Annotated in this window: 46 protein-coding genes and 1 riboswitch (2 of these 47 running past the window's edge); of the genes, 26 read left to right on the plus strand and 20 right to left on the minus strand. The window is 68.0% G+C overall.

The annotated features are described in order from the left end of the window. Window positions 1–234, minus strand: the 5' portion of a protein-coding gene (locus QPK32_RS15545; RefSeq protein WP_290413696.1) for a response regulator transcription factor. 150 nt of this gene lie to the left of the window's left edge; 234 of the gene's 384 nt are visible here — the first part of the coding sequence; the start codon lies at window positions 232–234; its stop codon lies off the left edge, out of view. Between the two features lie 129 nt (window positions 235–363). Further along, window positions 364–1,068: a pirin family protein gene (locus QPK32_RS15550; protein ID WP_290413697.1), complete on the minus strand. Its 705-nt coding sequence runs from the start codon at window positions 1,066–1,068 to the stop codon at window positions 364–366. 151 nt (window positions 1,069–1,219) lie between these two features. Here QPK32_RS15550 and QPK32_RS15555 point away from each other — a divergent pair, with 151 nt between their 5' ends. Continuing rightward, entirely contained in the window at window positions 1,220–1,852 is a 633-nt protein-coding gene (locus QPK32_RS15555) for a hypothetical protein (RefSeq protein ID WP_290413698.1), read from the plus strand. Here QPK32_RS15555 and QPK32_RS15560 read toward each other — a convergent pair. Then, window positions 1,849–2,061, minus strand: a complete 213-nt coding sequence (locus QPK32_RS15560) for a DUF3820 family protein (protein WP_290413699.1) — start codon at window positions 2,059–2,061, stop codon at window positions 1,849–1,851. The two genes, QPK32_RS15555 and QPK32_RS15560, sit on opposite strands and share 4 nt — an antisense overlap. An 80-nt stretch (window positions 2,062–2,141) precedes the next feature. Here QPK32_RS15560 and QPK32_RS15565 point away from each other — a divergent pair, with 80 nt between their 5' ends. From QPK32_RS15565 to QPK32_RS15605, 9 genes are all read left to right on the plus strand, one after another. Beyond that, window positions 2,142–2,564, plus strand: coding sequence for a DUF1810 domain-containing protein (locus QPK32_RS15565; RefSeq protein WP_290413700.1), 423 nt, complete (start codon window positions 2,142–2,144; stop codon window positions 2,562–2,564). A gap of 119 nt (window positions 2,565–2,683) precedes the next feature. After that, window positions 2,684–4,270, plus strand: coding sequence for an NYN domain-containing protein (locus QPK32_RS15570; protein WP_290413701.1), 1,587 nt, complete (start codon window positions 2,684–2,686; stop codon window positions 4,268–4,270). A 171-nt stretch (window positions 4,271–4,441) separates the two neighbouring features. Further along, entirely contained in the window at window positions 4,442–4,891 is a 450-nt protein-coding gene (locus tag QPK32_RS15575; protein ID WP_290413702.1) for a hypothetical protein, read from the plus strand. A gap of 62 nt (window positions 4,892–4,953) precedes the next feature. Further along, window positions 4,954–6,423, plus strand: a complete 1,470-nt coding sequence (locus QPK32_RS15580; RefSeq protein WP_290413703.1) for a sodium:solute symporter — start codon at window positions 4,954–4,956, stop codon at window positions 6,421–6,423. 120 nt (window positions 6,424–6,543) lie between these two features. Continuing rightward, a complete protein-coding gene (gene sppA, locus QPK32_RS15585) occupies window positions 6,544–8,415 on the plus strand; it encodes a signal peptide peptidase SppA (RefSeq protein ID WP_290413704.1) in 1,872 nt (623 codons plus the stop codon). A 302-nt stretch (window positions 8,416–8,717) separates the two neighbouring features. Beyond that, a complete protein-coding gene (locus tag QPK32_RS15590) occupies window positions 8,718–10,076 on the plus strand; it encodes an efflux RND transporter periplasmic adaptor subunit (RefSeq protein WP_290413705.1) in 1,359 nt (452 codons plus the stop codon). A 139-nt stretch (window positions 10,077–10,215) separates the two neighbouring features. Then, on the plus strand, window positions 10,216–13,350 hold the full coding sequence (locus tag QPK32_RS15595) for an efflux RND transporter permease subunit (protein WP_290413706.1): 3,135 nt from the start codon (window positions 10,216–10,218) through the stop codon (window positions 13,348–13,350). Further along, window positions 13,347–16,706, plus strand: coding sequence for an efflux RND transporter permease subunit (locus QPK32_RS15600; RefSeq protein WP_290413707.1), 3,360 nt, complete (start codon window positions 13,347–13,349; stop codon window positions 16,704–16,706). Before QPK32_RS15595 ends, QPK32_RS15600 begins: the two co-directional genes overlap by 4 nt. An 8-nt stretch (window positions 16,707–16,714) precedes the next feature. Further along, entirely contained in the window at window positions 16,715–18,187 is a 1,473-nt protein-coding gene (locus QPK32_RS15605; protein ID WP_290413708.1) for an efflux transporter outer membrane subunit, read from the plus strand. A 269-nt stretch (window positions 18,188–18,456) separates the two neighbouring features. Here the strand turns inward: QPK32_RS15605 and QPK32_RS15610 are convergent, their stop codons facing one another. After that, on the minus strand, window positions 18,457–19,449 hold the full coding sequence (locus QPK32_RS15610) for a bile acid:sodium symporter family protein (protein WP_290413709.1): 993 nt from the start codon (window positions 19,447–19,449) through the stop codon (window positions 18,457–18,459). A gap of 168 nt (window positions 19,450–19,617) precedes the next feature. Here QPK32_RS15610 and QPK32_RS15615 point away from each other — a divergent pair, with 168 nt between their 5' ends. The 3 genes from QPK32_RS15615 to QPK32_RS15625 all read left to right on the plus strand — a co-directional run bounded on the left by QPK32_RS15615 (window position 19,618) and on the right by QPK32_RS15625 (window position 23,021). After that, a complete protein-coding gene (locus tag QPK32_RS15615; protein ID WP_290413710.1) occupies window positions 19,618–21,771 on the plus strand; it encodes a S46 family peptidase in 2,154 nt (717 codons plus the stop codon). A gap of 132 nt (window positions 21,772–21,903) precedes the next feature. Further along, window positions 21,904–22,500, plus strand: a complete 597-nt coding sequence (gene pnuC / locus QPK32_RS15620) for a nicotinamide riboside transporter PnuC (RefSeq protein WP_290413711.1) — start codon at window positions 21,904–21,906, stop codon at window positions 22,498–22,500. Continuing rightward, window positions 22,500–23,021, plus strand: coding sequence for an ATP-binding protein (locus QPK32_RS15625; protein ID WP_290413712.1), 522 nt, complete (start codon window positions 22,500–22,502; stop codon window positions 23,019–23,021). The genes pnuC and QPK32_RS15625 overlap by 1 nt, the downstream gene beginning before the upstream one ends. Window positions 23,022–23,030: 9 nt before the next feature. Here QPK32_RS15625 and QPK32_RS15630 read toward each other — a convergent pair whose 3' ends face one another. Together QPK32_RS15630 and QPK32_RS15635 are read right to left on the minus strand one after the other, a co-directional pair. Further along, window positions 23,031–25,175 carry a TonB-dependent siderophore receptor gene (locus QPK32_RS15630; protein ID WP_290413713.1) on the minus strand — a complete coding sequence of 715 codons (2,145 nt, stop codon included), beginning with the start codon at window positions 25,173–25,175 and terminating at the stop codon, window positions 23,031–23,033. Between the two features lie 83 nt (window positions 25,176–25,258). Continuing rightward, a riboswitch (TPP riboswitch) is annotated at window positions 25,259–25,357 on the minus strand. Window positions 25,358–25,499: 142 nt separating this feature from the next. Then, window positions 25,500–26,456: a DUF535 family protein gene (locus tag QPK32_RS15635; RefSeq protein WP_290413714.1), complete on the minus strand. Its 957-nt coding sequence runs from the start codon at window positions 26,454–26,456 to the stop codon at window positions 25,500–25,502. Window positions 26,457–26,834: 378 nt separating this feature from the next. Between QPK32_RS15635 and QPK32_RS15640 the strand changes: the two genes are divergently transcribed. From QPK32_RS15640 to QPK32_RS15660, 5 genes are all read left to right on the plus strand, one after another. Further along, window positions 26,835–27,542: a glutathione S-transferase gene (locus QPK32_RS15640; RefSeq protein WP_290413715.1), complete on the plus strand. Its 708-nt coding sequence runs from the start codon at window positions 26,835–26,837 to the stop codon at window positions 27,540–27,542. 86 nt (window positions 27,543–27,628) lie between these two features. Then, the gene (locus QPK32_RS15645; protein WP_290413716.1) at window positions 27,629–29,440 is read left to right on the plus strand and encodes an amidase; all 1,812 of its coding nucleotides are present in this window, start codon (window positions 27,629–27,631) and stop codon (window positions 29,438–29,440) included. A gap of 184 nt (window positions 29,441–29,624) precedes the next feature. Continuing rightward, window positions 29,625–30,557 (plus strand): PhzF family phenazine biosynthesis protein, encoded by a 933-nt coding sequence (locus tag QPK32_RS15650; RefSeq protein ID WP_290413717.1) that lies wholly within the window; start codon window positions 29,625–29,627, stop codon window positions 30,555–30,557. A 179-nt stretch (window positions 30,558–30,736) separates the two neighbouring features. Further along, window positions 30,737–31,519, plus strand: coding sequence for a hypothetical protein (locus QPK32_RS15655; RefSeq protein WP_290413718.1), 783 nt, complete (start codon window positions 30,737–30,739; stop codon window positions 31,517–31,519). 96 nt (window positions 31,520–31,615) lie between these two features. Beyond that, on the plus strand, window positions 31,616–34,582 hold the full coding sequence (locus QPK32_RS15660) for a bifunctional diguanylate cyclase/phosphodiesterase (protein ID WP_290413719.1): 2,967 nt from the start codon (window positions 31,616–31,618) through the stop codon (window positions 34,580–34,582). Between the two features lie 25 nt (window positions 34,583–34,607). Here QPK32_RS15660 and QPK32_RS15665 read toward each other — a convergent pair whose 3' ends face one another. The 3 genes from QPK32_RS15665 to ompR all read right to left on the minus strand — a co-directional run bounded on the left by QPK32_RS15665 (window position 34,608) and on the right by ompR (window position 37,512). Continuing rightward, window positions 34,608–35,066: a DUF4124 domain-containing protein gene (locus tag QPK32_RS15665; RefSeq protein ID WP_290413720.1), complete on the minus strand. Its 459-nt coding sequence runs from the start codon at window positions 35,064–35,066 to the stop codon at window positions 34,608–34,610. A gap of 296 nt (window positions 35,067–35,362) precedes the next feature. Further along, window positions 35,363–36,727 carry a sensor histidine kinase gene (locus tag QPK32_RS15670; protein WP_290413721.1) on the minus strand — a complete coding sequence of 455 codons (1,365 nt, stop codon included), beginning with the start codon at window positions 36,725–36,727 and terminating at the stop codon, window positions 35,363–35,365. Window positions 36,728–36,747: 20 nt separating this feature from the next. Next, a complete protein-coding gene (gene ompR / locus QPK32_RS15675) occupies window positions 36,748–37,512 on the minus strand; it encodes a two-component system response regulator OmpR (RefSeq protein ID WP_290413722.1) in 765 nt (254 codons plus the stop codon). A gap of 327 nt (window positions 37,513–37,839) precedes the next feature. Between ompR and QPK32_RS15680 the strand changes: the two genes are divergently transcribed. From QPK32_RS15680 to QPK32_RS15695, 4 genes are all read left to right on the plus strand, one after another. Continuing rightward, entirely contained in the window at window positions 37,840–38,106 is a 267-nt protein-coding gene (locus QPK32_RS15680; RefSeq protein ID WP_290413723.1) for a hypothetical protein, read from the plus strand. 171 nt (window positions 38,107–38,277) lie between these two features. Then, entirely contained in the window at window positions 38,278–40,179 is a 1,902-nt protein-coding gene (locus QPK32_RS15685) for a flagellar assembly protein A (RefSeq protein WP_290413724.1), read from the plus strand. Between the two features lie 85 nt (window positions 40,180–40,264). After that, window positions 40,265–42,115 (plus strand): M2 family metallopeptidase, encoded by a 1,851-nt coding sequence (locus QPK32_RS15690; RefSeq protein ID WP_290413725.1) that lies wholly within the window; start codon window positions 40,265–40,267, stop codon window positions 42,113–42,115. Between the two features lie 94 nt (window positions 42,116–42,209). Further along, window positions 42,210–42,698 (plus strand): chemotaxis protein CheW, encoded by a 489-nt coding sequence (locus tag QPK32_RS15695; protein WP_290413726.1) that lies wholly within the window; start codon window positions 42,210–42,212, stop codon window positions 42,696–42,698. A gap of 100 nt (window positions 42,699–42,798) precedes the next feature. On the opposite strand, the gene QPK32_RS15700 is transcribed toward QPK32_RS15695, so the two are convergent. From QPK32_RS15700 to QPK32_RS15715, 4 genes are all read right to left on the minus strand, one after another. After that, window positions 42,799–44,778 carry an ATP-binding cassette domain-containing protein gene (locus tag QPK32_RS15700; protein WP_290413727.1) on the minus strand — a complete coding sequence of 660 codons (1,980 nt, stop codon included), beginning with the start codon at window positions 44,776–44,778 and terminating at the stop codon, window positions 42,799–42,801. A 148-nt stretch (window positions 44,779–44,926) separates the two neighbouring features. After that, window positions 44,927–45,814: a 50S ribosomal protein L3 N(5)-glutamine methyltransferase gene (gene prmB, locus QPK32_RS15705; RefSeq protein ID WP_290413728.1), complete on the minus strand. Its 888-nt coding sequence runs from the start codon at window positions 45,812–45,814 to the stop codon at window positions 44,927–44,929. A gap of 14 nt (window positions 45,815–45,828) precedes the next feature. Then, window positions 45,829–46,980, minus strand: a complete 1,152-nt coding sequence (dapE, locus tag QPK32_RS15710; protein WP_290413729.1) for a succinyl-diaminopimelate desuccinylase — start codon at window positions 46,978–46,980, stop codon at window positions 45,829–45,831. Beyond that, entirely contained in the window at window positions 46,977–47,339 is a 363-nt protein-coding gene (locus tag QPK32_RS15715; protein ID WP_290413730.1) for an ArsC family reductase, read from the minus strand. Before QPK32_RS15715 ends, dapE begins: the two co-directional genes overlap by 4 nt. A 179-nt stretch (window positions 47,340–47,518) precedes the next feature. Here QPK32_RS15715 and QPK32_RS15720 point away from each other — a divergent pair, with 179 nt between their 5' ends. Continuing rightward, a complete protein-coding gene (locus QPK32_RS15720; RefSeq protein WP_290413731.1) occupies window positions 47,519–47,887 on the plus strand; it encodes a hypothetical protein in 369 nt (122 codons plus the stop codon). Between the two features lie 10 nt (window positions 47,888–47,897). On the opposite strand, the gene QPK32_RS15725 is transcribed toward QPK32_RS15720, so the two are convergent. From QPK32_RS15725 to dapC, 3 genes are all read right to left on the minus strand, one after another. Further along, the gene (locus tag QPK32_RS15725) at window positions 47,898–49,046 is read right to left on the minus strand and encodes a PilT/PilU family type 4a pilus ATPase (RefSeq protein WP_290413732.1); all 1,149 of its coding nucleotides are present in this window, start codon (window positions 49,044–49,046) and stop codon (window positions 47,898–47,900) included. Window positions 49,047–49,172: 126 nt separating this feature from the next. Continuing rightward, the gene (gene dapD / locus QPK32_RS15730) at window positions 49,173–49,997 is read right to left on the minus strand and encodes a 2,3,4,5-tetrahydropyridine-2,6-dicarboxylate N-succinyltransferase (RefSeq protein ID WP_290413733.1); all 825 of its coding nucleotides are present in this window, start codon (window positions 49,995–49,997) and stop codon (window positions 49,173–49,175) included. Between the two features lie 30 nt (window positions 49,998–50,027). Further along, window positions 50,028–51,248 (minus strand): succinyldiaminopimelate transaminase, encoded by a 1,221-nt coding sequence (gene dapC / locus QPK32_RS15735; protein WP_290413734.1) that lies wholly within the window; start codon window positions 51,246–51,248, stop codon window positions 50,028–50,030. Window positions 51,249–51,405: 157 nt separating this feature from the next. Here dapC and QPK32_RS15740 point away from each other — a divergent pair, with 157 nt between their 5' ends. Beyond that, window positions 51,406–52,155: a YoaK family protein gene (locus QPK32_RS15740; RefSeq protein WP_290413735.1), complete on the plus strand. Its 750-nt coding sequence runs from the start codon at window positions 51,406–51,408 to the stop codon at window positions 52,153–52,155. 108 nt (window positions 52,156–52,263) lie between these two features. On the opposite strand, the gene QPK32_RS15745 is transcribed toward QPK32_RS15740, so the two are convergent. The 4 genes from QPK32_RS15745 to QPK32_RS15760 form a co-directional block, all read right to left on the minus strand. Next, entirely contained in the window at window positions 52,264–53,352 is a 1,089-nt protein-coding gene (locus QPK32_RS15745) for an AraC family transcriptional regulator (protein WP_290413736.1), read from the minus strand. Between the two features lie 189 nt (window positions 53,353–53,541). After that, window positions 53,542–54,879 (minus strand): diguanylate cyclase, encoded by a 1,338-nt coding sequence (locus QPK32_RS15750; protein WP_290413737.1) that lies wholly within the window; start codon window positions 54,877–54,879, stop codon window positions 53,542–53,544. Between the two features lie 232 nt (window positions 54,880–55,111). Then, the gene (locus QPK32_RS15755) at window positions 55,112–56,305 is read right to left on the minus strand and encodes a PLP-dependent aminotransferase family protein (RefSeq protein WP_290413738.1); all 1,194 of its coding nucleotides are present in this window, start codon (window positions 56,303–56,305) and stop codon (window positions 55,112–55,114) included. Between the two features lie 118 nt (window positions 56,306–56,423). Then, the gene (locus tag QPK32_RS15760) at window positions 56,424–56,885 is read right to left on the minus strand and encodes a RidA family protein (protein ID WP_290413739.1); all 462 of its coding nucleotides are present in this window, start codon (window positions 56,883–56,885) and stop codon (window positions 56,424–56,426) included. A 190-nt stretch (window positions 56,886–57,075) separates the two neighbouring features. Here QPK32_RS15760 and QPK32_RS15765 point away from each other — a divergent pair, with 190 nt between their 5' ends. Beyond that, entirely contained in the window at window positions 57,076–57,417 is a 342-nt protein-coding gene (locus QPK32_RS15765) for a CzcE family metal-binding protein (protein WP_290413740.1), read from the plus strand. 49 nt (window positions 57,418–57,466) lie between these two features. Then, window positions 57,467–57,671: the 5' end (the start) of an AraC family transcriptional regulator gene (locus tag QPK32_RS15770; RefSeq protein ID WP_290413741.1), read on the plus strand. It continues 728 nt past the right edge of the window; the window shows 205 of its 933 coding nt (coding positions 1–205); its start codon is at window positions 57,467–57,469; its stop codon lies beyond the right edge, outside the window.

Below are 57,671 nucleotides of genomic sequence, written 5' to 3' on the forward strand. Positions count from 1 at the left end.
GGCCCAGGCCGGCTGCGAGCGGATCAGGCCGATGATTTCGAAGCCGTCCACGAAGGGCAGCATCACGTCCAGCAGCACCAGGTCCGGCGGCGGCTGCGAGACGACGTGCTCGACGGCCGCGCGGCCATCCGCGGCGTGGGTGACGACATAGCCCTGGCGTTCGAGCATGAAGCTCAGCACGTGGGCGATGTGGACGTCGTCCTCGACGACGAGAACGCTGGGTTGAGGGTTCATGACGGAATGGCCATAAAAGTTGCATACGGGATTTAATTATACGCACCCGATGTCACATTTTATGGCCATTGTGGCAGCAAAAAGACTGCCGGCGCCGCTTTTTTTCGCGGTGCCGGCCCGATGCTGCGCTTACTCGCCCGGCAGGTCGAACAACAGCAGTTCGGCCGCTTCCGCGTGGTCCAGCACGAGCTTCGATTCGCGGCCGATCTTGAGCGCATCGCCGTCCTTGAGCGGCACGCCATTGACGCTGACGTCGCCGCGGATCACGTGCACGTAGGCCAGGCGGCCCGGATCGAGCGCGTGCTCGACCTTGTCGCCTTCGTCCAGGATGCTGGCGTAGATCGAGGCGTCCTGGTGGATCAGCACGGACTCCTGGCGGCCGTCGCCGGACGCGATCAGGCGCAGCTTGCCCTGCTTGCTCTCGGCCGAGAAGTGCTTCTCCTCGTAGCTCGGCGCGATGCCCTTGACGTTCGGCTGGATCCAGATTTGCAGGAAGTGGACTTCCTCGGTCTGCGAGCCGTTGAATTCGCTGTGGCGCACGCCGCTGCCGGCGCTCATGCGCTGCACGTCGCCGTAGTGCAGCACGGAGCCGGTGCCCATGCTGTCCTTGTGTTCCAGCGCGCCGTCCAGCACGTAGGAGATGATCTCCATGTCGCGGTGGCCGTGCGTGCCGAAGCCGGCGGCCGGGGCGACGCGGTCTTCGTTGATGACCAGCAGGGGGCCGAAGCCGTTATGGCGCGGATCGTAATAGTCGGCGAAGGAGAAGCTGTGCTTCGATTTCAGCCAGCCGTGGTGGGCACCGCCCCGTTCTTCGCTCCTGCGTACTTCCATCATGATAAGCTCCTTGATATCTGTTTCGAATTTTTGCGATCTCGGTTTTTGCGATCGCCTGTCCATGGAAAACAGTATAGGCAGGCCGAGGGCGAAAGAAAAACGAGTAATTTGGCCAGGTATCATCGAAAAAATTGAATATGAGGGAAGCGCGATGAAGCAATGGATCGCCGTGCTGGGCCTGCTGGCGGCAGCGCAGGTGCAGGCGCAGAACGAGTTGCCACATCTGGCGCGCGTGGCGGCGCCGGCTGGCGAGAAGGTTGACTTCTATGAGAATTCCAGGGGCTGCCCGGAGGGCGGCGACGCCTGCCGCAACGATCGCCGCGCCGAGCCTGGCGAGGAGTTGCTGATCACCGGGTCGCGGGACGAATGGCGCCATGCCTGGTCGAAAGGCTGGGTACGCGCTGCGCTTCTGGCGGACGTGCCCGCCGATGCGCAACCGGCATGGGACGGGATCTGGGTCGCGACCGAGGCGCCGGAGAACCACCCGGCTCGCATTGCGATTGCCTGCCGTGCAGGCGGCTGCCGCGTCGACGGTGAAGCCAAATGGACCAACGGCGCCCTGCCGAATGGCGAGCGGATCGAGAACCTGGGCAGCATGCAAGGACCGCTCCGCGTCGATGGCAACCGCGGCCGCTTCAACGATGGCAACCCGCTGATGCCGGACATCGGCTGCAAGGCGGACTTCGTGCGCCTTGGCCGCTACCTGGTCGTACAGGACAACGGCCAGTGCGGGGGGTATAACGTGCGTTTCGATGCCGTCTATACGCTCGACGGCAAGCCCTAGCCGCGGCGCAGCGGGTCGAGCAAGCCGCGCAGCGCGTTGTGATCCAGCTCGTACATGAGCTCGAGCAGCTCGCCCAGCTCCCCCTTCGGGAAGCCTTCGCGCGCGAACCAGCCCAGGTAGTGGCCGGGCAGGTCGGCGATCTTCGTGCCCTTATACTTACCGAAGGGCATGTCGCGGGTCAGCAGCAGTTGCAGGTGTTCGGGTTTCATGGCGCGTACTCTAGCAAATCGCGGACCGAACATCGCGGACATCGCAACAGGGGTAGGATGCGCACGAAGGAGGAAGGGCAATGGACACCGATTTCGATCTCGAGCGCTTCGTGACGGCCCAGCAGGGCGTGTACGAGGCGGCGCTGGCCGAACTGCAGGCCGGCCGCAAGCGCAGCCACTGGATGTGGTTCATCTTTCCCCAGGTGGCGGGCCTGGGGCGCAGCGAGATGGCGCAACGCTACGCGATCCGCAGCAGCGACGAGGCGGCCGCCTACCTGGCCCACCCCGTGCTGGGGCCGCGCCTGCGCACCTGCGCGCAGGCGGTGCTGGCGCACGGCGACCGCGCCATCGAGGACATCTTCGATGCGCCCGACGACCTCAAATTCCACTCCAGCATGACGCTGTTCGCCGACGTCGCGCCCGACGAAGCCGTGTTCCAGGACTGCCTGGACCGCTTCTTCGACGGCGCAGGCGACCCGGCCACGCTGTCCCGGCTGGAGTAGGGCGCGGCGCCTGTCCCGGGCCGGCCGCGCGCGGCTGGCCGGACGCGCACGCTTGCCCGCCGTGTTGTTGCGTATAATCGCTGGATAGCTTGTCCACCAATCATTACACAACAACAATCATGGCTTCATCTTCAGAAAACATCAGCATGGCGGTGTTCTGCGACTTCGAGAACGTCGCACTCGGCGTGCGCGATGCGAATTACGAGAAATTCGACATCAAGCCCGTCCTCGAACGCCTGCTGCTCAAGGGCAGCATCGTCGTCAAGAAAGCCTATTGCGACTGGGACCGCTATAAAAGCTTCAAGGGCCCGATGCACGAGGCGAACTTCGAGCTGATCGAGATCCCGCACGTGCGCCAGTCCGGCAAGAACTCGGCCGACATCCGCCTCGTCGTGGACGCGCTCGACCTGTGCTACACCAAGTCGCACGTCGACACCTTCGTCATCGTCTCGGGCGACTCCGACTTTTCGCCGCTGGTGTCCAAGCTGCGCGAGAACGCCAAGCGCGTGATCGGCGTGGGCGTCAAGCAATCGACCTCGGACCTGCTGGTCGCGAACTGCGACGAATTCATCTTCTACGACGACCTGGTGCGCGAGATCCGCCGCGCCGCCGCCAAGCGCGACGAGCGCAAGGGCCAGCCGCAACAGGGCCGCCGCCCGGCTTCGGACGAGGGCAACCGCAAGCGCGAGGAAATGGAAACCCGCAAGCTGCAGGCGCTGGAAATGGTGGTCGAGACCTTCGACGCGCTGGTGGCCGAACGCGGCGACACCGGCAAGATCTGGGCCTCGCTGCTGAAGGACACGCTGAAGCGCCGCCGTCCGGACTTCAACGAGACCTATTTCGGTTTCCGCACCTTTGGCAACCTGCTGGAAGAAGCGCAGACGCGCGGCCTGTTCGAATTCGGGCGCGACGAAAAATCCGGCACCTATGTCTACCGCAGCGCCAACGCCCGCGCCGCCGAGGCGGACGTGCTGCCGGCGGCGACGGTCGCCGACCCGGCCGAGATGCCGAGCGAAGACGTCGTGCTGGAGACCGTGGCCGAGCTGGCCGCGCCGGCACGCGAGCCGCGCCGCCGCGGCGGCCGTGGACGCAAGGGCCGCGAGCAGGCGGAGCAGCCGACGATGGAGCAGGGCCGCGAGGCGGCCACGCCGCTGGCGACCGACGATGCCGGCAGCGGCACCTGGCCGGCGCCGACGCCGGACCTGGCCGAAGCCCAGGAACCGGTCGCCGTGGAAGCCGACGAAGCGGCCGCCGCGGCCATCGCCGAAGCGCTGGTGCCGGCCGCCGAGCCGGAGCAGCCGGCGGCTGACGTCGCCGCGGAGGAAGCCCCGGCCGCGCCCGTGAAGGAACGCCGCCGTGCGCCGCGCGCCCCGCGCAAGCCGGCCGCCCGCAAGGGCGCAGCCGCTGCCGAGGCGGTCGACGCGGCGGCCGACGCCGCGGTGGAAGCGCCGGCACCGGCACCCGCACCGGCACCCGAGCCGGGCACCACGGCGACCCCGGATGCGGTGGCCGAGGACGACAGTGCCGTGGCGCAGGATGCCGCCGGCGCCGTCGAAGGCGGACAGGAAGAGGGCGAGGCCCAGGACCAGGAGGCGAAGCCGCGCAAGAAATCCTCCCGTCCCGCGCACAAGGCGCCGTCGCGCAAGCCCGCCACGCGCGCCCCGCGCCGCCCGGCCAAGGCGAAGACGCCGCCGGAAAACGGCTGATCTTTCGGCAAGGGTGGGATGCGCCACCCTTTTGGGACAGCTATGCAATAATGGCAAGTCCTACGTCGCCCCTGCGAAGGCAGGGGCCCAATGTGGCCGGCGCCGCCGCGGTGCATGCAACATTGGATCCCTGCCTTCGCAGGGATGACGTGCATCTTTGCAGGGGACGCCATGTACACGCCTACCGTTTCCACCGCGCCCCGGCGCCTCCTCGCCACCCTGGCGCTGTGCCTGCCTGTGTTCGGCGCCCACGCGGCAACGCCTTCCGCCAGCCACCCCCTGCTGGGCATCTGGACCCTGACGATCCCCCAGCTCGCCTGCTCGGAAACCTACCACTTCCGCGGCGACGGCACGAGCCTGGTCAAGAGCGCCAGCGAAGTGTCCGAAAGCGAATTCACCATCACCGAGCAGCCCAGCGCCAAGGGCTTCTACAAGTTCGACGACCGCGTGGTCAAGGACAACGGCAAGGAAGACTGCGCCGGCGACATCACCAAGCCCGGCACCCGCGCCACCAACTACATCCGCTTCCACCCGTCCGGCGCGCGCTTCGTGATGTGCCGGGACGAGACCATGGAAGCCTGCATCGGGCCCTTCGAGCGGGCGCCGGCGCAGGGGATCTGAGCGGGTAGGCGGCTTGGTGTATATTGCTGGGCGATCAGACAACGTTTCATGGATTTCCCCGAATGTCCCCGGCTTTACTCTTCTGCATCCTCATTGCGTATTTCGGCCTGCTGCTCGGCGTCGCCTGGCTGACGTCGCGCAACGCCAACAACGACAGCTTCTTCATCGGTAACAAGAGCAGCAACTGGATGCTGGTCGCCTTCGGCATGGTCGGCACCACGCTGTCCGGCGTCACCTTCGTCAGCGTGCCGGGCGCCGTGGGCAAGGACGGCTTCGGCTACCTGCAGGTATTGATCGGCTACGTGCTCGGCTACATCGCCGTCGTCTACGTGCTGCTGCCGCTGTACTACCGCATGAAGCTGACCTCGATCTACCACTACCTCGACGTGCGCCTGGGGCGGCGCGCCTACCAGAGCGGGGCCGGTTTCTTCATCCTGTCGCGCCTGTTCGGCGCCACGGCGCGGCTGTACCTCGTCGTCGCCGTGCTGCAGGCGATCATCCTGGACAGCCTGGGCGTGCCGTTCTGGCTGACGACCTTCGTCATCCTCGGCATGATCCTGCTGTACACCTACCAGGGCGGCGTGAAGACCATCGTCTGGACCGACACGCTGCAGACCACCTGCATGCTGTTCGGCCTGTTCGCCTGCGCCGCCTTCATGCTGCACGAACTCGGCCTGTCGGCGCCCGCGGCGCTGCAGCGCATGCAGGAGCAGGGCCTGGCGCACGTGTTCACCACCGACGTCGACGCGCCCGGCTTCTGGCTCAAGCAGATCGTCGCGGGCGCCTTCATCACCATCACGATGACGGGCCTGGACCAGGAAATGATGCAGAAGACGATCTCGGTGAAGACGCTGCAGGACTCGCAGAAGAACCTCCTGAGCCTGACGGCCGTCCTCGTCGTCGTGCTGTGCGCCTTCCTGTTCCTGGGCGGCCTGCTGTACCTGTACGCGCCGCAGGCGGGCGTGACCGCCACCGGCGACAAGATCTTCCCCGCCGTCGTGATGGGCCACCTGCCGGCCGCCGTGCAGATCATCTTCCTGATCGCGCTGATCTCGGCGCTGTTCCCCAGCGCGGACGGCGCCATCACGGCGCTGACCTCGACCTTCTGCATCGACATCCTGGGCATCAAGCGCCGCGACGACCTGTCGGAAGCCGCCAAGGTGCGCCTGCGCCGCCACGTGCACCTCGTGTTCGCCCTGCTGTTCCTGGCGATGGTGATGGTGTTCAAGTGGCTGGACGATCCCAGCATGATCGGCGTCGTGCTGAAGGTCGCCGGCTATACCTACGGCCCCTTGCTCGGCCTGTTCGCTTTCGGGATGATGACGAAGCGCACCCTGAACGACCGCCTGGTGCCGTTCGTGACCATCGGCGCGCCGGTCCTGTGCGCTTTGTTGGAACATTATCAGCAGTACCTGCTGGGCAGCTACAAGCTGGGACTCGAGCTCTTGATCGTCAACGGCGCGCTGGTGTTCGCGGGACTGTGGGCGATCTCGCGCCGGGCGACCGCGAGCCCGGCTACAGTCGCCGCCTGATCGTCGCCCCTGCGCAGGCAGGGGCCCAATGTGCGTGCAGTACGGCTGCGCGTGCGGAAATTGGGTCCCTGCCTCCGCAGGGACGACGGCGCCATTTGAATCTATATTTATGGAGTCCCGATGTCCGATAAGCCTAAATCTGCACTGCGTCGTGGTGTCGGCGCCTTCTGGCGCGGCCTCGACGCCACCCGCCGTTTCCTGCTCAACCTGCTGTTCCTGTTGATCGTCATCGGGATCCTGTGGGCGATGTTCGGCGGCGGCCTGAAGCCGCTGGCGACCAAGACGGCGCTCGTGCTCGACCTGAAGGGCGAACTGGTCGAGGAGCGCGCCGGCAGCGTGCGCGATTCGCTGGTGGCCGGCGTGAGCGGCAATGCGCGCCGCCTCGTCCAGCTGCGCGACGTCCTCAACGCGCTCGATGCGGCGGCCAAGGACGGCAATATCAGCAGCGTCGTGCTGCTGCTGGACGAGCTCGATGGCGGCGGCCTGGCCTCGCTGCGCGAGATCGGCGCGGCCGTCGAACGGGTGAAGGCGGCCGGCAAGACCGTCGTCGCCTGGGGCGGCAGCTACGACCAGAAGCGCTACCTGGTCGCCTCGCACGCCAGCGAGGTCTACCTGCACCCGATGGGCATGGTGCTGATCGAGGGCTTCGGCAAGCACCGCAACTATTACCGCGACGCGCTCGACAAGGTCGGCGTCACCGTCAACCTGATGAAGGTCGGCACCTACAAGAGCTTCGCCGAGCCGTATATCGGCAACGGTCCGTCGCAGGCGGCCCAGGAAGCGGACAGCTACCTGTACAACGCGCTGTGGACCAACTACATGACCGAAGTCGAGAAGGCGCGCAAGCTGCCGGCCGGCGCCATCGCCAAGGGCATCGACGAACTGCCGCAGCGCATGGAAGCGGCGGGCGGCAACGCGGCCAAGGTGGCGCTGGACTGGAAGCTGATCGACGGCATCAAGACCCTCGACGAGGTGCGCGAACTGATGACCAAGCGCGGCGCCTACGAGGAACGCTACAAGAGCTTCCGCCAGGTCGGCTTCCAGGAATACGTGGCGCGCCATCCGGAAAAGGCGTTCGGCGACGCCGTCGGCGTCGTGGTCGCGGCGGGCGACATCACGGACGGCAACGGCGGCCCGGGCATGGTCGGCGGCCGCTCGACGGCGAACCTGATCCGCGCCGCGCGCGAGGACAGCCAGATCAAGGCCGTGGTCCTGCGCATCAATTCCCCGGGCGGCAGCGCCTACGGTTCGGAACTCATCCGCCGCGAGCTGGAGCTGACGCGCGCGGCCGGCAAGCCGGTGGTCGTGTCGATGGGCGACGTGGCCGCGTCGGGCGGCTACTGGATGTCGATGGCGTCCGACGAGGTCATCGCCGACCAGTCGACCATCACCGGCTCGATCGGCGTGTTCGCCATCCTGCCGACGGCCGACAAGGTCGTCGACAAGCTGGGCATCCACACGGCGGGCGTGACGACGACCTGGCTGGCCGATGCCTACAACCCGCTGCGCCCGCTCGACCCGCGCTTCGGCCAGCTGGTCCAGTCCAGCATCAACCACATCTATGCCGACTTCACGGGCAAGGCGGCGGCGGCGCGCAAGACGACGCCGCAGCGCATCGACGAAGTGGGGCAGGGCCGCGTCTGGACCGGCGCCCAGGCCAAGGAGCGCGGCCTGGTCGACCGCCTGGGCAGCTACGACGACGCCCTGCGCTCGGCCGCCAAGCGCGCCAAGCTGGGCGACGACTACCGCGTCGCCTATGCACGCCTGCCGGAATCCTTCGCCGAGCGCCTGGTGGAAAGCCTGGGAGTGGGCGACGTGCTGGCGCCCAGCGTCCAGGTCAAGCTGGGCCTGCTGCCGGCCGACCTGGCCGCCAGCGCCCTGTCGGGCAAGACGGCGGCCGGCATCGGCCGCGAGCTGGGCTGGCTGTCCGACGTGGCCGACCGCCGCCAGCCGTTCACGGCGGTCACCCATTGCCTGTGCGAGGCGCCCTGACAGAGGCGCGCGCTTCAGGTTTGTAACAGGATGTTGTTCGGCATGCATATGTAAAAACATGCCGAAAACGCGGGCGAGGGAAAGTTCCTCGCCCGTTTTTTCTTGGATTCCCAGGCTTTATGCCGACTTCTGTGTAAAACAATGTTAAGAAGTGATTGTTTGGCACGGTTTCCGCCGCCTTCCATGTAACGGCGACGTCGGCCCCTCTGTACGTTACGAAACATAAATACGAGGCGGGGCGTGCTACATTCTGCAGGAATAATTGTTGTGCTTTTGAACATCAGCCCCGCCTTAGGATTCGCATGAACTCGACCGTTTCGCCGGACAAGGACAAGGAAAAAATCGTCGCCAAACCCTCGCATACGCGCCGCAAGCGCGTCATCGGCACCATCGTCGCCATCCTGGCCATGGCCGGATTGGGATTGCTGGCGTGGAAATTGACGCACCAGGCGCCCGCGGCCGGTCCCGGCGCGGGCGGCGCCGGCGGCCCCGGTGCGGGCGCCGGCGGCCGGGGCGGTCCCGGCGGCCCTGGCGGCGGCTTCCCGGCCACCACGGTCGGCGTCGGCAAGGCCGAGAAGGCCGACATCCCGATCCTGCTCGACGCGCTGGGCACCGTCACCCCGGCCGCCGTCGCCACCGTGCGCCCGCAGATCTCGGGCGTGCTGCAGAAGATCCAGTTCACCGAAGGCCAGCTCGTCAAGGAAGGCCAGGTGCTCGCCACCATCGATCAGCGCCCGGCCCAGATGGCCCTGCTGCAGGCGACCGGCCAGCGCCAGCGCGACGAAGCCCAGCTCGAAAGCGCGAAGCTGATCCTGTCGCGTTACCAGACGCTGCTGCAGCAGGACTCGATCGCGCGCCAGGACGTCGACACCCAGGCCGCCCTCGTCAAGCAGCTCGAAGGCACCGTCAAGACCGACCGCGCCGCCGAGGGCGTGGCGCAGATCAACCTCGGCTATACCCAGGTACGCGCGCCGATCAGCGGCCGCGTGGGCCTGCGCACCGTCGACATCGGCAACCTGGTCGGCAGCGGCGACAGCACCGGCATCGCCGTGATCACCCAGCAGTCGCCGATCGACGTGGAATTCGCCGTCCCGCAGGACAGCCTGCCGCAGCTACAGCAGCGCATCAACGAAGGCGCCACGCTGCCGGCCACGGCGCTGGACCGCACGCGCACGACGGAACTGGCGACGGGCCGCTTCACGGCGCTCGACAACCAGGTCGACACCCAGACCGGCACCGTGCGCGCCAAGGCCCGCTTCACCAACGACGCCTCCAAGCTGTTCCCCAGCCAGTTCGTCAACATCCGCCTGCAGCTCGACACCGTCAAGGACGCGGTGACGGTGCCGGTGACGGCGCTGCGCCACGGCGCCAACGGCGACTTCGTCTACGTGCTCAACCAGCAGGACCGCACCGTGTCGCAGCGCGCCGTCAAGCGCGGCCAGGCCGACGCCCAGCGCGTGCAGGTCGTCTCGGGCCTCTCCGGCGGCGAGACCGTGATCACCGAAGGCGCCGACCGCCTGAAGGATGGCGCCAAGGTCCAGCTGCCGACCGACAAGCCGCGCGGCCAGAACGGCGCCCAGGGCACCCATGGCGGCCAAGGCGCCGCCGGCCAGGGCCAGCAGGGCCAGCACCGCCGCCAGCAGCAGGGGGCGGCGCAATGACGGTGGTGGTTTCGTTACGCGCCCTCAGCCCGTCGTCCCTGCGCAGGCAGGGACCCAAGTTCTGCATGCATTGCGGTAGCGCCGGCCACATTGGGCCCCTGCCTGCGCAGGGGCGACGGGGCGGCGAGGAGGTGCTTGCATGAGCCCATCCGCCCCGTTCATCCGCCGCCCGGTCGCCACGTCGCTCCTGATGCTGGCGATCGTGCTGGCCGGCCTGGTCGGCTACAAGTTCCTGCCGCTGTCGGCGCTGCCCCAGGTCGACTTCCCCACCATCCAGGTGCAGACGCTGTACCCGGGCGCGAGTCCGGAAGTGATGGCGCGCACCGTGACGGCGCCGCTGGAGCGCCAGTTCGGCCAGATGTCCGGCCTGTCGCGCATGAGTTCCACCAGCGCCGCCGGCGTGTCCGTGGTCACGCTGCAGTTCACGCTGGGCGAGTCGCTCGACGTGGCCGAGCAGGAAGTGCAGGCCGCGATCAATGCCGGCGGCTCGCTGCTGCCGACCGACCTGCCGGCGCCGCCCGTCTACGCCAAGGTGAATCCGGCCGACGCGCCCGTGCTGACGCTCGCGATCACCTCGGACTCGATGCCGCTGACCGAGGTGCAGAACCTCGTCAACACGCGCCTGGCGCTGAAGATCAGCCAGGTGACGGGCGTGGGCCTCGTCACGCTGCAGGGCGGCCAGAGGCCGGCCGTGCGCATCCAGGCCAATACCGATGCGCTGGCGTCCTACGGCCTGGGCCTGGACACGCTGCGCACGGCGATCACGAACGCCAACGCCAACAGCGCCAAGGGCAGCTTCGACGGCCCCGCGCGCTCGTACACGATCAACGCCAATGACCAGCTGGTCACGGTGCCGGACTACAAGAACCTGATCGTCGCCTACCGCAACGGCGCGCCCGTGCGCCTGGACGACGTGGCGCGGGTCGTCGACAGCGCGGAAAACGTCAAGCTGGGCGCCTGGGCCAATACGAAGCCGGCGATCATCCTCAACGTGCAGCGCCAGCCGGGCGCCAACGTGATCGCCACCGTCGACGCCATCAAGGCGCGCCTGCCCGAGCTGCAGGCCGGCCTGCCGCAGAACATCCGCCTGGACGTGCTGTCGGACCGCACCACCGGCATCCGCGCCTCCGTCGAGCACGTGCAGATCGAGCTGGTGCTGGCCGTCGTGCTGGTGGTGCTGGTGATCTTCGCTTTCCTGCACAGCGTGCGCGCCACCGTCATCGCCAGCCTGGCCGTGCCCATCTCGCTGGTCGGTACCTTCGGCGTGATGTACCTGCTCGGCTACAGCCTGAACAACCTGTCGCTGATGGCGCTGACGATCGCCACCGGCTTCGTCGTCGACGATGCGATCGTGATGATCGAGAACATCGCGCGCTACATCGAGGAAGGCGAGAAGCCGATGGATGCCGCGCTGAAGGGCGCCACGCAGATCGGCTTCACCATCATCTCGCTGACGGTGTCGCTGATCGCCGTGCTGATCCCGCTGCTGTTCATGGGCGACGTGGTGGGCCGCCTGTTCCGCGAATTCGCCGTGACCCTGGCGATCACGATCCTGATCTCGGCCGTCGTCTCGCTGACGCTGGTGCCGATGATGTCGGCGCGCTGGCTGAAGGCCGAGGACAAGTCGCACGAAAGCAGGTTCGCGCGCAAATTCCAGGCCTTCTTCGACCGCGTCATCCACCACTACGACCGCTCGCTGACCTGGGTGCTGGCGCGCCAGGGCATGACCCTCGTCGTGGCGCTGGGCACGCTGGTGCTGACGGCGCTGCTGTGGACCTTCATCCCGAAAGGCCTGTTCCCGACCCAGGACACGGGCCAGCTGCAGGCGCGCGTGGAAGCGCGCCAGGCCATCTCGTACACGGCGATGGCCGAGCTGCAGCAGGCCGCCGCGCGCGAGATCCTGGCCGATCCGGACGTGGAGTCGCTGGCCTCGACGGTGGGCGTGGACGCCGCCAACAACACGATGCTCCATACCGGCACGATGCTGATCAACCTGAAGGAAGACCACGGCAACCAGGAGGAGCTGATGGACCGCCTGCGTGCCCGCGTGGCGCGCAACGTGGCCGGCGCCACGCTGTACCTGCAGCCGACCCAGGACCTGACCATCGACGCCGAGAGCGGCCCGACCCAGTACCGCCTGTCGATCGAAGGCGCCGACACGGCCACCGTGACCCAATGGGCGACCAAGCTGTCGCAGGCGATGGCCAAGCGCAAGGAATTGCGCAACGTCGTCACCGATGCCGGCGCGACCGGCGCCGCCGCCTTCGTCAACATCGACCGCGACAGCGCCTCGCGCATGTCGGTCACGGCGTCGAACATCGACGACGCGCTGTACAGCGCCTACGGCCAGCGCATCGTGTCGACGATCTTCACGGAGACCAACCAGTACCGCGTGATCCTGGAAGCGCAGCAGGACGAGCAGATGTCGCTCGAGTCGCTGGAAAACCTGCAGCTGCGCACGGGCTCCGGCTCGCCGACGCCGCTGTCGGCCATTGCCAGGATCACCGAGCAGGCGGCCCCGCTGCAGATCACCCACGTGGCCCAGTACCCGGCCACCACGGTGGGCTTCGACACGGCGTCCGGCGTCAAGCTGGGCACCGCCGTGGAGGCGATCCACGCTGCCGCCAAGGAGATCGGCCTGCCGCCGTCCGTCACGCTGACCTTCCTGGGCGCCTCGGGCGCCTACCAGGCCTCGCTGTCGAACCAGCTGTGGCTGATCCTGGCGGCCGTCGTGTGCGTGTACATCGTGCTCGGCGTGCTGTATGAAAGCTATGTCCACCCGCTGACCATCCTGTCGACGCTGCCGTCGGCCGGCGTGGGGGCGCTGCTGGCGCTGCTGGTGACCGGGCAGGGCCTCGGGGTCATCGGCATCATCGGCATCATCCTCCTGATCGGCATCGTCAAGAAGAACGCGATCATGATGATCGACTTCGCCATCGAGGCCGAGCGCGACGAGGGCAAGGATCCGCGCACGGCGATCCACCAGGCCGCGATGCTGCGTTTCCGCCCGATCATCATGACGACGCTGGCCGCGCTGTTTGCCGCGATCCCGCTGATGTTCGGCTGGGGTTCCGGCGCCGAGCTGCGGCGTCCCCTAGGTTTAGCTATCTTCGGCGGACTGATCGTCAGCCAGATGCTCACGCTGTACACGACGCCCGTGATCTACCTCGCCTTCGACCGCCTGGCACGCCGCTGGGGCGGCCAGGAGCCGGCCAAGCCGGCGGGGCCGGGCGCGACGCCGCCGGGCGGCGCCAGCCACGGGGTCGGCGCATGAACCTGTCCAAGCCGTTCGTCAGCCGCCCGATCGCGACGGTCCTCCTGACCATCGGCCTGGCGCTGGCCGGCATCGGCGCGTTCTTCGTGCTGCCGGTCTCGCCCTTGCCCCAGGTCGACTTTCCCGCGATTTCCGTGTCCGCCAGCCTGCCGGGCGGCAGCCCGGACACGATGGCCAGCTCCGTCGCCACGCCGCTGGAACGGCGCCTGGCGACCATCGCCGGCGTCAACGAGATCACGTCCAGCAGCGGCAACGGTTCCACCCGCATCAGCCTGCAGTTCGACCTGAACCGCCAGATCGACTCGGCCGCGCGCGAAGTGCAGGCCGCGATCAACGCCTCGCGCGCCGACCTGCCGGCCACGCTCAAGAGCAATCCGACCTACCGCAAGGCCAATCCGTCCGACGCGCCCGTGATCATCCTGGCGCTGACCTCGAAGTCGCGCAGCCCCGGCCAGATCTATGACGAGGTGTCGAACCTGGTGCAGCAGAAGCTGGCGCAGGTGAAGGGCGTGGGCGACGTCGAGATCGGCGGCGGCTCGCTGCCCGCCGTGCGCGTCGACCTGATCCCCTACCAGATGAACCAGTACGGCCTGTCGAGCGAGGATGTGCGCGCCGCCATCCAGGCCAGCAACCCGAACCGCCCGAAAGGCGCGCTGGAAGGCAGCGGCATGCGCCTGCAGATCTATTCGCAGGCGAACACCCCGACCAACGGCCGCACGGCGGCCGACTACAAGGGCCTGGTGGTCGCCTGGCGCGGCGAGTCCGCGATCCGCCTGCAGGACATCGCGGACGTCACCGACGGCGTCGAGAACATCAACACGCTGGGCCTGTTCAACGGCCAGCCGGCCGTGATCGTGCTGGTGACGAGCCAGCCGGGCGCCAACGTCATCGAGACCGTCGACGGCGTGCGCGCGCTGCTGCCATCGCTGCAGGCCCAGCTGCCGCAGGACGTGAGCATGGCGGTGGCGTCGGACCGCACCAACTCGATCCGCGCCTCGCTGCACGAGATCGAGTTCACGCTCCTGATCTCGATCGTGCTGGTGGTGCTGGTGGTGAGCGTGTTCCTGCGCAGCGTGCGCGCCACCATCGTGCCGGCCGTCGCGACCATCGTGTCGCTGCTGGGCACCTTCGGCGCCATGTACCTGATGGGCTTCTCGCTGAACAACCTGTCGCTGATGGCGCTGACGGTCGCCACCGGCTTCGTCGTCGACGACGCCATCGTGGTGCTGGAAAACACCAGCCGCCACGTGGAAGAGGGCATGGACAAGGTCAAGGCCGCCTTGCTGGGCGCCCAGGAAGTGGGCTTCACCGTGCTGTCGATCAGCCTGTCGCTGGTAGCCGTGTTCATTCCGCTGCTGTTCATGGGCGGCCAGGTCGGCCGGCTGTTCCGCGAGTTCGCCGTGACCTTGTCCGTCGCCGTCATGATCTCGCTGGTGATCTCGCTCACGACCACGCCGATGCTGTGCGCGCTGCTACTGAAGCCGGGCCAGAAGATCGAGCGCAGGCCCAGCCTGTTCGCCCGCATCTCCGAGCGGGGCTTCGGCGGCATCCTGAAGGCCTACGAGCACGCGCTCGACTGGGCGCTCGACATGAAGTGGCTGGTGATGCTGATCCTCGCCTTCGTCGTCGGCCTGAACGTGTTCCTGTTCGCCGCCGCGCCGAAAGGGTTCTTCCCGCAGCAGGATACCGGACAAATCAATGGCGGCATCCGCGCCGACCAGAGCATCTCGTTCCAGGCCATGCAGGAAAAGCTGCGCCAGCTCGTCAACATCATCAAGAGCGATCCGGCCGTCGATACCGTGGTCGGCTTCACGGGCGGCTCGCGCGCGGGCGGCGGTTTCATGTTCCTCAACCTGAAGCCGGCCGACCAGCGCGCCAAGGGAGAAAGCGGCCAGGCCGTGATCGCGCGGCTGCGGCCGAAGCTGGCCAAGGTGACGGGCGTCCAGCTGTTCCTGAACCCCGTGCAGGACTTGCGCATGGGCGGACGCCAGAGCAATTCCACCTACCAGTACACCCTGAAGAGCGACAACCGCAACGACCTGAAGCTGTGGGCCTCGCGCCTGGCCGACGCCATGAAGACGCAGAAGGCGCTGACCGACGTCGACACCGACCAGGCCGAGAACGGCGTCGAGACCTACGTCCAGATCGACACCCACAGCGCGGCGCGCCTGGGCATCAGCGCGCGCGACGTCGACAACGCGCTGTACAACGCCTTCGGCCAGCGCCAGGTCGCCAACATCTACGACGAGTTGAACCAGTACCACGTGATCATGGGCGTCGCGCAGAAGTATGCGCAGTCGCCGGAGGCGCTGGACGACGTCTACGTGCCGACCAAGGGCGCCACCGGCAGCACCACGACCGCGAGCGCGGCCGGCACGGCCACCACTGCCGGCACCGTGTCGAACACGAGCACCGCCACGGGCAGCACGTCCACGGCGACGGCCGGTTCGACCACGACGGCGACGACGGCAAGCGCATCCGGCACCGGAACCACGTCCAGTACGCCGAACCTGACGGCGGCGCGCGATCCGTCCAGCGGCAGCGCGCTGTCGACCAGCGCCGCCACGATGGTGCCGCTGTCCGCGATCGCCCACTTCGCCGAGCGCTCGACGCCCAGCTCCGTCAACCACCAGGACGGCGAGCTGGCCACGACGGTGTCGTTCAACCTGGCCCAGGGCTATTCGCTGTCGCAGGCCGAAGCCGCGGTGCGCCAGGCCGAGGCCGACATCGGCATGCCCGTCAACGTGCGCGGCAGCTTCCAGGGCCAGGCCAAGCAGGCGCAGGAATCGAACCAGCAGCAGCCGCTGCTGATCCTGACCGCCATCGTCGTCATCTACATCGTCCTGGGCGTGCTGTACGAAAGCCTGGTGCACCCGCTGACGGTGCTGTCGACGCTGCCGTCGGCGGGCGTGGGCGCCGTGCTGGCCCTGTTGATGTTCAAGATGGAGTTCTCGATCATCGCGCTGATCGGCGTGTTCCTGCTGATCGGCATCGTCAAGAAGAACGCCATCCTGATCATCGACTTCGCGCTCGAGGCCGAGCGCGCGCGCGGCCTGTCCGCGGTCGAGGCGGTGCGCGAAGCCTGCCTGCTGCGCTTCCGCCCGATCCTGATGACGACGCTGGCCGCCGCCCTGGGCGCGCTGCCGCTGGCGATCGGCTTCGGCGAGGGTTCCGAGCTGCGCCAGCCGCTGGGCATCGCCATCATCGGCGGCCTGATCGCCAGCCAGCTGCTGACACTCCTCACCACGCCGGTCGTCTACGTCTATCTCGACAAGCTGCGCCGCCGCAGCCCGGACGAGCACCACCTGGTGCGCCATCCGGGCGGCGAGCAGTCTCCGCTTACCACCACCCCATGAAACGAATTATGCGAATCGCTCCATCCTTCCGCTTATCGACCCTGACCGCGGCCATCCTGCTGAGCCTTGGCGGCTGCGCCGTCGGCCCGGCCTACGAGCGTCCCACGGCGCCCGAGCCGGCGGCGTTCAAGGAATTGCAGGGCTGGGTGCCGGCGGCGCCGGCCGACGCCCTCGAGCGCGGGCCGTGGTGGACGCTGTTCAACGACCCCGTGCTGAACGAGCTCGCGGCCCAGGTCGAGGTATCGAACCAGAACGTGGCGGCGGCCGTCGCCAACTATGCGCAGGCGCGCGCCCTGGTCGCCCAGCAGCGCGCCTCGCTGTTCCCCGTCGTGACCCTGAACGGATCGGGCACGCGCTCGGGCACGCGCGGCGGCGGCGGCTCGGCCACGGTCGACTCCAACGGCAACATCATCGGCGGCGATCGCGGCGGCAACGCCAGCAACAACTTCCGCCTGTCGCTGGGCGCCAGCTGGGAACCGGACGTGTGGGGCCGCCTGCGCGCCGGCGTGGAATCGGCCGCCGCCAGTGCCCAGGCCAGCGCCGCCGACCTGGCGTCGGCGCGCCTGTCCGCGCAGGGCGAACTGGTGCTCGACTACTTCTCGCTGCGCTCGATCGACGCCCAGCGCGCGATCCTGGCCGAGACCATCGCCGGCTACGAGCGCGTGCTGAAGATCACGCGCAACCGCTTCGACGTGGGCATCGTGCCGCATTCTGACGTGTACCAGGCCGAGACCCAGCTGGCCAGCACGCGCAGCGACGACCTGGCCCTGGTGAGCCAGCGCGCCCAGCTCGAGCACGCGATCGCCGTCCTGCTGGGCAAGGCCCCGTCCGACTTCGCGCTGGCGCCGGCCGAGTGGAACGTGACGGTGCCGGACGTGCCCGTCGGCGTGCCCTCGTTGCTGCTGCAGCGCCGTCCGGACATCGCCGCGGCCGAGCGCGAGGTCGCCATCGCCAACGCCCAGATCGGCATCGCGCGCGCGGCCTACTTCCCGGACATCGGCCTGTCCGCCTCCTACGGCACGGCGGCCAGCCGCATCGGCGACGTGTTCGACGCGTCGGCGGCCGCGTGGTCGTTCGGCCTGTCGGCGGCGCAGACGCTGTTCAACGCCGGCGCCACCCGCGCCAGCGTGGAAGCGGCGCGCGCATCGCACCAGGCGGCGGTGGCGCGCTACCGCCAGACGGTGCTGACGGCCTTCGCCAACGTCGAGGACCAGCTGACGGCCACGCGCGTGCTGGTACAGCAGCAGGAACAGCGCCGCATCGCCTCCGAGGCGGCCAGCAAGGTCGAGGAACAGGTGCTGAACCGCTACAAGGCGGGCCAGGTCGCGTATTCGGACGTGGTGCAGGCCCAGGTCACGGCCCTGAGCGCGCGCCGCAGCCTGATCCAGGTCCAGGCCGACCGCCAGACGACGGCGATCACGCTGATCCAGGCGCTGGGCGGCGGCTGGCACGTGGGGCAGGACGAAGTGGCGACCCGCTGACCCGCGTCAAACCGGGGTCAGAGCCGGGGTCAGAGCCCGGTTTTAGGAAATTTCTTTTAACGAAAAAAAGCGACGCTGTCCCTTTGGCAGCGTCGCTTTTTTCATTTGGTATATTNCCGCGTCAAACCGGGGTCAGAGCCGGGGTCAGAGCCCGGTTTTAGGAAATTTCTTTTAACGAAAAAAAGCGACGCTGTCCCTTTGGCAGCGTCGCTTTTTGCATTTGGTATATTGCCAAAATCGGGGCTCTGACCCCGGCTCTGACCCCGAATTTATTTGGCGCGGCGCGCCCAGCGCTGGGCCAGCACGGCGCAGGTCATCAGCTGGATCTGGTGGAACAGCATCACGGGCAGGATCACCATGCCCAGCGCGCTCGGAGCGAACAGGACTTTCGCCATCGGCACGCCGCTGGCCAGGCTTTTCTTCGAGCCGCAGAACACGATGGTGATCTCGTCTTCCTTGTCGAAGCCCAGCTTGCGGCTGGTCCAGGCCGCGACGCCCAGCGCCACCGCCAGCATCACGGCGCACACGACGCCCAGCGCGACGAGGGAAGAGGGCGACAGCTTGTGCCACAGGCCTTCGTTGACGGATTCGCTGAACGCCGTATAGACCACCAGCAGGATCGAGCCCTGGTCGACGACCTTCAGCATCGGCTTGTGGCGGTCCACCCACTTGCCGATCCACGGGCGCAGCAGCTGGCCCGCAAGGAAGGGCAGCAACAGCTGTTCGACGATGCTGATGACGGCGTTCCACGACGATCCGGTCGACGCGCCGCGCACGATCAGGGTGCTCACCAGCAGCGGCGTGACGAAGATGCCGACGAAGTTCGAGGCCGAGGCGCTGCACACGGCGGCCGCCACGTTCCCGCGCGCCATCGAGGTGAAGGCGATCGAGGACTGCACGGTCGACGGCAGCGTGCACAGGAACAGCACGCCGACGTACAGGTCCGGCGTCAATACGCGGCCCGCCAGCGGCTTCATGGCCAGGCCGATGATCGGGAACAGCACGAAGGTCGACGCCAGCACGAGCAGGTGCAGGCGCCAGTTGGTCAGGCCTTCGACCATCGCCTCGCGCGACAGCTTGGCGCCGTGCAGGAAGAACAGCAGGCCGATGGCGACCGTCGTCACCTGTCCGAGCACGACCGCCGTCTGGCCGGAGCAGGGCAGCAGGCTGGCCAGGGCCACGGTGGACAGCAGCATCAGGGTGAAGGTGTCGACCGACAGGCGGCGCAGCAGGGCGGAAGTACGTTCGATGGCGTTGGACATGGCGGACTACGGGAAAACCGGCGGGAATCGCGCATTGTAGCGCGTTGCGACCGGCCCTGTCGGTCGAAGGCCGGGGCCGGACCGGAGGCGTAAATGCGACAAAACTTATTTCCAGATATAAGTCCGGCAGCTATACTGCCGGCTTGGTTTTTTAACTCGGGGTACAACTTGTTCAAATCGATCGTCCTGCCCGTGGCGGTGCTGGGGGCATTCGCTTCCGCCCACGCCGACGAGGGCCAGTGGCAGCCGCACCAGCTGCCGCAGCTGAAGTCCGAACTCAAGCGCATCGGCATCACCATCCCGGCCGAGAAGCTGGCCGACCTGTCCAAGCATCCGATGAGCGCGATCGTGTCGCTGGGCGGTTGCTCGGCGTCCTTCGTCTCGCCGGACGGCCTGGTGGTCACCAACCACCACTGCGCCTATGGCGCCATCCAGCGCAACGCGACCCCGGAGCATAATTACATCGTCAACGGCTTCCTGGCCAAGACCCGCGCCGAGGAACTGCCGGGCGGCCCGAACTCGCTGGTCTACGTGACCGAGAAGGTCGAGAACGTGACGGACCGCGTGCTGAAAGGCCTGGCACCGAATTTGTCGGGCAAGGAACGCCACGAGCAGGTCGAGAGCCGCATCAAGGCGCTGATCGCCGAATGCGAAAGCGACAAAGCCTATCGCTGCTCCGTCCCCGCCTTCCACCGCGGCGGCGAGTACTACCGCATCAAGCAGCTGATGATCCGCGACGTGCGCCTCGTGTACGCGCCGGCGGATGCCGTCGGCAACTTCGGCGGCGACATCGACAACTACGAGTTCCCGCGCCAGGCCGGCGACTTCTCTTTCCTGCGCGCCTACGTCGGCAAGGACGGCCGCCCGGCCGATCCGTCGCCGGACAACGTGCCCTACCAGTCGAAGGATTTCCTGGTGGTGTCGGCCGAAGGCCTGAAGAACGGCGACCCGATCCTGCTGGCCGGCTACCCGGGCCGCACCAGCCGCTACAAGCTGCCGTCCGAGATCCGCTTCGCGCGCGAGGTCGACTACCCGGCCAAGGTCGCGACCATCACTGCCGACCTGTCGGTGATCGCGGCCGCCACGATGGGCAACCCGGGCTACGACGTGCGCTACGCCAGCGTCGCCAAGAGTCTGAACAATGTGCTGAAGAAGACCCAGGGCCTGCTGGACGGCTTCGCGCGCAAGGACATCGCGGCCATCAAGGACGTGCAGGACGCGGAGTTCCGCAATTGGTATAAACAGAACATGAACCGGCCGGACGTCGGCGGCTCGAAGACGCTGCTGGCCGACCTCGATGCCGCGATCAAGGCCGACATGGACGGCGCGCAGCAGGAAGCCGCATGGGCGGAAGCGACGCACAGCGACCTGCTCAAGAGCGCGCGTACCTTGTACCGCCTGGCGCTGGAGCGCCAGAAGCCGGACGCCCAGCGCGAGGCGGGCTACCAGGAACGCGACCTGTCGTTCATCAAGGCGCGCCTGACCCGCCTGGAGCAGTCGTTCGTGCCCAGCGTCGACCAGGCGCGCTGGCAGGCCGCGCTGAACCGCTACGCGAAGATCCCGGCCACCGCCCACCCGCAGGGGCTCGACGCGCTGCTGCCGAAGCAGGACGCGATTTCCGCGATGTATAAATCGACCGAACTGGGCGACACCGCCAAGCGCCTGGCCTGGATCGGCAAGGATACGGACGCGTTCCGCAAGTCGAACGACCCGTTCATCCAGCTGGCCGTACGCCTGCAGGACACGGGCATGGCGCTGGAAGACCGCCGCAAGGAAGTCGACGGCAACCTGGAACGCGTGATCCCGCAGTACATGAACGCCGTCATCGCCTGGAAGAAGTCGCAGGGCAAGCCGGTCTACCCGGACGCCAACTCGACGCTGCGCGTGACCTACGGGACCGTGGCGCCGTACAGCCCGCGCGACGGCCTGACCAAGGGACCGTTCACGACCGTGCAGGGCATCGTCGAGAAGGCGACCAACAAGGAGCCATTCAACGCGCCGACCAACCTGCTGCAGGCGATCCGCGAAAAGCGCTGGGGCCAGTTCAAGGATCCGGTGCTGGGCACCGTGCCCGTGAACTTCCTGTCGAGCGCCGACACGACCGGCGGCAACTCCGGTTCGGCCGTGATGAACAAGCGCGGCGAACTGGTGGGCCTGAACTTCGACTCGACCTACGAGTCGATCACCAAGGACTGGTACTTCGACCCGGTGATCACCCGTGCGATCCACGTCGACATCCGCTACATGCTGTGGGTGATGAAGGAAGTCGACCATGCCGACAACCTGCTCAAGGAAATGACGATCAAGTATCCGAAGCGCTGATCGCGTCCTCGACAGCCTGACAGCCGCGCCGGGAGCGATTCTGGCGCGGCTTTTTTCATGGCGCGGCGCTTGCAGCTTGCGCAATCCGGCGCCGCCTTCCATAATTGCCGGCTGACTTCCCATTCCGACCAGATGAACGAGACCCTCCACATCGCCGGCTACGCCACGACCCCGCTGGAACTGATTTCCTTCGTGCTGTCGATCGCGACGGTGCTGCTGAACATCCGCCGCGTCCACTGGGCCTGGCTGTTCGCGATCGTCTCGTCCGCCACCTACGGCATCGTGTTCTTCGATGCGCGCCTGTACGGCGACGCCGGCCTGCAGGGCGTGTTCATCGCGACGTCGCTCTGGGGCTGGACCCAGTGGCTGCGGGGCGCCGGCGACGCGCCCCTGGTCGTCACGCGCCTCGATGCCCAGGGCTGGGCCTGGTCGCTGGGTGGCTGGGCGCTCGGCTACCTGGCGCTGTCCTCGTTCCTGAAGCACTTCACCGATACCGACGTGCCGCACCTGGACGGCTTCCTCACGGCCGGCAGCCTGCTCGGCACGCTGCTCACGGCGAGGAAGAAGGTCGAGAACTGGCTCGTGTGGATCGTCGCCGACGTCGTCTACGTGGGCCTGTACGTGCACAAGGGCCTGAACCTGACGGCGGTACTGTATGCGCTGTTCGTCGCGATGGCTGTCGCCGGCCTGTTCGCCTGGCGTGCCGCGGCGCGCGCGGGAGCGCGCTGATGGAGACGCTGCCGGGCAGGATCGAGCGCATCGCGATCCTGGGCGCCGAATCGACGGGCAAGTCGACGCTGGCCGAAGCGCTGGCCGCGCACTACGGCACCGTGTGGGTGCCGGAATACCTGCGCGAATTCGTCGACGTGAACGAGCGCGTGCCGCGCGAGGACGACCAGGTCGGCATCGCCCGCACCCAGCTCGAACGCGAAGCCGCGCTGCTGCCGCGGGCGAACCGCTTCCTGTTCTGCGACACGGCGCCGCTGATGACGGCCGTGTACAGCCGCATCTACTGGGGCCGCGTGCCGGACGCCTTGCTGGCGCTGGAAGCGGCGCACGACTATGCGCTGACGCTGGTGGCGGACATCGACCTGCCGTGGGTGCCCGACGGACTGCAGCGCGAATCGGAGGAAGTGCGCCGGCGCGTGCACGCCCAGCTGCTGGCGGTGCTGGACGCGCGCGCCATTCCGTACACGCTGCTGCGGGGCGACCTGGCGCAGCGCATGCGCCAGGTCGCAGCCTTTCTTTAGCGCGCTGCTTTAGAAGTCGACCGTCGCCGACAGGCGGAAGGTGCGCGGCGCGCCCGCGAGCAGGTAGCCGCCCAGCGCCGGCGTGACGTCGCGCCAGTAGAACTTGTCGAACAGGTTTTCCGCGCGGGCGCGCAGGGTCACGCTGTTCGTTCCCATTTTCATGGCATAGGACGCGCCCAGGCCGAACACGTGGTAGTCCGGCACGAACACGCGATTCTCGACGTCGAACGCCTTTTTCCCCGAATACTGCCAGGTGCCGTCCAGCTTCAGGCCGGGGACTTGCGGCACGGCGTAGGCGACCAGGGCGGTCGACTTGAACGCGGGAACGTCGGTGACGCGCTTGCCGTCGATGCTGGCCGTGCCGGTGCCGGACTGGCGCGTGTTCAGCGCCAGCAGCGACAGGCTCCAGTCCAGGTTCGGGGTCGCCTTGCCGTCGGCCGACAGTTCGATGCCGCGGTGCGTCTGGCGGCCGTTGCGCACGTAGGCGTTGTCCGCATCCGTGTATTCCAGGCCCTGGCGGATCTGGAACAGCGCCGCCGACAGCGTCAGCGCGTCGCCCATCGCGGCCTTGGCGCCGACCTCGAACTGGCGCGAGCGCTGCGGCGCCAGCATCTGGTTCTGGTTGACGGTTTCCATCGGTGCGATGCCGCCGTTCTGCAGGCCGTCGTTGAACGAGGCGTACACGTTCCAGTCCTGCCGCGGGCTGTAGACGAGGGCCACGCGCGGCAGCACGAAGGAATGGTCGCTCGAGATCCAGGTGGCGCTGTCGCCCACGTATTCGTCGCGCTCGATCTTCACGTAGCGCAGGCCGCCGTGCAGCGTGAGCTGCGGGGTCAGCTTGACGATGTCTTCCGCGAACAGCGCGCTCTCGGCATCGCTGCGGCGCTCGAACACAGGGCCCGTCACGCGGTCCGGGCCCACGCTGGGCGTGACCAGCGGATGCCAGATATTGCTGTAGCCGACGTAGTCGTAGACATAGTCGCCGAAGCTGTCGTGGCGTTCGGCGTAGGAGGTGCCGACCGTCAGCGCGTGCTGCACGCCGCCGGCGGTGAAGCGGCCCTGGACCTGGGCCTGGACGCCCCACGGGCTCTTGCGTTCGCCCGTGCTCTGGTAGTCGTAGACGTCGTAGTCGCCGTTCGAGCAGAAGCCGGGGTAGTAGCCGTCGCCCTCGTTGCTGCAGCCGTAGGGGAAGGCGGTGTAGTCGTCGCGCTTGAACCAGTGCTTGTTGGCGGCCACGGTCGCCGTCCACGTGGGTGCCAGCTTGTACTCGAAGCGCAGGCCGAGGTTGCTGTCCTTGGTCGTGACGGGACGGGTCCAGGGCTGGTCGTTCAGCAGCGTCCGGGCCGATACGCCGGTGGGCAGCACCTCGTTGCGGATCAGCTGGTAGCCGGGCGCCGTGACCTGGGCCTTGCGCTGGTAGTCCATGTCCAGCTGCAGCAGCGCGTCCGGCGTGATCTGCCAGTCGAACGCGCCCGAGACGAATTGCCGGTCGCCGTTGGCGCCGCGCACGTAGGAATGCAGGTCGGCGGCGGCGGCGTTGATGCGGTAGCCGAAGCGGCGGTCGTCGAAGCGGCCGCCCAGGTCCAGGCTGCCGTACAGCGTGCCGCGCTCGCTCACCTCCGCGGTGGCGGAGCGCAGCGGCGTGCTGGTCGGGCGCTTGGTCACGTAGTTGATGATGCCGCCCGGCGTGGCGATGCCCGAGCTCAGCCCCGTCAAGCCCTTCAGGATCTCGATGCGCTCCTTGTTCTCGAGCGGGATCTGGGTGTCGCCCGGAATGGCGAAGCCGTCCTTGCGGTAGCTGTAGTTGTTGTCCAGCGCGAAGCCGCGGATCGAGAACTGTTCGGCATAGCCGACGGCGTTGTAGGCATCGCTGACGGAGGCGTCGAAGCGCACGGCGTCCGTGGTCGAACGGATCGACAGGTCCTGCATCTGCGTACGGCCGATGGCCGTGATCGAGGACGGCGTGTCGAAGAGCGACGCTTCGCCGAAGCCGCCGACGCTGGCGCGGTCGGTGGCGATGAAGCGGTTGCCGGTGACGACCACTTCGGCGACCTGGCCGGCCGCGGCCGTGTCTTGGGTCTGCGTCTGTGCGAACGTCGGGAAGGCCTGCACGAGGGCGCAGGCAAGGAGGGGATACTTCAGTCTCAGGTTCATGTGTGCTCGCTTCGCGCGCCGGCATCGGCACGCTGCTTTTTTTGTCAAAAGCCGGAGCCAACGGGGGAAGGGCAAACAAGGGTGGGAACTGCGTTGCGCTTTCCTTCGCTGGCATTATCCAGATCAGGTACGAAGGGTATTTCTCACCCGGAAGCGCACTTCCAGGACCCCTAGCGAAGGCGCGAGTCTAACACGACCCGCGTTGTCGTGGTGCGATTACTAATACATGCATCGAAAAGCCGGGATCGAAAAGCCGGGATCGAGTAGCCGGGATTGAAACAACGGCGTCCCGCACGCCGCCGCATGCATGGCGTGTCGTCCAGCCTATGCCGGCTCAAGCTGTGTCGCCGGCACTTCCACGTGAGGGCGGGCATGCAGCAGGTGGCGCTGCAGCACGGTGCGGGCGGATTCGCCGATCAGGCGCCAGTGCTCACGGCGCTGGGCGGCGCGCTTGCGGTGCTTGGACGGCATCTCGGACAGCGGCTTGACGTAGAAGGGCAGTTGGATCAGGTAGCCGGGCACGCCTTCCATCTCGGTGCCGCCAAGGATTTGCCAGAAGCCGTCGTAGGCGTTGGCGAAGTGCTTTTCCGGATCGGGATCGTAGGCGATGTGCGCCTCGCTGCGGATGGCGACGACGCGGTCGATGCCGACGGCCTGGACGATGCCCTGCATGGCGGCAAAGCAGAAGAAGCTGGGCGAATTGTTCGGGAACACGCGCTCGAAGGCCTCGAAGGCGGCGCCGGAATCCGTCCAGCGCCCCTGGTTGCGCGCGATGAAGGGCACGACCGGCAGGTCGACGCCGAACGTGGCGCCTTCGAGCCAGCTGAAGGACAGGCGGTGCAGGCATTTGCCGTCGGCCAGCAGGGCGACGGTGAGGTCGCCCTCGGCATTGCTGCGCGAGGCCATCTCGAGCTGGATCGCGAACGTGCTGCCGTCGGCCTCGTGCTGCCACAGCGGCAGGCGGCACTCGCTGTAGACGGCCTGCTGGTAGGCCTCGTCGAAGGTGGTTTCCTCGAAGCGGTAGTGGCTCAGCACGGCCTGCACGCGCGCGCGCGCCGACATGCCTTTCATGAGGTAGTCGCGGTGGCTCAGGTGGTGGAACGGGTCGTCGTTGGCGGGCGCCATGACGTGCTTGCGGTAGACGCCGAGGTCGCACAGCGCGCGGTGGTCGCGGTACCAGGCCAGTACGCGCAGGCTGCGCGCGATGCACAATAGCCAGGACGACAAGCTGTACTGGCCGCGGCGGGCGGTCCAGTGGCGGGTGAGGTGAGCGAAAATCATGGGTGCGCTCCGGATTGCATGATCGGTTTGCGGGTACTTCGACGACCTGCCGCGCGCCGGATTGGCGGTCGCGGCGGGTGTTCGCGTGCCCTTGTTGCTGTGTTCGGGTTCATCTTGGCGCACGGGCCGGCAAGGCGGCGTGCGCGTGCTCAACGGTAAATCGGCGTGGATGCGGTGTCCGCGCTCAGGATCGGCAGGATCGTCGGCGGCGGTAGCGGTAGCGGTTCCCTAGTGTCTTTTTTGTTATCATCATGTCTCTGGTTGTTGATCTTTTGTCAGGCGAGTTGCCAGACGCAAGACTAGCACGATTGCCGCGCCGAACATTGAAATCCTCATGAATAATTGAGTCAGGCCGAACAACTTGAGGAGGGCATCGCGATGATCGAACTTTTTTATTGGCCCACCATCCAGGGGCGCGGTGAGTTCGTGCGCCTGGCGCTGGAGGAAGCGGGCGTGGAGTACGTCGACGTGGCGCGCAAGCCGGGCGGGATGGCGCGCATGATCGCGGCGATGGACGGCGCCGACCATCCCTCGTATGCGCCGCCGTTCCTGAAGGCGGATGGCATGACCATCGGCCAGACCGCCAACATCCTGTTCTGGCTGGGCCAGCGCCACGGCCTGGCGCCGCAGGACGAGCAGGGCAGGCTGTGGGTCAACCAGATCCAGCTGACCATCGCCGACATGGTGGCCGAGGCCCACGACAGCCACCATCCGGTGGCGACCTCGCTCTACTACGAGGACCAGCGTCCCGAGGCCAAGCGCCGCGCCGCCGACTTTCTGGAAACCCGGATTCCGAAGTTCTTCGACTGGTTCGAAGGCATCCTGGCACGGCCGCAGCCGAAGGACTACCTGCTCGGCGCCACGCTCACCTATGCCGACCTGTCGCTGTTCCAGCTGATGGAAGGCCTGCGCTACGCCTTCCCGCACGCGCTGGCCCACGCCGACGCGAACTATCCGCTGCTGGCGGCGCTGCGCGACCGGGTCGCGGCGCGGCCGCGCGTCGCCGCCTACCTGGCGTCGGACCGGCGCCTGCCGTTCAACGAGGAGGGCATCTTCCGCCATTATCCGGAGCTGGACCGCCAATGAACGAAGACAGCCGGCGAGGATGCGAGATGATTGTTTCGTCCATGCCTCTGCGGTAGGATCGTGTATCCCCCCACCGCAGAGATGCCATGACCCGACGCCGCCAGTTCCTGATCCAGGCCGGCCTGCTCGCCGCCGGCGCCAGCGCAGCCGACGCCACCGCAGCCGGACAAGACACGCCCACCACGTCCACTGCGCCCGCGACGCCGGGCGCCCCGCCCACCTTCGGCGCCACCCCCGGCTTTGGCCCCGACGTCTCGCCCGCCACCTTCGCCGAAGCCGAGAAGCTGATGCAGGTGTCGATGAGCTCGACGCAGCGCCGCATGGCCGCGCGCAGCTGGCGCGTGTCGCTGGCCTCGACGATGGAGCGGCGCAGCGGCCCGCGCCGCGTCGACCTGGAGCCGGGCATCGCGCCGGCCACCGTCTGGGATCCGGCCGCCGCCGTGGGCACCGCCGGCCCCGCGCGCGAGCGCTTCGTGCGCAGCCGCGCGGCCGCCGCGCCGCTGCCCGCCGACGACGCCGACATCGCCCACGCCCCCGTGACCCGGCTGGCGCACTGGATCGAGACGCGCGCCCTGAGCTCGGAGCGCCTCACGCGCCTCTACCTGGCGCGCATCCGCCGCCTGGACGGCGCCCTGCGCAGCGTGATCACGGTGACGGAAGCGCACGCGCTGGAACGCGCGCGCCAGGCCGACCGCGAGATCGCCGCCGGCAAGTACCGCGGCCCGCTGCACGGCATTCCCTACGGCGTGAAGGATTTGCTCGACACCGCCGGCATCCCGACCACCTGGGGCGCGGAACCGTTCCGTGCGCGCGTGCCGACGACCGACGCCCACGTCGTGCGCCGTCTGGACGCGGCCGGCGCCGTGCTGGTCGCCAAGCTGAGCCTGGGCGCGCTGGCGCTGAACGACGTCTGGTTCGGCGGCCAGACGATGAACCCGTGGCTGCCGGAGGAGGGCGCATCCGGTTCGAGCGCCGGTCCCGGCGCGGCCACGGCGGCGGGCCTGGTGGCGTTCTCGATCGGCAGCGAGACGGGCGGCAGCATCGTCAGCCCGTCGATGCGCTGCGGTGTCGCCGGCCTGCGCCCGACCTATGGCCGCGTGGGCCGCAGCGGCGCCATGACGCTGTGCTGGTCGCTCGACAAGCTGGGCCCGATGACGCGCAGCGTCGAGGATGCGATGCTGGTGCTGCGCGCGATTGCCGGCCCCGACGCCGGCGACGTCGCCAGCCGGCCGGCCAGGCTCGACTTCGATGCGAACGCGGGCGTGGCCGGCCTGAAGGTCGGCTACTTCCCCGGCTGGATGAAGGAAGACCCGGCCACCGACGTCGACCGCGCCGCGCTGGAGAACCTGAAGAAGCTGGGCTGCAAGGCCGTGCCCGTGACGCTGCCGGACTGGCCGCACCAGTCGCTCAACACGGTGCTGTTCGCCGAGGCGGCCGCCGCCTTCGAGGAGATCGTGCTGGACGGCCGTGTCGACGAACTCGCCATGCAGGTGCCCGACGCCTGGCCCAACCTGCTGCGCCAGGCACGCTTCCTGTCGGCCGTGGACTTCGTGCAGGCCGACCGCCTGCGCCGCAAGTACGCGCTGGAGATGGCGCGCATCCTGCGCGAGGTCGACCTGTTGCTGGTGCCCTCGCTGCGCGAGGAGATGCTGACGATCTCGAACAACACGGGCCATCCGTCGCTGACGGTGCGCACCGGCTTCGTGGCGGTGGGCGCGGCGCGCAGCGACTGGGCCCCGGATCCGCAACGCCCGCTGCCCACGTTCGCGCCGCCGCGCCGCGTGCCGCACGGCGTGACGCTGATCGGGCGCCTGTTCGACGAAGGAACGATCGCCCGAGTGGGCATGGCGCTGGAGCGCGTGTCCGGCGTCGCGGCCGAGCGCGCGCCGGGCTTTTGAGTACATCGCTCACGTACACCGATCACGTACATCGATCGCGTCAAACCGCGTGCATGCCGGCGGAAGCATGTTCGCCGGCGGCGCGCGCGCCTGACAGGCGTCGGCGGCGCCGGCGGGGCAGGGGCGTGCACGACCGGCGCGGCGGCACTATCATGGTCGTCCCTCATCGACACAGGAGACGACCATGGCAAGCACCATCACCCGGCAACCCGATGTTCCGCCGGCCGCCGAGCCAAGCGCGGGCGCGGGCGCCGGCGGCCCCGTCGACACGTCCGCGGTCCAGCGCATCGCCGCGTTCTCGGATGGCGACGCCGGCGGCAATCCGGCCGGCGTCTGGATCGGCGCCGCGCTGCCGCCGGCAGCCGAGATGCAGCGCCTGGCACATGCCGTCGGGTACTCCGAGACGGCATTCGCGGCGCGACAGGGCGACAGCTGGCGCGTGCGCTATTTCTCGCCCGAATCCGAAGTGCCGTTCTGCGGCCACGCCACCATCGCCCTCGGCGCGGCGCTGGCGGCGCGCGAAGGCGACGGCGTATTCCCGCTGGCCTTGAACAATGCGTCGATCACCGTCGAAGGCAGGCGCGAAGGCGCCCGCACGGCCGCCGCCCTGCAATCGCCGCCGACCTGGAGCCGGCCGGCCGATTCCGGCCTCGTGGACACCGCGCTGGCCTTGTTCGGCTACACGGCCGCCGATCTCGATCCGCGCATCCCGCCCGCGCTCGCCCATGCCGGCGCCGACCACGTGGTGCTGGCGCTGGCCAGCCGCGCGGCGCTGGCGGCGATGCGCTACGACCTGGACGCGGGCCGCCGCCTGATGAACGCCCACGGCCTGACCACGATCGTGCTCGCGGTCGCGGAAAGCGCGCAGCTGTTCCATACACGTAATCCCTTTGCCAGCGGCGGCGTCTACGAAGACCCGGCCACGGGCGCGGGCACCGCCGCGCTGGCCGGCTACCTGCGCGACCTGGGCTGGCCGCACGGCGGCGCCATCGACGTGGTGCAGGGCGAGGACATGGGCATGCGCTCGCGCCTGCATGCGGCGATGGGGCCGCAGGCGGGCAGCTCGATTCGCGTGTCCGGCACCGCGCGGCCGCTGGCGGAGGCCACGCCGGCGTAAAAACCCACCGCAAGTCACAAGATTGCCGTCTGGCAATACCAGCTTCCCGCATTGCCAGACGTATGGATGAGCAGAAATGACGCGGAAAAGCACGTTTTCTCGGTGATTTGGTTTTTATTGGACGATTGATAATCATCAATACCAGTCGTTCAACACCACATTCGAGGAATTACCCCGTCATGGAATCGTCCCGCCCCGCCTTCGTCTCCGTCCCGCAAGCCCCTGCCGAGGGCGCGTCCGCGCGTCCCGCCTTGGCGACCGAGCGCCTGCCGTTCACCATCCGCCGGGTCGAGACGGAGGACAGCCTGCGCAAGGCCGTGCGCATCCGCCACGCGGCCTACGCGCGCCACCTGCCGGAGTTCGCGCAGACGCTGGCGCTGCCGGAGGCCTGCGACTACGAGGACGATGTGGTGGTCCTGCTGGCCGAGTCGCGCCTGGACGGCACGCCGCTGGGGTCGGTGCGCATCCAGACCAACCTGCACCGCGCACTGCACGTGGAGGAATCGGTCGAGCTGCCGTCCTGGCTGCAGGGCAAGCGCCTGGCCGAGGTGACCCGGCTGGGCATCGACGAGGGCCGCATCGGCCGCGTCGTCAAGATCGCCCTGATCAAGGCCTGCTTCGAGTATTGTGAGCAGAATGGCATCGACTACGCCGTCGTCACGGGCCGCTCGCCGATCGACCGCCAGTACGCGCAGCTGCTGTTCGTCGACGTGTTCGAGGACGGCGCCATGGTGCCGCTGCGCCACGTCGGCAACATCCCGCACCGCGTGATGGCCTTCGAGATCGCCACCGGCGAAGCGCGCTGGAGCGCGGCGCGCCACCCGATGCTGGGATTCTTCAAGCATACCCGCCATCCGGACATCGATATCGGCGCGCGCAAGGTGCCGGCGGTGGTGCAGCGTCCGGCGCCTTCGGCGGCCGCGATGCCCGTTGCATCAACGGCGCACTTTGCCATGGCCTAACATAGAAATTGCATGACGGCATTGATTTCACGCTGTATGCTGCGAAGTCGATGCCGGCAGGGATCTGCAGGCGACTGTGTATTGCCTTAGATTCTTATGCTCAAGCCCGCCTCCTATCCGCGCAACCCGACGCCGACCTTTGCCCAGCGCGCGGTCGATGCCGTGTTGCGCTTGCTCGCCACCTACATGCTACCGGTGGGCATCGGCATGTTTTCGCTGATCGCGCTGCTGTCCTGGCCCGACCACTACGCCCACGACGACGGCGTGGCGCTGCCCTTGCAGGTGCTGACGCCGGACGCCAGGCTGACCCCGGGCCAGGCCGTGCACCTGCTGTCCCAGCGCCCGCCGATCGACAGCTTCGAGACCCGCTTGTCCGAACAACCCCTGTGGTTCGCGTTCACGCCCCGCGTCCGTGCGGCGGGGGCGGGCGGGGGAGCAGGGATCGGCATCGAATTCCCCTCGCGCCACGCGACCGCCATCGCCTGCTGGGATGCGCAGACGCTGCAGCCGCTGGGCGACGCCTCGCGCACGGGCGCGCACGGCGCCATGAAGGCCGTCAAGGCCGGCTTCGCGCTGAACCTGGGCGGCGCCACCGGCCAGGTACTGTGCCGCGCCAGCTTCGTGGGGCCGGCGCGCCTGACCGCCGTCGCCTGGCCGGCCGGGCAGCTGGAACTGTCGATCCAGGATTTCCACCGCAAGTCCGGCCTGCTCGACGGCGGCATGATCGTGCTGACGCTGTTCGTGCTGCTGACGGCGCTGATCAACCGCCAGGCGCTGTACATCCAGTTCGCCGGCTGGCTGATCCTGAGCCTGCGCGCGGGCGCGCTGTCGGGCGGCTGGGACATCCAGTGGCTGGGCCAGGTGGTGCCGGCCGACTGGCTGCTGCCGATGCGGGCCGTGACCATCGCCCTGTTCGCGCTGTCGTCCCTGACGCTGTACCAGACGCTGTTCGGCGCCGAGCTGGCGCGCACCCGCTTCGGCCCCTTCCTGCGCTTTTCCCAATGGGTGTGCCTGCCGTTCCTGGCGTGCGCGCTGCTGCTGCCCTACCGCGTGTTCCTGCCCATCATGTGGGGCGTGGTCGCGTTCGGCCTGGGCCTGATGACGCTGGGCCTGGTCGCCATCATGCTGCGTTCGCGCAACCGGGTGGCGATGTGGTTTGCGGCCTCGTTCGCCGTCACCTTCGTGGCGTCGCTGGCCGAGGTGGCCGGCGCCGCGATGGAATTGCGCGCGCTGTCCGACGTCGTCAACAGCGTCACCGCCGCGCTGGCATCGAGCCTGCTGGCGGCGCTGGCCGTGGCCGAGCAGATGCGCATCGAGACCGAGCAGCGCATGGCGGCCCAGGAAAAGCTGGAGCAGGCGTTCGAGGCGATGCCGGTCGGCCTGTTCACGCTCGACATGTACGGCACCTTCCTGAGCGCCAACCCGGCGCTGCGCAAGATGCTCGACATGGCCGATTTCGTGCCCGGCCGCACCGGCTGGAAGCAGTTCTTCGCCGACAGCCTGTGGATCGAGCTGCACGAGACCGTCCACATGCGCAGCGAGGCGGAAATGCAGATCGCCAGCCGCGACGGCAGCCGCCGCTTCCTCGTCAGCGCCACGCTGGCGCGCGGCCGCATCGAAGCGGTGATGCAGGACGTCACCGACAAGCACAAGGCCACCGAGCAGCTGCGCTTCATGGCCAACAACGACCCGCTGACCAAGGTCTTCAACCGGCGCGGCATCGAGAAGATGTTCGAGGGCGCGGCGCACACGCTGGACGCGGGCAAGCCGCTGTCGCTGGCCTACATCGACCTCGACCGCTTCAAGCTGATCAACGACCTGTTCGGCCACGCGGCCGGCGACGAGGTGCTCAAGCAGGTGTGCGAGCGCATGGCGCTGATGCTGGGCGGCGGCCAGCAGATCGGCCGCGTGGGCGGCGACGAATTCGTGATCGTGATGCCGGATACGGCGGTGCCGCTGGCGTCGCTGATCTGCCGCGGCATCGTCGACCGCATCGGCGGCACCCCGTACCGCGTCGGCGACAAGGCCTTCCACGTGCGCGGCTCCTGCGGCCTGATCGAGGTGGCGCCGGGCATGCCCATGAAGGATGCCGTGTCCACCGCCGACCGCGCATGCCGCGAAGCCAAGGGCGGCCACAATGCCGGCCTGGTCGTGTACGAGCGCGGCTCGGCCGCGTTCCAGGAGCGCGCCAGCGAATTGAACCTGGTCGAGCGCCTGTCCGGCCCGGACGCCACCAAGGACATGTTCCTGGAGATGCAGCCGATCATGTCGCTGAGCGCGCCGCACGAATCGCTGAACTTCGAGGTGCTGCTGCGCATGCGCGAGCCCGACGGCCGCACCACGCCGGCCGGCCCCGTGATCGCCGCCGCCGAGAAGAGCGGGCGCGCGGGCGTGATCGACCGCTGGGTGCTGTCGACCGCGCTGGCCTGGATCGAGGACAATGCCGAAGCGCTGGGCAATACCCGCTTCGTGTGCATGAACCTGTCCGGCGCCTCGCTCAACGACGAGCGCTTCGTGCAGGACACGATGGAGATCCTGGCGCTGTACCGCCACGTGGCGGGCCGGCTGTGCATGGAGATCACGGAGAGCGTCGCGCTGCACGACCTCGACAACACGCGCCGCTTCATCGACGAGGTGCGCAACTTCGGCGTGAAGGTGGCGCTGGACGATTTCGGCGCCGGCTACACCTCGTTCTCCTACCTGAAGGAACTGCCGGCCGACGTGCTGAAAATCGACGGCAACTTCATCGTCAACATCAACGCCCATCCGGCCAACGTCGCCATCGTCGAGGCCATCGTCAACCTCGCCGCCAACCTGGGCATGAAGACCATCGCCGAGTGGGCCGAGGATGCGGACACGATCCGCACGCTGGCCGAGATCGGCGTCGACTACGTGCAGGGCTATGCGATCGCCCGTTCGCAGCCGCCGGAAAAGCTGCTCGCGGCCAGCTCCTCGGCCAGCTTCATCAAGTCCGAAGACGTGCTGCAGCTGGTGCGCATGCTGGGCGCGCCGGCCAACGAGGCGGCGCCGCCGGATGTCGACCACTTGCGCGACTCGTACTGACTTGCCGATCGACTGAAGTACTGCCCTACTGAATGCCGGCCAGGCTGGCGCGCGCGCCTTCCTGCTGCAGCAGCATGCGGCGTGCCGCCTTCAGCGTGGCGACATCGCGCGCCAGCGTGGCGGGGCGGGCGCCGGCGGGACGTCTCCAGGCATCGTGGCGCAGGTCGGCCGCGGGCAGCACGTGGCGCTGCGGCGGCGCGGCCGGCGCCATGGCCGCCACGGCCGGTTCGGGCGCGGAGGAGCCGGTCGATGCCGCCAGGCCGCTGCCGCCCTGCGACCCGCTGCTGTCGACGGACAGCACGCGGCCGGTCGAGCCGGCGGGGCAGGGCTGGTCGGTGAAGGTGGCGTGGCCGCCGCCGTCGACGCACTTGACGATGTCGCCGGCCTGCGCCGGCGCCAGGGGGGCCAGAGATGCCGCCAGTGATGCTGCCAGTGCCGGCAGCGCGGCGGCGAGCCATCCCGCGAGGCTGAGTGCACGCTTCATGGTGTTCTCCTTGTTCAGGCTTCCATGCTGCGCTTCGTACCTCCGCGATTCTGTACGTTGCCACACCCTCGCCGCATGGCGGACGCGTGCGTTCCAGACTGTCCGAACAGGCCTACACGCCGACGGGATATCGATCACCCGAAGCAGCCCTTGCAAGCGCCGCGAGCGGCCCTATCTCGGTGCTGTTCCTCTCATGCTCCGGCATGGGTTTCTCTGTCTCCTCCAGGTGCGAGCTTGGACTTTGCCGCCCGGCGCAGCGATGCGCGGGCGGCTTTTTCTTTCGGGGCAGGGAGCGCCTACGGCGCGAGCGGCAGCGTGAACTGCAGCAGCAGGCCGCCGCCGTCGCGGTTGCGCACCGTCAGCTCGGCATTGTGGCGCGTGAGCACGCGCTCGACGATGGCCAGGCCCAGTCCGGAACCGTTGGCCTGGCCGCGCGCGCTGTCCAGCCGCGTGAACGGACGCAGCAGCTGCTGGATCTGGTCCTCGGGCACGCCGACGCCGCGGTCGTTGATCTCGACTACCGCGCGGCGGCCGTGGCCCGTCAGCTTCACGTGGCAGGCGATGTCGATCTCGGTGACGTCGCCGCCCGGGGTCTTGCCGTAGCGGCGCGCGTTCTCGATGACGTTGTTGATCACGCGGCGCAGGTCGACCGGGTTGCCCAGCACGACGATGTCCGCGTCGACCTCGGTGGTGGCGCGCACGTCGGGCAGGCGGGCCGCCTCGCGCGCGCAGTCCTCCAGCAGTTCGGACAGGTCGACGGTGGTGAAGGTGGCGCTTTCGGTGGGCCGCGCGAAGTCGAGGAACTGGCCGATGATGGCGTCCATCTGGGCGATGTCCGACTGGATGCCGTCGCGCGCCTCCTGCGACAGGTTCGCCATCTCGACCTCGAGCTGCATGCGCGCCAGCGGCGTGCGCAGGTCGTGCGAGATGCCGGCCAGGATGATGGCGCGGTCCTTTTCCAGCTGCTGCAGGTCGTCGACCATCTGGTTGAAGCTGCGGTTCGCCTCGATGATCTCCTGCGAGCCCTTCTCGGGCAGGGCGGCGGGGCGCTTGCCCTGGGCGATCGCGCGCGCGGCCGCCGTCAGGCGCGCCAGCGGCAGGTTGACGAGGCTCGAGATCAGCGCCGCGCCCAGCAGCGACAGCGCGCCGACCAGCGTGGCCCAGCCGACCCATTGCACGCGCGTGAGGTTGTTCAGGCGCTCGCGTTCCAGCATCAGCCAGTACTTGTCGCCGTCGATGTCGAAGCTGACCCAGAAGCCAGGCATGTCGTTGACGCGGCGCGAAAAGCGCGTGTCCGGCCCCAGCTTGCCGCGCACGATGGCGGCCAGCTCCGGCGTGAGGAAGTTGGGCGGCGGCTCCACCTTGTCGGTCGGCTCCAGCGTCAGGATGCGGATGCCTTCGTTCGACACCAGCTCGAACAGCAGTTCGCTGCGCAGGTCGGGCGCCGAGTGGGTCAGCGCGGCCTTGGTGATGGTGACGACGGAGACCAGCAGCTCGGCGGTCTGCTCGACCTGGGGCCCGCGCTGGAACACGTTGATCATGCCGATCCACGATGCCATGGACAGGGTCGTCAGCAGCGACAGCAGGAAGAAGGTGCGCCAGAACAGGCCGCTCTTGAACCAGCCGAACCGTCGTGGACGCGGCAACTGCAGCGAAGACATCGTGGGCACTTGCAATGGCACTAGCGCGGCTGGCCTTCCGGAATGAACACGTAGCCCAGGCCCCAGACGGTCTGGATGTACAGCGGGCTGGAGGGATCGGGTTCGATCAGCTTGCGCAGGCGCGAGATCTGCACGTCGAGCGAGCGGTCGAAGACTTCATATTCGCGGCCGCGCGCCAGTTCCATCAGCTTCTCGCGCGACAGCGGCTGGCGCGCATGGCGCGCGAACACCTTCAACACCGAGAATTCGCCGGTGGTCAGGGGCACGGTCTCGCCGTTCTTCTTGAGGGTGCGGGTGCCCAGGTCGAGCACGAAGTCGCCGAACTCGAAGGTCTGCGGCGTCTCGCTCGGCGCGCCGGGGATCTCGTCCGGGCCCTTGCGGCGCAGGACGGCATTGATGCGCGCCACCAGCTCGCGCGGGTTGAAGGGCTTGGGCAGGTAATCGTCGGCACCCATCTCGAGGCCGACGATGCGGTCGACGTCCTCGCCCTTCGCGGTGAGCATGATGATCGGAGTCTGGTCGCCGGCGCCGCGCAGGCGGCGGCAGATCGACAGGCCGTCCTCGCCCGGCAGCATCAGGTCCAGCACCAGCAGGTCGTAGCGTTCGCGCAGCCACAGCTTGTTCATGGCGGGGGCGCTTTCCGCCGTCACCACCTGGAATCCCTGTTCGGTCAGGTAACGGCGCAACAGGTCGCGCAGGCGCACGTCGTCGTCCACCACCATGATCTTGGCGGCGTGGCCGCCGTTCGTCCCGGCTGCGCCGGTGTTCGGGCTCGTTGCATTCATAGGGTTGTCGTTGTCAGATTAATGTCGCTATGGTAACTTCATATCGTACAGCGGACAGGCGTAACTGTTGAGGCATTACATTGTGTTACAAACTTTACCCAATTCGCCTTATGCCCTACGCGGTTTCCACATACACTGGATTCATCGATAGACCAGCGCTTCACAACACATTCTTTAAGCTTATCCCCTTAGATGGCATCGCGGAAGAGGAACACCATGTACAGTGCGTTCACCCACCAACGAGCAGAGACGAAGGCAGGCCGGCTGGCCCGCGCCGCGCGTCGCGCCGCGTTGGCGTGCGCTCTGGTGCTGGCAGCCGGTGGAGCAATGGCCCAGCAGTATGGCGAACGCCGCGACGACCAGGTCATGCAGGGCCACCGTGCCGAGCGCTTCCAGTTGCCGCCGCAGGACCGCGACAATCGCCAGGCCGATAGCCGCCAGGCCGAGTTCCGCGCCATGGAAGAGCAGCGCCGCATGCAGCAGGACCAGCAGCAGTCCGAGCGCCGCGGCGGCCGCATGACCCAGGACGAACGGCGCGACCTGCGCCGCCAGATCAACGAAGCGGGCCGCGACCTGTACCCGCGCCAGCGCTGATCCGGCACCGTGCGCCGGACGCCGGTGCATGTTGGGATAACGTCATCCCTGATTTCTTTGCAACAATAGAGTTGCCACATATTTATTTCGTGGCATCAACGTGATACGCTTGCCAGCTTCCGACCCCGGCCCCGACCCTGCCGGGTCGCCAACCCTGGACGGGAGCCCATCGTGTCCACCGAATCCGTCGTACCGGCCGCGCGCTTCGCCGCTGCCGGCGACCTGGAACATTGCATCGCGCAGCGCCCCGACGGCGTCTACGCCGACCCGAGCGTGCTCGGCACGACGTTGATCGCGGCCGTCGACGCCATCTTCCGCGCCGGCCGCTATTTCGCCGGCGTCGACTACCCCATCCTCATCAAGGCCCTGTACGGCCACGGTCCGGCGCTGCCCGTCGGCCCGGACGGCGTGCCGGTCGTGCGCATCGCCGCCGCCATCCGCCCCTTCGACCCCGTGCGCAAGGCGCTGTACCGCGCCGTCAAGATCAGCGGCGGCTGGGCCGACTACATGTTCGAGCCGGCCTGGCTGCCCGATCCCGCCGACCCCGAGGCGCCCGAGCAGCTGACGGCGCTGGACGTCGACGAATTCATCGCCGACGTCTGGACCAAGGGCGTGCGCTTCGGGATCGACGTCGACGCCGTGCGCGCCGCCATGGCCGCGGCGCATGCGGGCCGCGCCGACCGCGTGACGGTGGCGCGCCGCCTCGACCCGGTGCCCGGCGTGGATGCGCACGTCGACGAAGTCTCGCGCGACATCCACCGCAACGACGCGCCGCGCCAGCTTGCCGACGGGCGCCTCGACCTCACCAGCTTCCAGAACCGCTTCCCGCAGATCCAGGCCGGCGTGCGCCTGCTGCAGAAGATCGCGGCCACGCAGGGCGCGAACGGCTTCGAGGTCTCGGGCAGCGCGCTGCCGGCCGCGCCGGGACGCGACACCGACCTGGCGCCGTATGCGGGGCCGGGCACCATGGTCGAGCGCGGCCGCGACGGCGAATTCCTCGTCTCGACGCAGGCGGGCTTCCTGTCCGTGGATGCCAAGACCAGCCGCGTCTCGGTCGGCGACAAGATCGTCAGCCACGACGGCGTGAGCGCCCGCACCACGGGCAATCTGCAGCTGACCGGCGACTACGAGGAATTCGGCGACGTGCAGGAGATGCGCACGCTCGAAGGCGAGGGCATCGTCGTGCACGGCGACGTGTACGGCCACCTGGTCTCGCGCGGCGGCACCGTGCTGCTGCATGCGAACCTGATCGGCGGCAGCGTCGCCAACCGGCGCGGCGACATCGTCGTGCGCGGCGTCGCCTCGAACGCGGTGCTGCAGGCCGAGGAGGGCGGCGTGACATTGGAGCGGGCCGAGAACTGCGTCGTCTCGGGCACGCGCATCCGCATCGGCCATGCGATCAACTGCGAGGTGATCGGCGACGAGGTCGAGGTCGAGATCGCGGAAGGCAGCGCCGTCGCCGGCCGCCGCGTGACGATCGAGGGCACCTCGCCGCGCAAGCAGAACGAGATGCTGGTGGCCGTGCTGTGCCCGGAAGGGCCGCACATCGAGGAAGTGATCGCCGCGGTGGGCCAGCGCATGGCCCAGTTCGAGGCGCTGGCGGCGCAGCTCAAGACGCAGATGGAGGCGATGACGTCCAAGCCGGACGTGCGCCGCTACCTGATGCTGGCCTCGCGCGTGCGCAAGAACGAGATCAGCCTGTCACCCGAGCAGACCCGCCAGTTCCAGCGCATGGGCCAGGACGTGGGGCCGGCGCTGAAGGCGATCGGCGAGGTGTCGAACAAGGTCAAGGCGGCCGAGGCGCAGCAGCGCGAAGGGGCGCAGATGCTGGCGCGGCTGGAGGCGCAGCGGGTCGATGCCGCCAGCGTGTCGGCCGTCACCGTGCGCCTGGTGCAGGGCGAGACCCAGGTGCGGATCCTGGGCTACAGCCCGGCGGCGGGCAGCGCGCCGTACCGCCTCGCGCCGCGCGAGATCCGCACGCGCCTGCGCGGCCCGCAGCGCGGCGAGCTGCTGTTCGCGGGCAGCAGCGGGCAGGTGGCGTGGAACAGCGCGGATGCCCTTTCGCAGGGCTGAGCGAGCCCTTATACTCGGTGCGCGCCGCCATCGTCCTGGCGGCGCCACGACGACAACCACACACCGAGGGAACCACTTGAAGACCATGCGTCCATTCCAGCCGCGCCTGATCGCGCTGCTGGTCGCCAGCTGCGCCGCGTCCATGCCGGCCGGCGCCGCCACCAAGGCTGCCACCACCTCCACCGCCAAGCCCACCGTGGCCGAAGCCCAGCGCTTCATTGCCGACTCCGAACGCGACCTCGACCGCCTCGGCCTCGACGCCGGCCGCGCCGAATGGGTCGCCGAGAACTTCATCACGCTCGACACCGAGACGCTGACCGCCCAGGCCAACGAGCAGTACCTGGGCCTGTCCGGCGCCGTGGCGCTGAAGGCCGGCCGCTACAAGGACCTCAAGCTGCCCGCCGACGACGCGCGCAAGCTGATGCTGCTGCGCCAGAACCTGGTGCTGTCCGACGGTGCCGACCGCGCCGCCTACGCGCGCCTGGCCGCCAGCATGACGGGCGCCTACGGCAAGGCGAAATACTGCCCGCCGGCGACGGCCGGCGCGGCGCAACCCGCATGCATGCCGCTGGGCGAGCTCGAGAAGATCCTGGCCACCAGCCACGACCCCGCCAGGCTGAAGGACGCCTGGCTCGGCTGGCACGCCCAGTCGCCGGCCTACAAGGGGGACTACGCGAAGTACGTCGAGCTGTCGAACAAGGGCGCGCGCGCGATGGGCTTCGCCGACACGGGCGCGCTGTGGCGCTCGCGCTACGACATGGCCCCGGACGCCTTCGCCGCCGACATGGAGCGCCTGTGGCAGCAGGTGCGCCCGCTGTACGAGGCGCTGCACACCTACACCCGCTACAAGCTGCGCCAGGCCTACGGCCCGGCCAACGTGCCGGCCAGCGGCCCGATCCCGGCCCACCTGCTGGGCAATATGTGGGCGCAGAGCTGGGACAACCTGTACCCGCTGCTGAAACCCGCCAACGACGCCAAGGGCGAGGACCTGACGGCGCTGCTGGAAGAGCGCAAGACGACGGCCGTCGAGATGACGCGCTACGCCGAAGGCTTCTATACCTCGCTGGGCATGCGCAAGCTGCCGCAGACGTTCTGGGAGCGCTCGCTGCTGACCAAGCCGCGCGACCGCGACGTGGTCTGCCACGCCTCGGCCTGGGACCTGGACGGCAAGGACGACGTGCGCGTCAAGATGTGCATCACCCCGACGGCCGAGGACTTCCGCACCATCCACCACGAGCTGGGCCACCTGTACTACGACCTCGCGTACAGCACGCAGCCGCCGCTGTTCAAGAACGGCGCCAACGACGGCTTCCACGAAGCCATCGGCGACACCGTCGCGCTGTCGATCACGCCGGCCTACCTCAAGAAGGTCGGCCTGATGAAGACGGAGCCGGACCCGTCCCAGGACATCGGTCCGCTGCTGTACACGGCGCTGCAGAAGGTCGCCTTCATGCCCTTCGCCTACATGGTCGACAAGTGGCGCTGGCAGGTGTACAGCGGCCAGGTCAAGCCGGCCGACTACGACAAGGCCTGGTGGGCGCTGAAGGAGCAGTACCAGGGCGTGTCGCGTCCCGCGCCGCTCGCGGCCGACGGCTTCGACGCCGGCGCCAAGTTCCACGTCGCCAGCGACACCCCGTACGCGCGCTACTTCCTCGCCCACGTCCTGCAGTTCCAATTCCACCGCGCGCTGTGCCGCGAAGCCGGCGATACGGGTCCGCTGAACCGCTGCTCGATCTACGCGAACAAGAAAGCCGGCGCCAAGTTCCAGCAGATGCTGGAAATGGGCACCAGCAAGCCGTGGCCGGAAGCGCTGAAGGCGGTGACGGGCGAAGAGCGCCTGGACGCCACCGCGATGCTCGAGTACTTCGCGCCGCTCAAGGCCTGGCTGGATGCGCAGAACAAGCAGCTGGCCGTGACGGATGCGCAGCTGAAGTAATCACGACGGATCGACGGCTGCGATAGTTGACTGCAATCAACAGCGCCATCCCGTGGCGCCGTAGCATGGCAAGGTTCCGAGAAAGGACTTTGCCATGCACGATACCATCGCCTCCGCCTCCTCCTTTGCAATCGGCCAGCAGTTCCTGAGCTTCACGCTCGGCGGCCTCGAATACGGCATCGATTTCGCCAAGGTGGAGGAACTGCGCGTGCTCAAGACGCTGGAGCGCTTCACCTCGCAGGGCGAGATCGTCGGCGGCGTGGCCGTCTCGCGCGGCGTGATCATGCCGCTGGTCGACATGCGCTCCGCCTTCGGCAGCAGCCCGGATGCGCCGGACCCGCTGACCGACGTGATCATCCTGAAGCTGTCGCACTGCACGATGGGGATGGTGGTGGATGGCGTCACCGGCGTGGTGACGCTGGCGCCCGAGCAGATCGTGCCGGTGCCGGGCGCGGATGGCGGAAAGGCGGGCTACCTGATCGGCGTCGGGCAGTGCGACGGCAGGCGGCTGATCCTGGTGGATATCGACCGGCTGATGTCGGTGAAGGGCTCGGTGCTGGAGGCGGCGCGACACGTCGCCTGATACGACAGGCACAGCTCGCACGTCGCCCCTGCGCAGGCAGGGGCCTAATTTCGCGAAGGTTCACGCAACTTGGGTCCCTGCCTTCGCAGGGACGACGGTATCAGGCAGTCAACCCTTCCAACTGCTCCTGCAATTCCAGCCACTCCGTTTCCAGGTTCCCCAGGTCGCGCGTCAGGAAGGCCTGGTCCGCCACCAGGTTCTTCAATTCCTCCTTCTTGTCCGCTTCGTAGATGGCCGGGTCGAGGAGGCGCGCGTCGACCTCCGCCTTCTTCGCGTTCAGCTTGGCCATCTGCTCCTCCAGGCGCTTGATGCGGTTCTCGATCGGCTTCTTCAGCGCGGCCAGGCGCTGGCGCTCCTCGGCCTCCAGCCGCTTCTGTTCCTTGCGGTCGACGGCTGGTACGGGCGCGGCCGGCGCGGGCGCCTTGGCCTCGGTGGACGGCAGCGCGGGCGCCTCGGTGCCCTTGCCCAGCTTGGTCTGGAACAGCCAGTCCTTGTAGTCGTCCAGGTCGCCGTCGAACGGCTGCAGGCGGCCGTCGGCGACGATCACGAACTGGTCGGTGGTGGCGCGCAGCAGGTGGCGGTCGTGCGAGACCACCATCAGCGTGCCTTCGAACTGCGCCAGCGCCAGCGTCAGCGCCTCGCGCGTTTCCAGGTCCAGGTGGTTGGTCGGTTCGTCCAGCAGCAGCAGGTTGGGGCGCTGCCACACGATCAGCGCCAGCGCCAGGCGGGCTTTCTCGCCGCCGGAGAAGGGCTTGATCGGGCTGGTCACCATGTCGCCCGGGAAGTTGAAGCCGCCCAGGAAGTTGCGCAGTTCCTGCTCGCGCGTCGTCGGCGCGATCTTCTGCAAGTGCCACAGCGGCGACTCGTCGTGGCGCAGCATCTCGACCTGGTGCTGGGCGAAGTAGCCGATCACGAGGCCCTTGCCCAGCGTGGCGGTGCCGGACACGGGGTCCAGTTCCGACGCGATGGTCTTGATCAGCGTGGACTTGCCGGCGCCGTTCACGCCCAGCAGGCCGATGCGCTGGCCCGTCTGCAGCGAGAAGTTCACGCGCCGTACGATGACCTTGGCGTCGACCTTGTCTCCGTGGGCGTCCAGGACCGGGTAGCCGGCGTCGACGTCTTCCATCACCAGCAGCGGGTTCGGTGCCGACAGTGGCTCGCGGAACTCGAAGGAAAACTCCGCGGCCGCGCGCAGCGGCGCCAGTTCCTCCATCTTGGCCAGCGCCTTCATGCGGCTCTGGGCCTGGCGCGCCTTGGTGGCCTTGGCCTTGAAGCGGTCGACGAAGGATTGCAGGTGGGCGCGCGTGCGCTGCTGCTTTTCGTAGGCGGCCGCGGCCAGCACCAGGTGGGCCGCGCGCTGGCGCTCGAACGCCGAGTAGTTGCCCGAGTAGCGCTTCAGCTTGCGCTCGTCGATGTGCACGACGACGTTCACGACTTCGTCGAGGAAGTCGCGGTCGTGCGAGATCACGATGAGGGTGCCCGGATAGCGTTTCAGCCAGTCTTCCAGCCAGATAATCGCGTCCAGGTCCAGGTGGTTGGTCGGTTCGTCCAGCAGCAGCAGGTCGGAAGGGCACATCAGCGCCTGCGCCAGGTTCAGGCGCATGCGCCAGCCGCCCGAGAAGCTCGACACGGGACGCGCCATCTGTTCCAGCGTGAAGCCCAGGCCCAGCAGCAGCTGCTCCGCGCGCGACTGCACCGTGTAGGCGTCGGCGTCGGCCAGGCCGGAGTGGACCTCGCCGATGGCGATGCCGTTTTCCGTCGTGTGGGGCAGGGCTTCCAGGCGCTCCAGTTCGGCCTGCAGGCGGCGCAGGTTCACGTCGCCGTCGATCGCGTAGTCGATGGCCGGGCGGTCCAGCGCCGGGGTTTCCTGGGCCACGTAGGCCATGCGCCAGCGCGCCGGGAAGTCGATCTCGCCCTGGTCCGGGTGCAGTTCGCCGCGCAGCATCGCGAACAGGCTGGACTTGCCGGCGCCGTTGGCGCCGATCAGGCCGATCTTGTCGCCGGGATTGAGGGTGAGGTCGGCGTCTTCCAGCAGCGGCTTGGTGCCGCGCATCAGGCTGACGTTGAGGAATCGGATCATGAGAGATTTAAGCGTTATGGTGCTTCGTCATTGCCGGCATTGCCGGCAATGACTCCCTGCGCAGGCAGGGCCCCAAGTTCTGCGAACGCTGCGTTGGCGCTTGCAACATTGGGTCCCTGCCTGCGCAGGGACGACGGTGGTGGTGCATTTATTTCGTCAGCTGTTCCGCCGTCAGCAGGAACACCGCATCGTCGCCGATGCTGGTGGTCAGCCAGGTCAGGCCCAGCGCGCCGAAGGCGGCTTCCGCGTAGTCGCGCTCGTTGCCGATCTCCACCACCAGGATGCCTTCCGGCGTCAGGCGCTCGGCGGCGCCGTCGACGATCTTGCGCACCAGGTCCATGCCGTCCTCGCCGCCGGCCAGGGCGATCTGCGGTTCGCGCAGGTACTCCGGCGGCAGCTTGGCCATCGAGTCGCTGTTCACGTACGGCGGGTTGGTGACGATCAGGTCGTACTTCTTGAACGGCACGTTCTGGTACAGGTCCGATTCGATCGGGTTGACGCGGCCTTCCAGCTTGTAGTCGCGGATGTTGCGCTCGGCGACGGCCAGCGCGTCGCCCGAGATGTCGACGGCGTCGACGACGGCGTTCGGGAAGGCGTCGGCCATCATGATCGCCAGGCAGCCGGAGCCCGTGCACAGTTCGAGCACGTTCTCGACGGCGTCCGGATCGGCGACCCAGGGGCTGAAGGCGTTCGGGATCAGTTCCGCGATGAAGGAACGGGGCACCAGCACGCGCTCGTCGACGTAGAAGTGGTAGCTGCCCAGCCAGGCCTCGTTGGTGATGTAGGCGGCCGGCACGCGCTCGCTGACGCGGCGCTCGATCACGGCCAGCACCTGCAGCACTTCCTCGGGCAGCAGGCGCGCGTCCAGGAACGGGTCCAGCTTGTCGAGCGGGAGCTTGAGCGTGTGCAGGATCAGGTAGGCGGCTTCGTCGATGGCTTCGGCGCTGCCGTGGCCGAAGAACAGCTTGGCGCCGTTGAAGCGGGTGACGGCGTAGCGCAGCAGGTCGCGCGGCGTGCTAAAAGTGGTCGTGGTCATGGTATGGCCTTTGGTCATGCCGCGGACGGCGTGCTTGCCAGCAGGCGCTCGAGCGTGCGGCGGTAGATGTTCTTGAGCGGATCGATGTAGCGCACCTCGATGTGCTCGTCGATCTTGTGGATGCTGGCGTTGAGTGGCCCGAATTCTACCACCTGGGGGCAGATGCGGGCGATGAAGCGGCCGTCCGAGGTCCCGCCGGTGGTCGACAGCTCCGTCGTCACGCCCAGCTCCGCGCGGATGGAACCGCACACGGCGTCCGACAGCGTGCCCTTCGGCGTCAGGAAGGGCTCGCCGGACAGCGTCCATTGCAGGTCGTAGTCCAGGCCGTGGCGGTCCAGGATCGCATGCACGCGCGCCTGAAGGCCCTCGGCCGTGCTGGCGGTCGAGAAGCGGAAGTTGAAGTCGACCTTCAGCTCGCCCGGGATCACGTTGGTGGCGCCGGTACCGGCCGCGATGTTCGATACCTGCCAGCTGGTCGGCGGGAAGTACTCGTTGCCTTCGTCCCAGACCTCGGCGGCCAGCTCGGCCAGCGCCGGCGCGGCCTGGTGGATCGGGTTGCGCGCCAGGTGCGGGTAGGCGATGTGGCCCTGCACGCCTTTCACGACCAGGCAGCCCGACAGCGAGCCGCGGCGGCCGTTCTTGATCATGTCGCCCAGCACGTGGCTGGAGGTCGGCTCGCCGACCAGGCAATAATCGATCTTCTCGCCACGCTCTTCCAGCATCTCGCACACGACCACGGTGCCGTCCACGGCCGGGCCTTCCTCGTCGCTCGTGATCAGGAAGGCGATCGAGCCTTCATGCTGCGGGTGGGCGGCGACGAATTCCTCGGACGCGACGACCATCGCGGCGATCGAGGCCTTCATGTCGGAGGCGCCGCGGCCGTACAGCTTGCCGTCGCGGACGGTCGGCGCGAACGGCTGCGACGCCCACTGCTCGACGGGGCCGGACGGCACCACGTCGGTATGGCCGGCGAACACGAACACGGGGGAGGCCGTGCCGCGCCGCGCCCACAGATTGGTCACGCCGTTCGATTCGATGGTCTCGCACACGAAGCCCAGCGGGGACAGCAAGTCGATCAGGCGCTGCTGGCAGCCCTTGTCGTGCGGGGTGACGGAGTCGAGCGCGATCAGCTCTTCGGTCAGCAACTGGGTACGCGATGCCTTCATGCCTTGCCGCTCCCGAACATGGCCCCGTACTGCGCGTCCGAGAAGCCGACCGACAAGGGGCCTGCGCCTTCCAGTACCGGGCGCTTGATGACGGACGGGTTTTCCAGCATCAGTTCGAGGGCGCTGGCCTTGTCGACGACTTGCGCGCGGCGCTCGTCGGACAGCTTGCGCCATGTCGTGCCCTTGCGGTTCACCATGACCTCCCAATCGGCCTGCTCGAGCCAGGACGCGACGGTGGCGCGGTCCAGGCCCTGTTTCTTGAAGTCGTGGAAGGCGAAGTCCTGGCCATGGTCGGCCAGCCAGGTGCGTGCTTTTTTGACGGTGTCGCAGTTGGGAATACCGTAGAGGGTCTTTTTCATTGGCGAAAGTACTGGGCCGGCCGTGGCCGGCGGGTGTTGCGGTTCGGGAAGCCGCGAAGGATAGCACAGGCCGCCTACTGGGACAGGCTCTTAGTGTAGCAATCGCCGCGGGGGCGCGCCGCGCCGAACCAATCGCGCGGCGGCCGGTCAGATGTATTGTCGAGTCCCGAGGAGTGATCATGCGACGCATCGCGATGGGTTTACTCTGCTGCACGTTCGTGGCGCTGCCCGGCCTTGCCGACGCCGCCAAGGTAAGAATCAATTGCTCGCCCCGCACGCTGGTCCCGCTACAGGGCTGGTCCGGCATCGCCGGCACCTACGAGCTGTCCAATGGCGACACGCTGCGCGTGACCCGCTCCGGCATCCGCTACCACGCCGAGATGGCCCGCACCGGCAGCGTCGAGATCGTGCCGCTGAGCGACCACGACTTCGCCGAACGGGGCGGCCCGCTGCGCTTCGTCTTCGACCGTGGCCTGGGCGAGCCCGACGTCACGGTGCGCGGGCTGGATGCGCAGCGCCCCGTCACGCCGCTTTGTCCGCCGCGCTAGCGCTACGAGACTAGTTGTCCAGTGTAAATTCGGTGAACGAGGGGCCCGGCGGCGGCTCGGCGGGCTTGGCCGGGGCTTCCTCCTTCTTCGGGCTGCCCGCCGGCCCGTTGTTGATGAGCCAGAGCAAATTCGTCGCCGAGTCGGCATTCGCCAGCGCCTCGTCCTGGGTGACGAGGCCGGCCTGTACCAGGTCCAGCAGCGCCCGCTCGAACGATTGCGAGCCGGGCGACAGGCTGTTGTCGATCGCTTCGCGGATCTGGCCGATGTCGCCTTTTTCGATCAGGTCGGCCACGTAGCGGGTGTTGACCATGACCTCGACGGCCGGCTGGCGCGGGCCGCCCGCCTTGGCGCGCACCAGGCGTTGCGACACGATCGCCTTGACGGTCGAGGACAGGTCCTGCAGCAGGGCCGGGCGGTTCTCGATCGGGTAGAAGCTGATGATGCGGTTCAGCGCGTTGTAGCTGTTGTTCGCGTGCAGCGTGGCCAGCACCAGGTGGCCGGACTGGGCATAGGCGAGGGCGGCCGCCATCGTGTCCTTGTCGCGGATCTCGCCGATCAGGATGCAGTCGGGCGCCTGGCGCAGGGAATTGCGCAGGGCGACGTCGAAGCTGGCGGCGTCGCTGCCGATCTCGCGCTGGTTGACGATCGCCTTCTTGTTCTTGAACAGGTACTCGATCGGGTCTTCCAGCGTCAGGATGTGGCCGGACCGCTGTTCGTTGCGGTAGTCCAGCATCGAGGCGATGGTCGTCGACTTGCCGGAGCCGGTGGCGCCCACGATCAGCAGCAGGCCGCGCTTTTCCATGATCAGGTCGGACAGCACGGGCGGCAGGCCCAGCTCGGCGAGCGGCGGGATGCTGGCCGGGATGAAGCGGAACACGGCCGAGATGGTGCCGCGCTGGCGGAAGGCGGACAGGCGGAAACGGCCGAGATTGGCGACCGAGATGCCCATATTGAGTTCGTTGTCGCGTGCCAGCTCGGCCATCTGCTCGGGCGTGGCGACTTCGGACAGCAGCGAGTGGATATTGTCCGGTTCCAGCTTGTGCTGGTTGATCGGGATGAGGTTGCCGTTGATCTTGATGTGTACAGGAGAATTGACCGCGAAGAATATGTCGGACGCGTTCTTTTCCTTCATCAATTGGAACAGGCGTTCCATGGCCATGGCCTTGTCTCCCTGGTAGGGGTCGGAGATACGTAGGGTGGACGGCTTTGCCGTCCACGCGTTCCGCACACGCTGGTTGGACGCGTGGACGGCAAGCCGTCCACCCTACCGGGTGCCGTCGGCTGATTACACGCCGCGCAGCAGCTCGTTGATACCCGTCTTGGCGCGCGTCTGCGCATCGACGCGCTTGACGATGACGGCGCAGTACAGGCTGTACTTGCCGTCGGCCGACGGCAGGCTGCCCGACACGACCACGGAGCCCGACGGCACGCGGCCGTAGGTGACTTCGCCCGTTTCGCGGTTGTAGATCTTGGTCGACTGGCCGATGTACACGCCCATCGAGATCACGGAGTTCTCCTCGACGATCACGCCTTCGACGATTTCCGAACGGGCGCCGATGAAGCAGTTGTCTTCGATGATGGTCGGGTTGGCCTGCATCGGTTCCAGCACGCCGCCGATGCCGACGCCGCCCGACAGGTGCACGTTCTTGCCGATCTGGGCGCAGGAGCCGACGGTGGCCCAGGTGTCGACCATGGTGCCTTCGTCGACGTAGGCGCCGATGTTCACGTAGGACGGCATCAGCACGACGTTCTTGCCGATGAAGGAACCGCGGCGGGCCACGGCCGGCGGCACCACGCGGAAACCGCCCTTGGCGAAGTCGTCGGCGCTGTAGTTGGCGAACTTGGTCGGCACCTTGTCGTAGAACTGCATGCCGCCGCCTTCGACCGGCACGTTGTTCTCGAGGCGGAACGACAGCAGGACGGCCTTCTTGATCCACTGGTTCACCACCCAGGTGCCGGTATCCTTCTGCGCCACGCGCAGGCTGCCGTCGTCGAGGCCGGCAAGGACGTGGGCAACGGCGTCGCGCACTTCGGCGCTGGCGTTGTTCGGGCTGATCTCGGCGCGCTGTTCCCAGGCGGTCTCGATGATGGTCTGCAGTTGTTGGGTCATGGTGGTTGTACTCTACGTATGTGAATCTGTTCAGGATGCCTTGAGGCCTTTGCAGAACTGGACGATGCGGTTCGCCGCTTCCAGTCCCTCGTCCACCTCGGCGACGAGCGCCATGCGGATGCGGTTGCTGCCAGGATTGATACCGTGCGCGTCGCGCGCCAGGTAACTGCCGGGCAAAACCGTGACATTATATTCGGCGTACAGGCGGCGTGCGAACTCCGTGTCCGACAGGCCGCTCCTGCGCACGTCGGCCCACAGGTAGAAACCGGCGTCGGGCAGTTCCACGTCCATCACCTGCTTGAGCAGCGGGGTGATCAGGTTGAATTTTTCCTTGTACAGATTGCGGTTGTCCTGCACGTGGGTCTCGTCGCCCCACGCCGCGATGGACGCCGCCTGCACGGGCGGCGGCATGGCGCCGCCGGAATAGGTGCGGTACAACAGGAATTTCTTCATCAGTTCCGGGTCGCCGGCGACGAAGCCCGAGCGCATGCCCGGCACGTTCGAGCGCTTGGACAGGCTCGAGAACACGATCAGGTTCGCATACGGGCGCTCGCCCCCGCTGCGGCCGAGCTGGTGCGCCGCTTCCAGCGCGCCCAGCGGCGGCGTGGCGCCGAAATAGATCTCGGAATAGCACTCGTCGGAGGCGATGACGAAGCCGTGGCGGTCGGCCAGCTCGAACAGCGTGCGCCAGTCGTCCAGCGACAGCACGGCGCCGGTCGGGTTGCCCGGCGAGCACAGGTACAGGAGCTGCACGCGCGCCCACACCTCGTCCGGCACGCTGCCGTAGTCGGGGGCGAAGTTGCGCGCCGGCTCCGAGTTCACGAAATACGGCTCGGCGCCGGCCAGGTAGGCCGCGCCTTCGTAGATCTGGTAGAACGGGTTCGGGCACATCACCAGCGCGCCCGGCTTGCTCCCATCGACCACGCACTGGGCGATGGCGAACAGCGCCTCGCGCGAGCCGTTCACCGGCAGCACCATCGTGGCCGGATCGATCGGCGGCACGCCGTAGCGGCGCTCCAGCCAGCCGGCGATCGCGGCACGGAGTGGCTCGCCGCCATGCGTGCTCGGATAGTTGGCCAGGCCCGCGATACCGTGCGTCAGCGCCTTCTGGATGAACGCGGGCGTCGGATGCTTGGGTTCGCCGATGCCGAGGCTGATGGGCGCATGGCCGGGATGCGGCGTGACGCCGGCGAACAGTTGGCGCAGTTTTTCGAACGGGTAGGGATGCAGTCTGTCGAGATGTGGATTCACGGCGTGATGGAAACATTGTTCTTGGGTGAAGATCCATTATAGCCACGCCGCGCGGCTCCCGCGCATCATTGCTCGGCGGCCCGGCTCGCCAGTCTTTTCCGCTTGCCGTAGTATTGACGGTGGGAACACTTCGCGGGAATCCATCCCGAGCGCCTTCATGCCGATCGCCTACATCCGTGCCCTGACCAGCCATGCGCGCAGCCCGCGCGCCAACCGCCACCTCGGCTGCGCGCTGGCCTTCGTGGCCGGCGCCATCAACGCCGGCGGCTTCCTGGCGGTGCGCCAGTACACCTCGCACATGACGGGCATCGTGTCGGCGGCCGCGGACCGGCTGGCGTTGGGCGCCGGCGGCCTGGCCCTGGATGCGCTGGGCGCCTTGCTGTGCTTCCTGCTGGGCGCGGCCTGCACGGCGGTCATGGTCAACCACGCGCGCCGCCATGCGCTGGCCAGCGAATACGCGCTGCCGCTGCTGCTCGAGGCCGCGCTGCTGCTGGTGTTCGGCATGCTGGGCGCGCGCCTGGCCGCCATCGACGGCCTCTTCGTGCCGGCCACGGTGATGCTGCTGTGCTTCATGATGGGGCTGCAGAACGCGCTGGTGACCAAGCTGTCGCAGGCCGAGATCCGCACCACCCACATGACGGGCATCGTCACCGACCTGGGCATCGAGCTGGGCAAGCTGGCCTACTGGAACCGCGACGCGCTGCGGCCGAAGGTCGCGGCCGACCACGCCCGCCTGCGCCTGCTGGCGCTGCTCCTGCTGTGCTTCTTCGCCGGCGGCGTGGGCGGCGCCATCGGCTTCGCGCACGTGGGTTACCTGGCGACGGTGCCGCTGGCATTGTTCCTGTGCGTGCTGGCGATCGTGCCGGCGCTGGACGACCTGGGCTTACTGGCGCGGCGCGTGCGCTGACGCCGTCTTCCTGCCTGCACCGTCGTCCCGGCGCAGGCCGGGACCCAAGGTCGCGCAGTAGTAACGCCCGCAAGATTGGGCCCCCGCCTGCGCGGGGGCGACGGTTTTTCAGCAGCGATTCATCCGCTGCCGCTCCCGCCACGCCCCCGGATTCACGCCGCCCGACCACTCCCTGAACGCATGCGTGAACGCGCTCTGCTCCTGGTAGCCCAGCAGGAAGGCGATGTCGACCAGCGACAGCCCGTCCTGGCGCAGGTAGTCCAGCGCCAGCGCGTGGCGCACGCCGTCCAGCACCTGCTGGAAGCTGGCGCCGGCGTCGGCCAGCTTGCGCTGCAGCGTGCGCGCCGACGTGCCCATGTCGGCCGCGACGTTCGCCAGCCGCACCGGTTCGGGCGCCAGCGCGCGCGCCAGGTCGGGACTCAGGCGGCGCAGCACGGCCTCGTGCACCTCGCCGACGACGCCGTGGCGGGCGCGTTCGCGCAGCAGGCGCTCGGCGTGCTCGCGCAGGACGGGGAACAGGCCGGGGTCGGCGTTCGGCACGGGAATGGCGAGGATGGCCGCCTCGAAGGCCGCCGTGTTGGCGCCGGCGCCGAAGCGCGGCGCCACGCCCAGCACGCGCTCGTACTCGGCCGGGTCGGCATCGCTGTCGTGGGCGAAGCGGACTTCGCGCGGCGCCAGCGGACGGCCGGCCAGCCAGCAGCCGAAGATGCGGATGCCGGCGAACACGCTTTCCACGAGGTGCCGGCTTGCGTTCGGGTAGGCCGTCAGCCAGGTGTAGCGGGCGGTGTCCCCGTCCAGCGCCAGTTGCGAGCGGCCCAGGTCGTGCGCCAGCTGTTCGTAGCGCTGCGTCAGCTCGAAGGCCTGGCCCAGGTGCTGGCAGGCCATCAGCACGACGCCGTGCACGCTGTAGGTGCCGGGGCGCACGCGTTCGCCCACGTGCAGGCCGAAGTGCGGATCGTTGCCCAGGCGCGCGCCGGCGTCCAGCAGCGCGATGTATTCGTGCGCCGCCAGCGACTCGGGCAAGGAGCCGGGATCGGCGAGGGGCAGCGCCGGCAGCGTGTCCGGCGCCAGGCCGGCGGCGGCGCCGAGGGCCGCCGCATCGATGCCGCGTTCGGCCGCGGTTTCGAGCAGGGGGAGCAGGTAGGCGCCGGTGACGCGCGGCGTGGCGGCTGGCAGGTTGGAGCAAACGCTTGGCATGAATCCGCAATACGAGAATCGGTAGTTTTTATTATGCTGAAGCGCCCCACGGTCCGATTGCCCGCGTTGCGCGGCCGTCGCAATGTGTTTACTAAACGGCGCAGCGTCGTGGCCAGTATAACGGCAAACGGGCAGGGCGGACATGGCCGCGGCCCCCCCGCGGCCCCCTGCTACCTGCCGCGACGGGTTTCAGTACAGCGCCGCGTCCTTCACCGCATCCCAGGCGGCGCCGGCGATCGCCGTCTCGACCCGGTTGCGGCCCGCGGCCTTGGCCGCGTACATGGCCCGGTCGGCGCACACGAACAGGTGCTCGATCTGGTCCAGCTGGGTCGGCACGATGGTCGCCACGCCGACCGAGACGGTCAGCCACGGCGAGGTCTGGGAGCGCGGGTTCGGCACCTCCAGCGCTTCCACCGCGGCGCGGATCTTCTCGGCGAGCAGCGTGGCGCCCTCGAGCGGGGTGTCGGCGAACAGCAGCACGAATTCCTCGCCGCCGTAGCGCGCCGCCAGGTCGGTCGGACGCAGCGCGTGTTCCTGCAGCGCCTGCGCGACCTTCTGCAGGCAGACGTCGCCCGTCGCGTGGCCGAGCGTGTCGTTGTACAGCTTGAAGTGGTCGACGTCGAGCACGACGAGCGACAGCGGCTGGCTGCTGCGGATCGCGCGCTGCCATTCCTTTTCCAGGAAGGCGTCGAAGTGGCGCCGGTTGGCGATCTTGGTCAGCGGGTCGACCATGGCGGCGCGCTGCAGCGCGTCTTCCGACTGCTTGTGGTGCGAGATGTCGTGCAGCAGGGCGACGAACAGCCCGTCGGCCGCATGCATCGGCGTCATGGTCAGGTCCATCGCGCGCAGGCCGCCGTCGCGGTGGCGGATCTGCACTTCGCGCGTGCCGCTGCCGCCCATCGCCTCCAGCGAGGCGCAATTCCCCACGTCGGGCGCGTCGGCCAGCAGGTCGGCCAGCGAGCGGCCCACCAGGTCTTCCGGCGTGTAGCCCAGGTAGCGGTCGCAAGCCGGGTTGGCATACTGCACGCGGCCGCAGCGCTCCAGGATCAGCAGGCCCTGGTCCATGCTGTTGACGATCATGCGCAGGCGGTCGGCCTGGGCGGTCTGGGTCTCGCTGCTGCTGCGCAGGCGCAGCTGGGCGCGCACGCGCGCGCACACTTCCTCCATGCGCAGGGGCTTGGGAATGTAGTCGGCCGCGCCGATGTCGAAGCCGGCCACGATGTCCTCGGTCTCGCCGCGCGCGCTCATGAAGATCACCGGAATGCGCGCCGTGGCCGGATTGGCCTTCAGGCGGCGGCAAGTCTCCAGCCCGTCGATGCCGGGCATGACGACGTCCAGCAGCACCAGGTCGGGCTTGATGCGCTGGGCGATGTCGAGCGCGCGGTCGCCGGACGTGGCCACGAAGGTCTGGTAACCCTGGCGCAGCATCATCGTGCGCAGTAACCCCAGGTTGTCGGGCGCGTCGTCGACGATGAGGATGGCAGGCTTGCGCAGGTCGGCCAGGGGGGCGATGGCGAGATTGGTCATACTGTGCCTTGTCAGGGCTGCAGGGATGAGGGAGCGTGCGAAATCATACACCCCGCATCTTAAGATTGCGCAATTAATCGTTTGACGATTGGAAAACTTTGTGACTTTTGTACAACCGACAATTGTTCACTGATTTGAACAAATGTCGAAACCGGTAGTTACATTGCCGGCGGGGAGGGCGGCGCGGGCCGGGCGGCCCGCGCGCGGGGATGTTGCGTGGCTGGCCAGGCGATTACAGCTGCGACTTGATGATCTGGCCCAGGGTCGCGATGCCTTCGCGGATGCGTTCCGGCGGCACGGTCACGAAGGACAGGCGCAGCGTGTTGGAGGCCGGCTCGTTGGCGTAGAACGGCGCGCCCGGCACGAAGGCGACGCGCGCGGCCAGCGCCTGTTCGAGCAGCTTGGTGGCGTCGAGCTGCTTGGGCAGCTTGACCCAGATGAACATGCCGCCTTCCGGACGGGTCCAGGTCACGCTGTCCGGGAAGTGCTCGTCGAGCGCGTCCAGCATCACCTGGCACTGGTTGGCGTACAGGGTGCGGATGGTCGGGATGTGGCGGTCCAGGAAACCGTCCTTGACGACTTCGTGCACGACCATCTGGGTCAGCTGGGCGGTGTGCAGGTCGGCCGCCTGCTTGGCCAGCTCAAGGCGGCGCACCAGCGGCAGCGGGGCGCAGACGTAGCCCAGGCGAATGCCCGGGGTCAGCACCTTCGAGAACGAGCCCATGTAGATGACGCCGTCCGGGTTCATCGACACCATGCGCGGCATCGGCTCGCCCTTGTACGACAGGGCGCCGTACGGGTCGTCCTCGATCAGCGGCAGGCCCAGGCGGGCGCAGGTCTCGACCAGTTCCTGGCGGCGCGCCAGCGACAGCGAGCGGCCGGTCGGGTTCTGGAAGTTGGGCAGCGAGTACAGCAGGCGGGCGCCGTCGGCCAGGCCGGCGATCGAAGACGGCACCAGGCCGTCGTCGTCGGTCTCGACCGAGCGGAATTCCGGACGGTAGACGGAGAACGCCTGCAGCGCGCCCAGGTAGCTCGGGGTCTCGACCAGCACCGGGCTGCCTTCGTCGACCAGCACCTTGCCCAGCAGGTCCAGCGCCTGCTGCGAGCCGGACACCATCAGGATCTGTTCCGGCAGGATCTTCGTGCCTTCCGTGGACAGGGAATTCGCAATCCACTCGCGCAGCGGGGCGTAGCCGTCGGTCGGGCCGTATTGCAGGGCCTGCTTGCCGGTCTCGGTCAGCACCTTGTCATAGGCCGCCTTCATGACGTCGACCGGGAAGGTGGCGGGCGAGGGCAGGCCGCCGGCGAAGGAAATGATTTCCGGACGCTGGGTGATTTTCAGGATCTCGCGGATCGCCGAGCTTTGCAGCTGCTGCGCGCGTTCCGAAAACTGCCACTGGATGGGATTGGGATTTTCGATTTTCATACTGGTCTCACAGGAAGGACGGCGTTGGTGCGTCGGCCATTATAAAGCACGCCGGGTAGGCCGCTTTTAATAATAGAGCCCGCCTGGTGGGCAGGCCCCGTCGGGTACTGCGTGAAGCTTAAGCGATTTCCGCGATCAATTCGATTTCCACGCAGGTGCCGCGCGGCAGCGACGCAACGCCGAAGGCGGAGCGGGCGTGCTTGCCGGCCTCGCCGAACACTTCGCCGATCAGTTCCGAGGCGCCGTTGGTGACCAGGTGCTGTTCGTTGTATTCCGGGGTCGAGGCGACCAGGCTCATCACCTTGACGATGCGCTTGACGCGGTTCAGGTCGCCGCCGCAGGCTTCCTGCAGCGTGCCGATCAGGTCGATCGCGACGGAGCGCGCCGCGGCCTGGCCGTCGGCCGTGGTCTTGTCCTTGCCCAGGATGCCCACCGTGGGCGAACCGTCGGCGTTCTTGGCGATGTGGCCGGAGATGAAGACCAGGTTGCCGGTCTGCACGTACATGACGTAGGCGGCGGCCGGGGTCGCCGGCGCGGCCAGGGTGATGTTCAGTTCTTTGAGTTTGTCGTAGACGGACATGGGTTCCCCAGGTTGCTTGAAAAGAGCCGGTATTGTACGACGCCGCGGCGCGCGAATGAGACGGCGCGGCAGTTTATTGAGCCAGGCAGGCATGGCCGCCAAAGTCTTGCCTTCATACACTATCTCTACCGCAACGCCACTGACGAGCAGCGGCGCACGGATCCCGTCCAACCACCACAAGAGAGATATCATGAACACACTGCGCTCCTTTTCCCTGACCGGCCTGGTCCTCGCTTCCACCCTGTTCGCCGGCGCCGTCCAGGCCGCCGACCAGCATGACGCCGCCTGGTACGGCGTCGCCGCGCCGGACCACACGGCCCAGCGCAAGATCGAGATCAAGGCCGACACCCGCTGGGTCAACGTCACCAATGGCGAGACCGTCACCTTCGTCGCCGACGGCCAGCGCTTCACCTTCCACTTCCAGACGTATCCGACCACGCAGGTCGTCGACCTGGCGACCCTCGCCCCGGCCGGCGTGAGCATCAAGCCGGTGCGCGTGTACGTCGCGGAGTCGCCGGAGAACCGCGGATGAGCGGACGGGCACCCCTGCCTTTCTTCGACACGCGCGTCCATCGCCACCGATGGACGCGCTGAGCCATTTCCTGGCGCTGTACGCGCCCAGCGGCAGCCTGGACGTGCGCTGCCACCTCAACGCCCCCTGGGAACTCGAGCACCAGCGCGAAGCCGCCGGCGTCGCCACCTACCACGTGGTCGTCGCCGGCGAGGCGCGCCTCGACATGGCGGGCCATCCTTCCGTCCTGCTGCACGCGGGCGACATCGTCGTCT

This window comes from Massilia sp. YIM B02763, from assembly GCF_030412015.1.
GTDB lineage: Bacteria > Pseudomonadota > Gammaproteobacteria > Burkholderiales > Burkholderiaceae_D > Telluria.

Excerpts from the sequence above, each read along its gene's own strand:
- QPK32_RS15550 (WP_290413697.1), bottom strand. The coding sequence starts at position 1,068 with ATGATGGAAGTACGCAGGAGCGAAGAACGGGGCGGTGCCCACCACGGC.
- QPK32_RS15555 (WP_290413698.1), top strand. The coding sequence starts at position 1,220 with ATGAAGCAATGGATCGCCGTGCTGGGCCTGCTGGCGGCAGCGCAGGTG.
- QPK32_RS15560 (WP_290413699.1), bottom strand. The coding sequence starts at position 2,061 with ATGAAACCCGAACACCTGCAACTGCTGCTGACCCGCGACATGCCCTTC.
- QPK32_RS15565 (WP_290413700.1), top strand. The coding sequence starts at position 2,142 with ATGGACACCGATTTCGATCTCGAGCGCTTCGTGACGGCCCAGCAGGGC.
- QPK32_RS15570 (WP_290413701.1), top strand. The coding sequence starts at position 2,684 with ATGGCTTCATCTTCAGAAAACATCAGCATGGCGGTGTTCTGCGACTTC.
- QPK32_RS15575 (WP_290413702.1), top strand. The coding sequence starts at position 4,442 with ATGTACACGCCTACCGTTTCCACCGCGCCCCGGCGCCTCCTCGCCACC.
- QPK32_RS15580 (WP_290413703.1), top strand. The coding sequence starts at position 4,954 with ATGTCCCCGGCTTTACTCTTCTGCATCCTCATTGCGTATTTCGGCCTG.
- sppA (WP_290413704.1), top strand. The coding sequence starts at position 6,544 with ATGTCCGATAAGCCTAAATCTGCACTGCGTCGTGGTGTCGGCGCCTTC.
- QPK32_RS15590 (WP_290413705.1), top strand. The coding sequence starts at position 8,718 with ATGAACTCGACCGTTTCGCCGGACAAGGACAAGGAAAAAATCGTCGCC.
- QPK32_RS15595 (WP_290413706.1), top strand. The coding sequence starts at position 10,216 with ATGAGCCCATCCGCCCCGTTCATCCGCCGCCCGGTCGCCACGTCGCTC.
- QPK32_RS15600 (WP_290413707.1), top strand. The coding sequence starts at position 13,347 with ATGAACCTGTCCAAGCCGTTCGTCAGCCGCCCGATCGCGACGGTCCTC.
- QPK32_RS15605 (WP_290413708.1), top strand. The coding sequence starts at position 16,715 with ATGCGAATCGCTCCATCCTTCCGCTTATCGACCCTGACCGCGGCCATC.
- QPK32_RS15610 (WP_290413709.1), bottom strand. The coding sequence starts at position 19,449 with ATGTCCAACGCCATCGAACGTACTTCCGCCCTGCTGCGCCGCCTGTCG.
- pnuC (WP_290413711.1), top strand. The coding sequence starts at position 21,904 with ATGAACGAGACCCTCCACATCGCCGGCTACGCCACGACCCCGCTGGAA.
- QPK32_RS15625 (WP_290413712.1), top strand. The coding sequence starts at position 22,500 with ATGGAGACGCTGCCGGGCAGGATCGAGCGCATCGCGATCCTGGGCGCC.
- QPK32_RS15630 (WP_290413713.1), bottom strand. The coding sequence starts at position 25,175 with ATGAACCTGAGACTGAAGTATCCCCTCCTTGCCTGCGCCCTCGTGCAG.
- QPK32_RS15635 (WP_290413714.1), bottom strand. The coding sequence starts at position 26,456 with ATGATTTTCGCTCACCTCACCCGCCACTGGACCGCCCGCCGCGGCCAG.
- QPK32_RS15640 (WP_290413715.1), top strand. The coding sequence starts at position 26,835 with ATGATCGAACTTTTTTATTGGCCCACCATCCAGGGGCGCGGTGAGTTC.
- QPK32_RS15645 (WP_290413716.1), top strand. The coding sequence starts at position 27,629 with ATGACCCGACGCCGCCAGTTCCTGATCCAGGCCGGCCTGCTCGCCGCC.
- QPK32_RS15650 (WP_290413717.1), top strand. The coding sequence starts at position 29,625 with ATGGCAAGCACCATCACCCGGCAACCCGATGTTCCGCCGGCCGCCGAG.
- QPK32_RS15655 (WP_290413718.1), top strand. The coding sequence starts at position 30,737 with ATGGAATCGTCCCGCCCCGCCTTCGTCTCCGTCCCGCAAGCCCCTGCC.
- QPK32_RS15660 (WP_290413719.1), top strand. The coding sequence starts at position 31,616 with ATGCTCAAGCCCGCCTCCTATCCGCGCAACCCGACGCCGACCTTTGCC.
- QPK32_RS15665 (WP_290413720.1), bottom strand. The coding sequence starts at position 35,066 with ATGAAGCGTGCACTCAGCCTCGCGGGATGGCTCGCCGCCGCGCTGCCG.
- QPK32_RS15670 (WP_290413721.1), bottom strand. The coding sequence starts at position 36,727 with ATGTCTTCGCTGCAGTTGCCGCGTCCACGACGGTTCGGCTGGTTCAAG.
- ompR (WP_290413722.1), bottom strand. The coding sequence starts at position 37,512 with ATGAATGCAACGAGCCCGAACACCGGCGCAGCCGGGACGAACGGCGGC.
- QPK32_RS15680 (WP_290413723.1), top strand. The coding sequence starts at position 37,840 with ATGGCCCAGCAGTATGGCGAACGCCGCGACGACCAGGTCATGCAGGGC.
- QPK32_RS15690 (WP_290413725.1), top strand. The coding sequence starts at position 40,265 with ATGCGTCCATTCCAGCCGCGCCTGATCGCGCTGCTGGTCGCCAGCTGC.
- QPK32_RS15695 (WP_290413726.1), top strand. The coding sequence starts at position 42,210 with ATGCACGATACCATCGCCTCCGCCTCCTCCTTTGCAATCGGCCAGCAG.
- QPK32_RS15700 (WP_290413727.1), bottom strand. The coding sequence starts at position 44,778 with ATGATCCGATTCCTCAACGTCAGCCTGATGCGCGGCACCAAGCCGCTG.
- prmB (WP_290413728.1), bottom strand. The coding sequence starts at position 45,814 with ATGACCACGACCACTTTTAGCACGCCGCGCGACCTGCTGCGCTACGCC.
- dapE (WP_290413729.1), bottom strand. The coding sequence starts at position 46,980 with ATGAAGGCATCGCGTACCCAGTTGCTGACCGAAGAGCTGATCGCGCTC.
- QPK32_RS15715 (WP_290413730.1), bottom strand. The coding sequence starts at position 47,339 with ATGAAAAAGACCCTCTACGGTATTCCCAACTGCGACACCGTCAAAAAA.
- QPK32_RS15720 (WP_290413731.1), top strand. The coding sequence starts at position 47,519 with ATGCGACGCATCGCGATGGGTTTACTCTGCTGCACGTTCGTGGCGCTG.
- QPK32_RS15725 (WP_290413732.1), bottom strand. The coding sequence starts at position 49,046 with ATGGCCATGGAACGCCTGTTCCAATTGATGAAGGAAAAGAACGCGTCC.
- dapD (WP_290413733.1), bottom strand. The coding sequence starts at position 49,997 with ATGACCCAACAACTGCAGACCATCATCGAGACCGCCTGGGAACAGCGC.
- QPK32_RS15740 (WP_290413735.1), top strand. The coding sequence starts at position 51,406 with ATGCCGATCGCCTACATCCGTGCCCTGACCAGCCATGCGCGCAGCCCG.
- QPK32_RS15745 (WP_290413736.1), bottom strand. The coding sequence starts at position 53,352 with ATGCCAAGCGTTTGCTCCAACCTGCCAGCCGCCACGCCGCGCGTCACC.
- QPK32_RS15750 (WP_290413737.1), bottom strand. The coding sequence starts at position 54,879 with ATGACCAATCTCGCCATCGCCCCCCTGGCCGACCTGCGCAAGCCTGCC.
- QPK32_RS15755 (WP_290413738.1), bottom strand. The coding sequence starts at position 56,305 with ATGAAAATCGAAAATCCCAATCCCATCCAGTGGCAGTTTTCGGAACGC.
- QPK32_RS15760 (WP_290413739.1), bottom strand. The coding sequence starts at position 56,885 with ATGTCCGTCTACGACAAACTCAAAGAACTGAACATCACCCTGGCCGCG.
- QPK32_RS15765 (WP_290413740.1), top strand. The coding sequence starts at position 57,076 with ATGAACACACTGCGCTCCTTTTCCCTGACCGGCCTGGTCCTCGCTTCC.